57 protein-coding genes (1 of these 57 cut by a window edge) are annotated in these 55513 nt (G+C 72.1%); 24 read left to right on the top strand and 33 right to left on the bottom strand.

Going from position 1 to position 55513, the window contains the following annotated elements:
* On the top strand, nucleotides 1-590 hold the 3' portion of the coding sequence (locus ACWD38_RS16990; protein WP_184477965.1) for a hypothetical protein. Its footprint begins 34 nt before the window's first position; only the last 590 of its 624 coding nucleotides appear in the window; the start codon falls outside the window, past its left edge; its stop codon occupies nucleotides 588-590.
* 66 nt (nucleotides 591-656) lie between these two features.
* On the opposite strand, the gene ACWD38_RS16985 is transcribed toward ACWD38_RS16990, so the two are convergent.
* Together ACWD38_RS16985 and ppgK are read right to left on the bottom strand one after the other, a co-directional pair.
* Nucleotides 657-2066 (bottom strand): RNA polymerase sigma factor, encoded by a 1410-nt coding sequence (locus tag ACWD38_RS16985; protein ID WP_184477966.1) that lies wholly within the window; start codon nucleotides 2064-2066, stop codon nucleotides 657-659.
* A 305-nt stretch (nucleotides 2067-2371) separates the two neighbouring features.
* Entirely contained in the window at nucleotides 2372-3133 is a 762-nt protein-coding gene (gene ppgK / locus ACWD38_RS16980) for a polyphosphate--glucose phosphotransferase (RefSeq protein ID WP_184477967.1), read from the bottom strand.
* Nucleotides 3134-3220: 87 nt separating this feature from the next.
* Here ppgK and ACWD38_RS16975 point away from each other — a divergent pair, with 87 nt between their 5' ends.
* Complete coding sequence (locus tag ACWD38_RS16975; RefSeq protein ID WP_184484927.1) at nucleotides 3221-4027, top strand: inositol monophosphatase family protein; 807 nt, start codon at nucleotides 3221-3223, stop codon at nucleotides 4025-4027.
* A 97-nt stretch (nucleotides 4028-4124) separates the two neighbouring features.
* On the opposite strand, the gene cei is transcribed toward ACWD38_RS16975, so the two are convergent.
* Nucleotides 4125-4829: an envelope integrity protein Cei gene (gene cei / locus ACWD38_RS16970; RefSeq protein WP_450124401.1), complete on the bottom strand. Its 705-nt coding sequence runs from the start codon at nucleotides 4827-4829 to the stop codon at nucleotides 4125-4127.
* A 383-nt stretch (nucleotides 4830-5212) separates the two neighbouring features.
* Here cei and ACWD38_RS16965 point away from each other — a divergent pair, with 383 nt between their 5' ends.
* Entirely contained in the window at nucleotides 5213-5515 is a 303-nt protein-coding gene (locus tag ACWD38_RS16965) for a DUF4193 domain-containing protein (RefSeq protein ID WP_184477969.1), read from the top strand.
* A 413-nt stretch (nucleotides 5516-5928) separates the two neighbouring features.
* Here the strand turns inward: ACWD38_RS16965 and ACWD38_RS16960 are convergent, their stop codons facing one another.
* The gene (locus ACWD38_RS16960) at nucleotides 5929-6432 is read right to left on the bottom strand and encodes a DUF3093 family protein (RefSeq protein WP_184477970.1); all 504 of its coding nucleotides are present in this window, start codon (nucleotides 6430-6432) and stop codon (nucleotides 5929-5931) included.
* Between the two features lie 24 nt (nucleotides 6433-6456).
* On the opposite strand from ACWD38_RS16960, the gene dut reads away from it, so the two are divergent.
* From dut to ACWD38_RS16940, 4 genes are all read left to right on the top strand, one after another.
* A complete protein-coding gene (gene dut / locus ACWD38_RS16955; protein WP_184477971.1) occupies nucleotides 6457-6951 on the top strand; it encodes a dUTP diphosphatase in 495 nt (164 codons plus the stop codon).
* A gap of 4 nt (nucleotides 6952-6955) precedes the next feature.
* Complete coding sequence (locus ACWD38_RS16950) at nucleotides 6956-7603, top strand: DUF3710 domain-containing protein (protein ID WP_184477972.1); 648 nt, start codon at nucleotides 6956-6958, stop codon at nucleotides 7601-7603.
* 263 nt (nucleotides 7604-7866) lie between these two features.
* Nucleotides 7867-8244, top strand: a complete 378-nt coding sequence (locus ACWD38_RS16945; protein WP_184477973.1) for an OB-fold nucleic acid binding domain-containing protein — start codon at nucleotides 7867-7869, stop codon at nucleotides 8242-8244.
* Complete coding sequence (locus ACWD38_RS16940) at nucleotides 8241-9065, top strand: DUF3159 domain-containing protein (protein WP_184477974.1); 825 nt, start codon at nucleotides 8241-8243, stop codon at nucleotides 9063-9065. The genes ACWD38_RS16945 and ACWD38_RS16940 overlap by 4 nt, the downstream gene beginning before the upstream one ends.
* Before the next feature lie 34 nt (nucleotides 9066-9099).
* Here ACWD38_RS16940 and ACWD38_RS16935 read toward each other — a convergent pair whose 3' ends face one another.
* Together ACWD38_RS16935 and ACWD38_RS16930 are read right to left on the bottom strand one after the other, a co-directional pair.
* The gene (locus tag ACWD38_RS16935) at nucleotides 9100-9759 is read right to left on the bottom strand and encodes a potassium channel family protein (RefSeq protein ID WP_184477975.1); all 660 of its coding nucleotides are present in this window, start codon (nucleotides 9757-9759) and stop codon (nucleotides 9100-9102) included.
* Nucleotides 9759-10424, bottom strand: a complete 666-nt coding sequence (locus ACWD38_RS16930; RefSeq protein WP_343071264.1) for a potassium channel family protein — start codon at nucleotides 10422-10424, stop codon at nucleotides 9759-9761. Before ACWD38_RS16930 ends, ACWD38_RS16935 begins: the two co-directional genes overlap by 1 nt.
* Before the next feature lie 233 nt (nucleotides 10425-10657).
* Here ACWD38_RS16930 and ACWD38_RS16925 point away from each other — a divergent pair, with 233 nt between their 5' ends.
* The 5 genes from ACWD38_RS16925 (at nucleotide 10658) to ACWD38_RS16905 (ending at nucleotide 18136) form a co-directional block, all read left to right on the top strand.
* Complete coding sequence (locus ACWD38_RS16925; protein ID WP_184477977.1) at nucleotides 10658-12670, top strand: amino acid permease; 2013 nt, start codon at nucleotides 10658-10660, stop codon at nucleotides 12668-12670.
* Entirely contained in the window at nucleotides 12667-13911 is a 1245-nt protein-coding gene (locus ACWD38_RS16920; RefSeq protein ID WP_450124400.1) for a class I SAM-dependent RNA methyltransferase, read from the top strand. The genes ACWD38_RS16925 and ACWD38_RS16920 overlap by 4 nt, the downstream gene beginning before the upstream one ends.
* Nucleotides 13912-14282: 371 nt before the next feature.
* Complete coding sequence (gene dxs, locus ACWD38_RS16915; RefSeq protein WP_184477979.1) at nucleotides 14283-16214, top strand: 1-deoxy-D-xylulose-5-phosphate synthase; 1932 nt, start codon at nucleotides 14283-14285, stop codon at nucleotides 16212-16214.
* A 78-nt stretch (nucleotides 16215-16292) separates the two neighbouring features.
* On the top strand, nucleotides 16293-16979 hold the full coding sequence (locus tag ACWD38_RS16910; protein WP_184477980.1) for a response regulator: 687 nt from the start codon (nucleotides 16293-16295) through the stop codon (nucleotides 16977-16979).
* A gap of 2 nt (nucleotides 16980-16981) precedes the next feature.
* Nucleotides 16982-18136 carry a sensor histidine kinase gene (locus ACWD38_RS16905; RefSeq protein WP_343071265.1) on the top strand — a complete coding sequence of 385 codons (1155 nt, stop codon included), beginning with the start codon at nucleotides 16982-16984 and terminating at the stop codon, nucleotides 18134-18136.
* A 23-nt stretch (nucleotides 18137-18159) separates the two neighbouring features.
* On the opposite strand, the gene ACWD38_RS16900 is transcribed toward ACWD38_RS16905, so the two are convergent.
* From ACWD38_RS16900 to ACWD38_RS16890, 3 genes are all read right to left on the bottom strand, one after another.
* The gene (locus tag ACWD38_RS16900; RefSeq protein WP_343071266.1) at nucleotides 18160-18771 is read right to left on the bottom strand and encodes a Uma2 family endonuclease; all 612 of its coding nucleotides are present in this window, start codon (nucleotides 18769-18771) and stop codon (nucleotides 18160-18162) included.
* 207 nt (nucleotides 18772-18978) lie between these two features.
* Nucleotides 18979-21084 (bottom strand): 3-hydroxyacyl-CoA dehydrogenase NAD-binding domain-containing protein, encoded by a 2106-nt coding sequence (locus tag ACWD38_RS16895; RefSeq protein WP_184477981.1) that lies wholly within the window; start codon nucleotides 21082-21084, stop codon nucleotides 18979-18981.
* Nucleotides 21081-22328 carry a thiolase family protein gene (locus tag ACWD38_RS16890; protein WP_343071267.1) on the bottom strand — a complete coding sequence of 416 codons (1248 nt, stop codon included), beginning with the start codon at nucleotides 22326-22328 and terminating at the stop codon, nucleotides 21081-21083. The genes ACWD38_RS16895 and ACWD38_RS16890 overlap by 4 nt, the downstream gene beginning before the upstream one ends.
* A gap of 337 nt (nucleotides 22329-22665) precedes the next feature.
* Between ACWD38_RS16890 and ACWD38_RS16885 the strand changes: the two genes are divergently transcribed.
* On the top strand, nucleotides 22666-23511 hold the full coding sequence (locus tag ACWD38_RS16885; protein ID WP_184477982.1) for a GNAT family N-acetyltransferase: 846 nt from the start codon (nucleotides 22666-22668) through the stop codon (nucleotides 23509-23511).
* Between the two features lie 12 nt (nucleotides 23512-23523).
* On the opposite strand, the gene ACWD38_RS16880 is transcribed toward ACWD38_RS16885, so the two are convergent.
* From ACWD38_RS16880 to ACWD38_RS16870, 3 genes are all read right to left on the bottom strand, one after another.
* Nucleotides 23524-24789, bottom strand: coding sequence for an HRDC domain-containing protein (locus ACWD38_RS16880; protein WP_184484935.1), 1266 nt, complete (start codon nucleotides 24787-24789; stop codon nucleotides 23524-23526).
* Between the two features lie 113 nt (nucleotides 24790-24902).
* Nucleotides 24903-25619 (bottom strand): response regulator, encoded by a 717-nt coding sequence (locus ACWD38_RS16875; RefSeq protein ID WP_037304891.1) that lies wholly within the window; start codon nucleotides 25617-25619, stop codon nucleotides 24903-24905.
* A gap of 337 nt (nucleotides 25620-25956) precedes the next feature.
* The gene (locus tag ACWD38_RS16870) at nucleotides 25957-26532 is read right to left on the bottom strand and encodes a DUF3000 domain-containing protein (protein ID WP_425503534.1); all 576 of its coding nucleotides are present in this window, start codon (nucleotides 26530-26532) and stop codon (nucleotides 25957-25959) included.
* Nucleotides 26533-26750: 218 nt separating this feature from the next.
* Between ACWD38_RS16870 and hemE the strand changes: the two genes are divergently transcribed.
* The 3 genes from hemE to hemQ are packed head-to-tail and all read left to right on the top strand — an operon-like array spanning nucleotide 26751 to nucleotide 29976.
* Entirely contained in the window at nucleotides 26751-27836 is a 1086-nt protein-coding gene (hemE, locus tag ACWD38_RS16865) for a uroporphyrinogen decarboxylase (RefSeq protein ID WP_184477983.1), read from the top strand.
* Nucleotides 27833-29254, top strand: a complete 1422-nt coding sequence (gene hemG, locus ACWD38_RS16860; protein WP_450124399.1) for a protoporphyrinogen oxidase — start codon at nucleotides 27833-27835, stop codon at nucleotides 29252-29254. Before hemE ends, hemG begins: the two co-directional genes overlap by 4 nt.
* 26 nt (nucleotides 29255-29280) lie before the next feature.
* A complete protein-coding gene (gene hemQ, locus ACWD38_RS16855) occupies nucleotides 29281-29976 on the top strand; it encodes a hydrogen peroxide-dependent heme synthase (protein ID WP_184477985.1) in 696 nt (231 codons plus the stop codon).
* Between the two features lie 6 nt (nucleotides 29977-29982).
* On the opposite strand, the gene ACWD38_RS16850 is transcribed toward hemQ, so the two are convergent.
* Nucleotides 29983-30687, bottom strand: a complete 705-nt coding sequence (locus tag ACWD38_RS16850; RefSeq protein ID WP_450124398.1) for a PDC sensor domain-containing protein — start codon at nucleotides 30685-30687, stop codon at nucleotides 29983-29985.
* Entirely contained in the window at nucleotides 30684-31430 is a 747-nt protein-coding gene (locus tag ACWD38_RS16845) for a FadR/GntR family transcriptional regulator (protein WP_450124397.1), read from the bottom strand. The genes ACWD38_RS16850 and ACWD38_RS16845 overlap by 4 nt, the downstream gene beginning before the upstream one ends.
* A 156-nt stretch (nucleotides 31431-31586) precedes the next feature.
* Between ACWD38_RS16845 and ACWD38_RS16840 the strand changes: the two genes are divergently transcribed.
* Nucleotides 31587-32636: an LLM class flavin-dependent oxidoreductase gene (locus tag ACWD38_RS16840; RefSeq protein ID WP_450124396.1), complete on the top strand. Its 1050-nt coding sequence runs from the start codon at nucleotides 31587-31589 to the stop codon at nucleotides 32634-32636.
* 26 nt (nucleotides 32637-32662) lie between these two features.
* On the opposite strand, the gene msrB is transcribed toward ACWD38_RS16840, so the two are convergent.
* Nucleotides 32663-33085: a peptide-methionine (R)-S-oxide reductase MsrB gene (msrB, locus tag ACWD38_RS16835; protein ID WP_184477989.1), complete on the bottom strand. Its 423-nt coding sequence runs from the start codon at nucleotides 33083-33085 to the stop codon at nucleotides 32663-32665.
* A gap of 48 nt (nucleotides 33086-33133) precedes the next feature.
* Nucleotides 33134-33469, bottom strand: a complete 336-nt coding sequence (locus ACWD38_RS16830; protein ID WP_184477990.1) for a hypothetical protein — start codon at nucleotides 33467-33469, stop codon at nucleotides 33134-33136.
* Nucleotides 33470-33560: 91 nt separating this feature from the next.
* Here ACWD38_RS16830 and ligD point away from each other — a divergent pair, with 91 nt between their 5' ends.
* Both ligD and ACWD38_RS16820 read left to right on the top strand, forming a co-directional pair.
* A complete protein-coding gene (gene ligD, locus ACWD38_RS16825; protein ID WP_450124395.1) occupies nucleotides 33561-34589 on the top strand; it encodes a non-homologous end-joining DNA ligase in 1029 nt (342 codons plus the stop codon).
* Nucleotides 34590-34650: 61 nt separating this feature from the next.
* Nucleotides 34651-34779 (top strand): hypothetical protein, encoded by a 129-nt coding sequence (locus tag ACWD38_RS16820; protein WP_450124394.1) that lies wholly within the window; start codon nucleotides 34651-34653, stop codon nucleotides 34777-34779.
* Here ACWD38_RS16820 and ACWD38_RS16815 read toward each other — a convergent pair.
* Both ACWD38_RS16815 and gabT read right to left on the bottom strand, forming a co-directional pair.
* Nucleotides 34766-36196 carry an NAD-dependent succinate-semialdehyde dehydrogenase gene (locus ACWD38_RS16815; RefSeq protein ID WP_184477993.1) on the bottom strand — a complete coding sequence of 477 codons (1431 nt, stop codon included), beginning with the start codon at nucleotides 36194-36196 and terminating at the stop codon, nucleotides 34766-34768. The genes ACWD38_RS16820 and ACWD38_RS16815 overlap by 14 nt on opposite strands.
* A gap of 67 nt (nucleotides 36197-36263) precedes the next feature.
* Nucleotides 36264-37643 carry a 4-aminobutyrate--2-oxoglutarate transaminase gene (gabT, locus tag ACWD38_RS16810; protein WP_184477994.1) on the bottom strand — a complete coding sequence of 460 codons (1380 nt, stop codon included), beginning with the start codon at nucleotides 37641-37643 and terminating at the stop codon, nucleotides 36264-36266.
* 116 nt (nucleotides 37644-37759) lie between these two features.
* Here gabT and ACWD38_RS16805 point away from each other — a divergent pair, with 116 nt between their 5' ends.
* Entirely contained in the window at nucleotides 37760-39223 is a 1464-nt protein-coding gene (locus ACWD38_RS16805; RefSeq protein WP_184477995.1) for a PucR family transcriptional regulator, read from the top strand.
* A 279-nt stretch (nucleotides 39224-39502) separates the two neighbouring features.
* Here ACWD38_RS16805 and ACWD38_RS16800 read toward each other — a convergent pair whose 3' ends face one another.
* Nucleotides 39503-39970, bottom strand: a complete 468-nt coding sequence (locus ACWD38_RS16800; RefSeq protein ID WP_450124393.1) for a TetR/AcrR family transcriptional regulator — start codon at nucleotides 39968-39970, stop codon at nucleotides 39503-39505.
* Between the two features lie 601 nt (nucleotides 39971-40571).
* Here ACWD38_RS16800 and ACWD38_RS16795 point away from each other — a divergent pair.
* The gene (locus ACWD38_RS16795) at nucleotides 40572-40892 is read left to right on the top strand and encodes a DMT family transporter (RefSeq protein WP_450124392.1); all 321 of its coding nucleotides are present in this window, start codon (nucleotides 40572-40574) and stop codon (nucleotides 40890-40892) included.
* Between the two features lie 416 nt (nucleotides 40893-41308).
* Here ACWD38_RS16795 and ACWD38_RS16790 read toward each other — a convergent pair whose 3' ends face one another.
* Complete coding sequence (locus ACWD38_RS16790) at nucleotides 41309-42865, bottom strand: alpha/beta fold hydrolase (RefSeq protein ID WP_450124391.1); 1557 nt, start codon at nucleotides 42863-42865, stop codon at nucleotides 41309-41311.
* A 229-nt stretch (nucleotides 42866-43094) separates the two neighbouring features.
* On the opposite strand from ACWD38_RS16790, the gene ACWD38_RS16785 reads away from it, so the two are divergent.
* On the top strand, nucleotides 43095-43997 hold the full coding sequence (locus ACWD38_RS16785) for an EamA family transporter (RefSeq protein WP_343071269.1): 903 nt from the start codon (nucleotides 43095-43097) through the stop codon (nucleotides 43995-43997).
* Nucleotides 43998-44004: 7 nt separating this feature from the next.
* On the opposite strand, the gene ACWD38_RS16780 is transcribed toward ACWD38_RS16785, so the two are convergent.
* From ACWD38_RS16780 to ACWD38_RS16725, 12 genes are all read right to left on the bottom strand, one after another.
* Nucleotides 44005-44886, bottom strand: a complete 882-nt coding sequence (locus ACWD38_RS16780; protein ID WP_450124390.1) for a 2-dehydropantoate 2-reductase — start codon at nucleotides 44884-44886, stop codon at nucleotides 44005-44007.
* A 58-nt stretch (nucleotides 44887-44944) separates the two neighbouring features.
* Nucleotides 44945-46045 (bottom strand): ATP-dependent DNA ligase, encoded by a 1101-nt coding sequence (locus ACWD38_RS16775; protein WP_184484945.1) that lies wholly within the window; start codon nucleotides 46043-46045, stop codon nucleotides 44945-44947.
* A gap of 224 nt (nucleotides 46046-46269) precedes the next feature.
* Nucleotides 46270-46911: an alkaline shock response membrane anchor protein AmaP gene (gene amaP / locus ACWD38_RS16770; RefSeq protein ID WP_184477998.1), complete on the bottom strand. Its 642-nt coding sequence runs from the start codon at nucleotides 46909-46911 to the stop codon at nucleotides 46270-46272.
* Nucleotides 46911-47444, bottom strand: a complete 534-nt coding sequence (locus tag ACWD38_RS16765; RefSeq protein WP_450124389.1) for a DUF6286 domain-containing protein — start codon at nucleotides 47442-47444, stop codon at nucleotides 46911-46913. The genes amaP and ACWD38_RS16765 overlap by 1 nt, the downstream gene beginning before the upstream one ends.
* A 4-nt stretch (nucleotides 47445-47448) precedes the next feature.
* Nucleotides 47449-47862: an Asp23/Gls24 family envelope stress response protein gene (locus ACWD38_RS16760; protein ID WP_450124388.1), complete on the bottom strand. Its 414-nt coding sequence runs from the start codon at nucleotides 47860-47862 to the stop codon at nucleotides 47449-47451.
* A complete protein-coding gene (locus ACWD38_RS16755) occupies nucleotides 47859-48038 on the bottom strand; it encodes a hypothetical protein (protein ID WP_184478001.1) in 180 nt (59 codons plus the stop codon). The genes ACWD38_RS16760 and ACWD38_RS16755 overlap by 4 nt, the downstream gene beginning before the upstream one ends.
* Before the next feature lie 67 nt (nucleotides 48039-48105).
* The gene (locus ACWD38_RS16750) at nucleotides 48106-48390 is read right to left on the bottom strand and encodes a hypothetical protein (protein ID WP_450124387.1); all 285 of its coding nucleotides are present in this window, start codon (nucleotides 48388-48390) and stop codon (nucleotides 48106-48108) included.
* Complete coding sequence (locus ACWD38_RS16745; protein ID WP_184478003.1) at nucleotides 48387-48755, bottom strand: hypothetical protein; 369 nt, start codon at nucleotides 48753-48755, stop codon at nucleotides 48387-48389. Before ACWD38_RS16745 ends, ACWD38_RS16750 begins: the two co-directional genes overlap by 4 nt.
* A 76-nt stretch (nucleotides 48756-48831) precedes the next feature.
* Nucleotides 48832-49383: an Asp23/Gls24 family envelope stress response protein gene (locus ACWD38_RS16740; protein WP_450124386.1), complete on the bottom strand. Its 552-nt coding sequence runs from the start codon at nucleotides 49381-49383 to the stop codon at nucleotides 48832-48834.
* Nucleotides 49384-49534: 151 nt separating this feature from the next.
* Nucleotides 49535-50104, bottom strand: a complete 570-nt coding sequence (locus tag ACWD38_RS16735; protein WP_450124385.1) for a hypothetical protein — start codon at nucleotides 50102-50104, stop codon at nucleotides 49535-49537.
* Complete coding sequence (locus tag ACWD38_RS16730) at nucleotides 50097-50666, bottom strand: RNA polymerase sigma factor (RefSeq protein ID WP_343071270.1); 570 nt, start codon at nucleotides 50664-50666, stop codon at nucleotides 50097-50099. The genes ACWD38_RS16735 and ACWD38_RS16730 overlap by 8 nt, the downstream gene beginning before the upstream one ends.
* Entirely contained in the window at nucleotides 50663-51436 is a 774-nt protein-coding gene (locus tag ACWD38_RS16725) for a pyrimidine reductase family protein (protein ID WP_425503535.1), read from the bottom strand. The genes ACWD38_RS16730 and ACWD38_RS16725 overlap by 4 nt, the downstream gene beginning before the upstream one ends.
* Before the next feature lie 157 nt (nucleotides 51437-51593).
* On the opposite strand from ACWD38_RS16725, the gene zapE reads away from it, so the two are divergent.
* A complete protein-coding gene (zapE, locus tag ACWD38_RS16720) occupies nucleotides 51594-52622 on the top strand; it encodes a cell division protein ZapE (RefSeq protein ID WP_184478007.1) in 1029 nt (342 codons plus the stop codon).
* Nucleotides 52623-52703: 81 nt separating this feature from the next.
* Here zapE and rocD read toward each other — a convergent pair whose 3' ends face one another.
* Nucleotides 52704-53948, bottom strand: coding sequence for an ornithine--oxo-acid transaminase (rocD, locus tag ACWD38_RS16715; RefSeq protein WP_184478008.1), 1245 nt, complete (start codon nucleotides 53946-53948; stop codon nucleotides 52704-52706).
* A gap of 300 nt (nucleotides 53949-54248) precedes the next feature.
* On the opposite strand from rocD, the gene ACWD38_RS16710 reads away from it, so the two are divergent.
* On the top strand, nucleotides 54249-55289 hold the full coding sequence (locus ACWD38_RS16710; protein ID WP_450124384.1) for a lactonase family protein: 1041 nt from the start codon (nucleotides 54249-54251) through the stop codon (nucleotides 55287-55289).
* The last annotated feature ends 224 nt before the right edge of the window (nucleotides 55290-55513 follow it).

The following is a 55513-nucleotide window of genomic DNA, read 5'->3' as shown; positions in this document are numbered from 1 at the left end:
CCCACGTGTCCGCTCGCCCCGGTGGCCGGGTCGTCGTGAACTTCGACCAGCAGGGCTGGGCGCTGCGCAGGCAGCGGCGCGAGTGGGCGGACCACAAGCGTTCGATGATCTGGGTCGTCGTGATCACCTGGGTGCTGGCGGTGGCGATGGCACCGTTCAAGGACACCATCGAACAGAACCCCACCGCGCGGCTGGTCGTCGCGATCATCGCCGCACCGATGCTGCTGATCCTGCTCGGGCTCGTGCTGTACGCGGTGCTGCGCGTGCTCGCCGAAGTCCTCGCGGTGGTGTTCACGATCGTCACCTTCGGCCACTTCCACCGGAACCCGCCCCGCTGGCTGCAGCGCCTGCGCCGCCGCGACCGCACGCGGCCCGCGGAGCCGGGCGCGCGGCCCGAGCCCGTCGCCGCGCACCGCTACGACTCCGTTGAGAGCGGCCAGGTGCTGCACCGCTTCCGCCGCACCGTCGTGGTGCTGCGCACGACCGACGGACGGACGCTGCGCTACCGCACCTGGGGCTTCGCCGGGCGCACCCGGCTGCTGGGCAACGCCTTCGCCGAACACCTCGGCGACCGCCTCCGCACTTCCTGACCCGCCCCCCGCACGAAGAAGGCCGGTGCCCCGACGGGGCACCGGCCTTCTGCTGCGTCCAGAGGCTCAGTCCAGGTAGTCGCGCAGCACCTGGGAGCGGGACGGGTGGCGCAGCTTCGACATCGTCTTCGACTCGATCTGCCGGATGCGCTCCCGCGTCACCCCGTAGACCTGGCCGATCTCGTCCAGCGTGCGCGGCTGGCCGTCGGTGAGGCCGAAGCGCAGCCGGACCACACCTGCCTCCCGCTCGGACAGCGTCGCCAGCACCGACTGCAGCTGGTCCTGCAGCAGCGTGAACGACACGGCGTCGACCGCGACGACCGCCTCGGAGTCTTCGATGAAGTCGCCGAGCTGGCTGTCGCCCTCGTCGCCGATCGTCTGGTCCAGCGAGATGGGCTCCCGGGCGTACTGCTGGATCTCCAGCACCTTCTCCGGGGTGATGTCCATTTCCTTCGCGAGCTCTTCGGGCGTGGGCTCGCGGCCCAGGTCCTGCAGCAGCTCGCGCTGGATGCGACCCAGCTTGTTGATGACCTCGACCATGTGCACCGGGATGCGGATGGTGCGCGCCTGGTCGGCCATCGCGCGGGTGATCGCCTGCCGGATCCACCACGTCGCGTAGGTGGAGAACTTGTAACCCTTGGTGTAGTCGAACTTCTCCACCGCGCGGATCAGACCGAGGTTGCCCTCCTGGATCAGGTCCAGGAACGCCATGCCGCGGCCCGTGTAGCGCTTGGCGAGGCTGACCACCAGTCGCAGGTTCGCTTCCAGCAGGTGGTTCTTGGCCCGCTCACCGTCCCGGACGATCCAGCGCAGGTCGCGCTTCATCTGGAAGGTCAGCTTCTCGTCGGCCTCTTCGGCCTGGCGCAACCGCTCCGCGCCGTAGAGGCCGGCCTCGATGCGCTTGGCGAGCTCGACCTCCTCCTCGGCGTTGAGCAGCGCCACCTTGCCGATCTGCTTGAGGTAGGCGCGCACCGAGTCGGCGGAAGCGGTGAGCTCGGCGTCCTTGCGGGCCTGCCGCAGCGCCTCGGACTCCTCCTCGTCCCAGACGAAGTCGGAGTCGGTCTTGCCGTCCTCGTCCTCGGGGACGGTCGGCTCCTCCGGGATCTCCACTTCGACTTCGGCGAGGTCGCCGACGTCGGGCGACGTCAGGTCGGTCTCGATCGGTTCGTCGATCTCCATGCCCTCGCCGGACTTGGCCGCGTTCTTCGCGGAACCGGCCTTGCCCGCCGCCGACTTGGCCGGAGCGGCCTTGGTGCCCTTCTTGGCCGCCGCCGGCTTGGCGGCGGTCTTGCGGCCCGCCGGCTTGGCGCCTGTCGCGGACTTGGCCTTCGCCGCGCCGGTACCGGCCTGGCCGGTCTCCTCCTGCGCGGACGCCTCGGTCTGGGACTGGGATGCGGACTGGGCCGACGAAGACTGGCCACCGCCGGCGGTTGCAGCGGAGCTGGAGCGTCGGGTTGCGGTTTCTGCGGCTGCCACGTACGCCCTTTCGCGACGGTCGATCAGGGCAGGCCGGAGGGCGCGAAACCTCGGCCGCCAGAGGTCGGGGACGACCCACCTTCCAGAACTTCCGAAGCGGACTTGGAGCCGGCTGAACGCCTGCTCGGCGCCGGGCCGGAGGTCCCGGATGAGGTCGGTCGTGTTCCATTGTAACCGCGTCGGTGGAGTGCGGTTCCGCTGCAAGGCCGAGATCGGTCCCATCGCAGCGCAACGCGGTCCTGTGCGGGTCACTCGGATGGCGTACCGGGGAAACGTCGGCGACATCGCCCCGGCAACCGTGAAGATCAGTGTTCGAGCAGTGCGGCCGCAGCCGTCGCCGCGCCCACGATCCCCGCATCGTTCTTTAACGTCGCCGCCACGATCGGAGTGCGGATGTCCAGCAGCGGGAGCCACTTGTGGGCCTTCTTGCTGACACCGCCGCCCGCGATGAACAGATCGGGCCAGAGGAACTTCTCCAGGCCCTGGATGTAGCGGCTGACCCGAGGCGCCCATTCCGGGTAGCTCAGGTCCAGGTCGTCCTTCACCGAGGCCGCGGCCTGCTTCTCCGCGTCGTGCCCCTCGACCTCGATGTGCCCGAACTCGGTGTTCGGGATGAGCTTGCCGTCGAGGAACATGGCGCTGCCGATGCCGGTGCCGAAGGTCAGCACCACCACCAGGCCGGAACGTCCCGCTCCCGCGCCGGAGCGCATCTCGGCGAGGCCGGCGGCGTCGGCGTCGTTGAGCACGACGACGTCCCCCCGGTCCCGGCCGAGCCGTTCCGCGAACAGGCCCTGCGCGTCGGTGCCGATCCAGCTCTTGTCGATGTTCGCCGCGGAGTGCGCGGTGCCCTCTTTGATCACGCTGGGCAAGGTGACTCCGACCGGGCCGGACCAGCCGAACTTCTCGGCTATCTCCGCGACCGCGTCGGCCACCGCATCCGGTGTCGAGGGGTGTGGGGTGGGGATTCGCATGCGTTCTTCGGCCAGCACACCACCGTCGATGTCCACCGGACACCCCTTGATGCCGGACCCGCCGATATCCACGCCGAAACCGCGGGCAGTGCCCATGCCCGATCCTTCCTATTCGATTCAGAACGAGGTGTGCAGACCTTAACCGCGCTGTGCTGCGATGTGAACGTGGGACTGACAGCTGACATGGACAACGAAACCCTCCGAACCGTCGCGGTGCAGGTCGCGGGCGAGGCGGCCGAACTGGCGCGCACGATTCGTGACGAATCGGTGACCGGCGGTGCCGTGGGAACGAAGAGCAGCGAGACCGACGTCGTCACCGCCGCCGACCGCGCGGCGGAGCGGCTCGTGCGCGACCGGCTCGCCGATTTGCGGCCCGGCGAGTCGGTGCTGGGCGAGGAAGAAGGCGGCGCGGCGGCGCTGGAAGGACTCCGCTGGGTCGTCGACCCGATCGACGGCACGGTCAACTACCTCTACGGCTACCCCTGGTACGCGGTGTCGCTGGCCGCGCAGGTCGACGGGAGGTCGATCGCCGGAGCGGTCGTCGAGCCCGTCTCCGGCCGCGTGTGGAGCGCCGCAGCGGGCGGCGGGGCGTTCTGCGACGGCGAGCCGCTGCGCGTGTCGGGCGCCGAGCGCCTCGACCTGGCTCTGGTCGGCACCGGGTTCGCCTACGACGTGGATCGCAGGCGCGCGCAGGCGTCGGCGACCGGACGGCTGCTGGGGCAGGTGCGCGACATCCGCCGTTCCGGCGCCGCCTCGCTGGACCTGTGCGCGGTCGCGGCCGGCTGGCTCGACGCCTACTACGAGGTCGGGCTCAAGCGGTGGGACTGGGCGGCGGGAGCGCTCGTCGCCCAGGAAGCGGGAGCGCACCTGCGGCTCCCGGCGGCCGGGACGGCCGACGGGCTCGGTGACGAGGCCATGGTGTGCGCGACGCCGGGCATCGCGGACTCCCTCGGCGAGGCGCTGCGCGCCGCCGGAGCGGGCGAGGTCTGACGCACGACGATGCCCGCCCCGCCGTTGCGGACGGCGGGGCGGGCATCGATGCGTTCAGCGGCTCGGCGAACGTCGAATTCGCCGGATCGGGCGAAGCTCAGCAGGCCACGTCGCGGGCGGCCGTGAGCAGTTCCTCATCGACCTGCGGCGGCCGGACCTCTTGCTCGGCACCGCCCTGCGGGACCCAGTTCTTGAGCTCCTGGAGGATCTGGCGGGCCTCCGGCTTGCTCTTGATGTCCTTGAAGTCCGACCCCAGCGCCAGGTCCAGCGAGGAGTCGGTGCGGTCGTCGCGCACCAGCTGGGCGCACGGCACCATCAGGCTCAGCGTGCGGGCCTGGCTCGCCCCGGCACCGCCGAAGCGGATCTGGCCGTGGCAGTTGAGGTCGTAGTTCGGGTAGACCGGGTCGTTGTCCGGTTCACCGCCGGGAGCGAAACCGATGTTCGTCAGCTCCTGGCTGATCAGGCCCGCCTGGTTGGCCTCGCCGTTGCCGTTGAGCACGCGCACCCGCACGTCCCGCGCGGGGACCGGAGTGGTGCGGTCCAGCGCGTTCCGGCTCAGCATCTGCCCCAGCGCGGCCGGCTGCTCCGGCTGCGGCTCGGCCGTGGGTTCCGGGGCGGCGGTCGGCGCGCCCGGGAGGGTGCACCGGGTCGCGGTCTCGATGTCCTCGGTGGTCTCGAAGACCCGTGTCCACATGAACCCGGACAGGACGACCAGCAGCCCCAGCACCAGCAGAGCGGGCAGCGGTCGACGTCGCCGGTATCGAGGGCCCTGGCGGCCCCAGCGTGAAGTCGCGGCTGACACGTCCTGCCACTCTCCCTTGCCGTCATCGGATCGGACGTTGCGCGATCAGCCTAGGCGCTCGTGGTTGGTTCCGCGTCGCCGGACGGGCCGTCGTGTCGCACTCGTTGCGTCTGCTGAAGCAGACGTCCGGGTGATCTTGTTGGATGCTCTGGTGCAGTGCACACCACACAAATGGGTGACCTCATGCGTCCGCCGTTCCTGGATGGGCTACCCTCTCGGCGCCTCGGGCAGTGACGGGGAGCGAGAGACGCTCGTTTCGGGGGAACTTGGGGCGCAGCAAGGCGAGATCACCGTCACGCAAGCCCTCGGGCACAAATGAGAGCCCTGGAACGTTTACCAGCGGCACACCATTGCAGTCTCCACTATCGCAGGGGTGAATCACGATGGCGACCGACTACGACGCTCCGCGCCGCAGCGAGTCCGAGGAAATGACGGAAGACTCGTTGGAGGAGCTCAAGGCGCGGCGCAATGAAGCGCAATCCGGTGTCGTCGACACCGATGAATCGGAGATCGCGGAGAACTTCGAGTTGCCGGGAGCCGATCTGTCCGGGGAGGAGATGACCGTCAAGGTCCTGCCGAAGCAGGCCGACGAGTTCACCTGCTCCAGCTGCTTCCTGGTGCACCACCGGAGCAGGCTCGCGGAGGAGCGCAACGGCGGTCTGATCTGCCGCGACTGCGCGCTCTGAGCAGTTCCGGACGGGGTCCGCGGGCGGGGTGGCCTGCGGTGACGTCCGGCCGGGGTCCGGTGGCGGGGTCGACCTGGAGGGGCGGTCCTGATGGCCGGACCGGCCGGTTCGGGCGTCCGAGCCCGCTGCGGCTCGGAGGCACTCCGGCCGGTGGGTGACCGGCTTGGCGTCGCGGGGGATCGGCCGCGGCGAATCGAGCGGCGACCGGCAGGCGCACCAATCGAACACGGACCTGGGCACACGCGGTGGTCGTGCGCCCAGGTTTGTTGTTTCCCGATCGGGGAAACCGTCGTTGCCCGATCGTCCCGCGGTGGTCCGTGAATCCCGATGCGGCGCGAGCCGCGTTCCACTCGGATCGCGCCGGACGATCCGGCATCAGGGCGAATGGCACCACTCGGCGGGACGAGTGCGCCTCACCGCCGCAATGCCGCCGCCAATTGCTCCGGACGGCGGGTGCTCACCACCCAATAGGGCGTCGGATCGTCCTCGTCGTCGAGCCAGACGCGCACCGAGGTCGGTGCCCACGGCCGGTGCACCACGAACGCGGCCGGGTCCAGGTCGGGGCCCAGCGCCGTGCGCTTCTCCTCGGCGGGGACGACCTCGACGTCCTCGATGAACCGCAGCGGCAGGTGGGCGTCGCCCACCCACAGCTCGCCGCCGGTGATCTCGATCTTCGTGCGGCCGAGCCACAGCGGTACCGCCACCGCGATCGGCAGCAGCAGCACGTACGGCAGCCAGGCGCGGATGCCGGGGTAACCCATGTGCACCTCGGCGGCCAGCAGGATCGCCATGACCAGCGGTAGCGGCCAGGTCCACCAGGACGCGAACAAGCGCTCCCGGTAGACCGCGGGCTCGCTCTCGTTCCCCTGACCGGGGGTGTCCGCGGCTGGGCTGGTTGCTTCTGCGCTCTCCGACACGCCTCCAGGGTAGTCTCGCCGCCCGTGCCGAACGTGAAGGTCCTGTTGACCCGTCTCGACCCCGACGTACCGATCCCGTCCTACGCCCGGCCCGGTGATGCCGGCGCCGATCTGGTGACGACCAGCGACCTGGTGCTGCGGCCCGGCGAGCGAGCGCTCGTCGGTACCGGCGTCTCGCTGGCGTTACCGGAGGGCTACGCCGGTTTCGTGCACCCGCGTTCCGGGCTGGCCGCGCGAGCGGGGCTGGGGGTGGTGAACGCTCCCGGCACCGTCGATTCGGGGTACCGGGGTGAGATCAAGGTCTGCTTGATCAATCATGATCGTGCTGAGACCTTGTCGTTGCGACGCGGTGACCGCATCGCGCAGCTGGTCGTGCAACGCGTGGAGAGCGCGGTGTTCGAGGAGGTCGAGCGGTTGCCCGACTCGCAGCGGGGGACCGGTGGTCATGGATCCACCGGCGGGCACGAGGTGCTGACGGGGCCGGCGTCCGCCGGGGCCGATCACAGGACGGAGGTCTGAGGGGATGTTCGGATTGGGCCGTCGCGGGCGAGGCTCGCGGCAGGACGAGGCCGGGCCGTCCGAGAACGCGGACGTGGCCGGGGCCGCCACCGGGGACGAGTCCGGGCTGGGGCCGTACGACCTCAGCGAGCTTCCCGAAGGCGACGACGTGGAGAGGCTCGACCTGGGCTCGGTGCGCCTGCCGATCCCGGAGGGCAGCCAGCTGCAGGTCGAGGTGGACCCGGCGGGGCCGGTGCGCGCCGTGCACCTGGTGACGCAGGTGGGCCGGTTGACCATCAGCGCGTTCGCCGCCCCGCGCAGTGCCGAGCTGTGGCCCGAGGTGCGCAACGAGCTGGCGGAGCAGCTGCGCCGGGACGGCGCCAAGGTCGGCCAGCAGGACGGCGAGTGGGGCCCGGAACTGGTCGCCGACTCGCCGCGGGCGGCGCTGCGGTTCGTCGGCATCGACGGTCCGCGCTGGATGGTCCGAGGGGTCGCGGCGGGGCCGGGGGAGACCGCCGAGGCGTGCTCCAAGCTGCTGTACACCGTGCTGGACGACACCGTCGTGGTGCGCGGTGACGATCCGCTGCCGGTGCGCACGCCGCTGCCGATCGAGTTGCCGGAGTCCATCGCGCGGCACATCCAGCAGTCGCAGAACGGTGAGCAGCAGGCCTAGCGGCCGCCGCCGTCGCCGTTCCGGGGCGGTCCTGCCGCGCGTTGCGGGCGCCGCAGGACACCCCCGGACGTGCCAGGATGACCTGATCGTGTGATCAAGTTCGAATTGCCGCCAGGATGGCGACGTGCCGCTGAGCACGGGCTACGCTGGTGTCCGGAGCGCGCAGCAGTGCCCCGAGAAGTCACCGGAGAACCCGGCGGCCGCCGCCTCTGGGCGGTTTCCGCCGATCGTGTTCGATCCCAGGCGTACGTGGAGCGCTAGCGATGAGCAACACCGGGGGCGGCTACTGGCGCCGCCTCATGCGTCGTCTGACCAGCGATGTCGCCGAGCTCGACGCCGACGACCTCTCCGAACGCTCGCAGGCGAGCGGGGCGCAGCGGGCCTGCGACTGCCGGTGCGGCCAGGAGGCCGTGGTGCTCGGCAGGCTGCGCAGCGTCGACATGTCGCCGACGAACTCCGCTCCGACGTTGGAAGCAGAACTGTTCGACGGCACCGAGGGCGTCACCCTCGTGTGGCTCGGCCGGCGCCGGATCACCGGCATCGAACCGGGCCGCACCATCAAGGCCCGCGGCAGGATCGCGGTCCGGGACGGCTGCAAAGTGCTGTACAACCCCTACTACGAGTTGCAGAACACCGCATGAGCGAACGCGACACACCGGCCCCCGACCAGGGCCCCGGCTCGGCTTCGCCGAGCACCGGGCCCGCGGGCTCGCCGGGACGGGCACCGACCGACGGCGAGGCCGCTCCGGCGGCCGAGCAGACCCTGCTGGAGCAGATGGGCGGTGTCTCCGGGCTGGCCTATTCGGCCGTGCCGATCGTGGTCTTCGTCGTGGTCAACGCGTTGACCGGGCTGATGCCCGCGATCTGGGCCGCCGTCGGGCTGGCGGTGGCCATCGCGGTGTGGCGGCTGGTGCGCAAGGAACCGCTGCAGCCCGCGATCTCCGGGGTGCTCGGGGTGGCGGTGTGCTCGTTCATCGCCTACCGCTCCGGTGACGCGAAGGGCTTCTTCCTGCTGGGCATCTGGACGAGCCTGGTGTACGGCGGCGCGTTCCTGCTGTCGGTGCTGGTGCGCTGGCCGCTGGTCGGCGTGGCCTGGTCCGCGCTGAACTCGCTGGGCATGGGGTGGCGCAAGCACCGCGCGGCCCTGCGCGCGTACGACCTGGCGACGCTGGCGTGGGTCGTGGTGTTCGCCGCGAAGTACGTCGTGCAGCAGTGGCTGTACAACGCGGACCAGACCGGCTGGCTGGCGTTCGCCCGCATCGCCATGGGGTATCCGCTGACGGCGCTGGCGTTGATCGTGACGGTCTGGGCGGTCCGCCGAGCTTCGAAGATCTCGCAGGAGGCCGCGGACCGGGAGCTCGCCGAGCAGGAGGCGGCCGACCGCGCGGCCTACGCCCGCCACTCCGGCCTCCCGGAGCAGGCGGCGGGGGAACCGGAGCGTCCAGGACCCGCCACCGGCTGAAATCCGGACCGGAGCTCGCGGGTGCGGGCTCCGGTCAGCGGCCGTGGACGACTTCGCGGATCCGCTGCTCCATCTCCGCGGCGGCGACGAACAGCATCTCGTCGCCCGCTTCCACCGGGTCGTCCGGCTGCGGCACGATGACCCGCCCGCCGCGCAGGATCGTCACCAGCGCCGCGTCCGGCGGCAGCTCGAGGTCCCGGACCCGGTGACCGGCCAGCGGGGTGTCCGGCGGGAGCGTGATCTCGACCAGGTTCGCCTGGCCCTGGCGCAGCGTCATCAGCCGCACCAGATCGCCGACGTTGACGGCCTCCTCGACCATCGCGGCCAGCATCCGCGGCGTGGACACCGCCACGTCGACGCCCCAGGCGTCGGTGAACAGCCATTCGTTGCGCGGGTCGTTGACCCTGGCCACCACGCGCCGCACCGCGAACTCGGTCTTGGCCAGCAGCGCCACCACCAGGTTGACCTTGTCGTCGCCGGTGGCCGCGATGACCACGTCGCAGGACTGCAACCCGGCCTCTTCCAGCGAGGCGAGCTCGCAGGCGTCGGCGAGGACCCACTCGATGCCGGGAATGCTCTTCGGCCGGTAGTTCTCGGTGCTGCGCTCGATGAGCATGACCTCGTGGCCCCCGTCGAGCAGTTCGCTGGCGATGGAGTGGCCGACGGCTCCGGCGCCGGCGATCGCGATGCGCATCACTCGGTCTCCTCTGGTCCGCGCAGAGCGGCTGCGGTGACGTCGGTGACGGTGCCGGACAGCGCGGCGACGTAGAGCGCGTCGTCGGCCTGGATGACGGTCTTCGGCTCCGGCAGCACGCCGTTGCCGAAGCGCATGACGAACGCCACGCGGGCCCCGATGGTGCTCTCCAAGTCGACGATGCGGTGACCGACCCAGTCCTCGTGCAGCGGGAGCTGCAGCACCGCGACCGCGCCGGAGGGTTCCCGCCAGGCGGTGGCGACGCCTTCGGGCAGCAGCATCCGCAGGAAGCGGTCCGTGGTCCACGGCACGGTCGCCACGGTGGGGATGCCGAGCCGCTGGTAGACCTCGGCCCGCTTGGGGTCGTAGATGCGGGCCACGACGTGCTCCACGCCGAAGGTCTCGCGGGCCACGCGGGCGGCGATGATGTTGGAGTTGTCGCCGTTGGAGACCGCCGCGAACGCCGCCGCGGATTCGATGCCCGCTTCGACGAGCACGTCGCGGTCGAATCCGTTGCCGGTGATCTGGTGGCCGGTGAAGTCCTTGCCCAGCCGGTGGAACGCGGTGTCGTCCTTGTCCACGACGGCGACGGTGTGGTCGAGCCGTTGCAGGGCCGTGGCCAGGGAGGCCCCGACCCGGCCGCAGCCCAGGATCACGACGTGCACGGCCTGTCTCCTTGTCACGGGCGTGTCGGCGGCGCCTCGCCGCGTCAGCGTGACGGTACCCGGCAGCGCACCTGAGCGGTGTCCGCACGCGTGCCCCGACGGGAACCGCCGCTTCCAGCGCTGCACCGTATCCGAGGCCCGGCGCACGGCACCGGCCACCGGGTCGGCCGCGACCCGCGCGACGACGGGCGGGCGCGGGAGCGCGAGCGGGCGGAGCACTTACGCTCATGGCCGTGTCCAAGCTCGCGACCGCGACAAAACGCCTGCTGGTGGGGCGTCCGTTCCGCAGTGACCGGTTGGCGCACACGTTGCTGCCCAAGCGGCTGGCGTTGCCGGTGTTCGCCTCCGACGCCATGTCCTCGGTGGCCTACGCCCCGGAAGAGATCTTCCTGGTGCTCTCGGTCGCCGGCCTGTCCGCGTACGCCTTCACGCCGTGGGTGGGGGCGCTGGTCGCGCTGGTGATGCTCACCGTCGTGGCCAGCTACCGGCAGAACGTGCGGGCCTACCCGTCCGGCGGCGGCGACTACGAGGTCGCGACGGTGAACCTGGGCAAGCAGGCCGGGCTCACGGTGGCCAGCGCGCTGCTCGTGGACTACGTGCTGACCGTGGCGGTGTCGATCTCCTCGGCGGCGGCGAACATCGGGGCGCTGATCCCGTTCGTGGCCACCCACAAGGTGTGGTTCGCGGTGGCCGCGATCGTCGCGCTCACCGCCATCAATCTGCGCGGGCTGCGCGAATCGGGCGGTTTCCTGGCGGTGCCGGTGTACGCGTTCCTGCTCGGCGTCCTCGGCATGATCGCGTTCGGGGTGTTCCGCGCGCTGGTGCTGGGCCAGCCGATGCGGGCGGAGAGCGCCACCGTCGAGATCATGCCGGACGAGAACCAGCTGGCGGGGCTCGCGTTCGTCTTCCTGGTGATGCGGGCGTTCTCGCAGGGAGCGGCGGCGCTGACCGGCGTGGAAGCGATCAGCAACGGCGTCCCGGCGTTCCGCAAGCCCAAGTCCCGCAACGCCGCGACGACCCTGCTCATGATGGGCGTGATCTCGGTGACCATGCTGATGGGCCTGATCTACCTGGCCCAGATCACCGGGGTGCGGATCGCGGAGAACCCGGCCGCGCAGATCATCTCGGCCCCGCCGGGCTACGAGCAGAAGACGATGGTGGCGCAGGTCGCGGACGCGGTCTTCAGCGTCTTCCCACCCGGCGCGTACTACGTGACCGGGGTGACGGCGATCATCCTGGTGCTGGCGGCGAACACGGCGTTCAACGGCTTCCCGGTGCTCGGATCGATCCTCGCCCAGGACCGCTACCTGCCGCGCCAGTTCCACACCCGCGGCGACCGGCTGGCGTTCTCCAACGGGATCCTGTTCCTCGCCGCGTTCGCGGTGGTGCTGGTGATGGCCTTCGACGCGGAGGTCACCAGGCTGGTGCAGCTCTACGTGGTGGGCGTGTTCGTCTCGTTCACGGTGAGCCAGACCGGCATGGTGCGGCACTGGAACCGGCTGCTGCGCAAGGAGAAGGACCCGCTGGCGCGGCGCCGGATGCGGCGCTCGCAGGCGATCAACGGGTTCGGCCTGCTGATGACCGGTTCCGTGCTGCTGATCGTGCTGGTCACGAAGTTCGCGAAGGGCGCGTGGATCGCGCTGGCGGCGATGGGCGCGATCTACCTGCTGATGACCGCGATCCGCAGGCACTACGACTCGGTGCAGGAGGAGCTGGCGCGCTACGACGCGGAGCCCGCGGTGCTGCCGTCCCGGAACTACGCCATCGTGCTGGTGTCGCAGCTGCACCTGCCCACGTTGCGCGCGCTCGCGTACGCGCGGGCGACGCGTCCGGACACGTTGGAGGCGGTCACGGTGAACGTCGACGACGCGGGGACCCGGACGTTGCGGGCCGCCTGGGAATCGAAGGACATGCCGGTGCCGCTGAAGGTGATCGAGTCCCCGTACCGTGAGGTGACTCGGCCGCTGATCGAATACGTGAAGCGGGTCCGCCGCAACAGCCCGCGCGACGTGGTGACCGTGTTCATCCCGGAGTACGTGGTGGGGCGCTGGTGGGAGCAGGTGCTGCACAACCAGAGCGCGTTGCGGCTCAAGGGCAGGTTGCTGTTCGAACCGGGTGTGATGGTGACGAGCGTGCCGTGGCAGCTCGCGTCGTCGACCCGTGCGAAGCAGCGTGCCAAGCAGCGGGTGATGCCGGGCGCGTTGCGTCGCGGTTTGGGCGAATCGAAGGGAAATGAACGTCGGTGACCGGCAAGTTGGATTGGACCGGCAAGCGTCTGAAGCTGGACGTGGGGCCGGTGGCGCACGGCGGCCACTGCGTGGCCAGGCATGAGGGACGGGTCGTGTTCGTGCGTCACGCCTTGCCGGGTGAGGTGGTCCTCGCCGAGGTCACCGACGATCCCGGCAAGAGCTTCTGCCGCGCCGACGCGGTGGAGGTCTTCACCGCGGCGGAGGGGCGCGTGGCGCCGCCCTGCCCGTTGGCGGACATGGCGCTGGGCCACGACCGCTGCGGCGGGTGCGATTGGCAGCACGCCGACGGTTCGACGCAGCGGGAGTTGAAGGCCGCGGTCATCCGCGAGCAGTTGCAGCGGCTCGCCGGGCTGGACCGCGAGGTCGAGGTGCGGGAGCTGCCGGGCGGCCTGCTGCGCTGGCGCACGCGGGTGCGGCTGGCGGTGGACCGGGTGGGCCGGCCGGGGTTCCACCCGCACCGCAGCCACCGGGTGCTGCCGGTGGACGACTGCCCGATCACCGTGCAGGGCGCGCTGGACGGGTTGACCGACCGCGAGTGGCCGCAGGGCGCGGAGCTGGAGGTCGCCGCGGACGCGGACGCCGAGGTCCACGTCACGCAGCGGGAGCGCGCGCCGCAGCGCCGCCGCGGCAAGCGCACCCCGGTGGTCAACACGCACGTGCGGGGTTCCGGGGTCGCGCGGGAACGCGCCGCGGGGCGCGCGTGGGAGTTCTCCGCGGACGGCTTCTGGCAGGTGCACCCGGCCGCGGCGGACACGTTCGCCCAGGTCGTCGGCAGGATGGCCGCGGTGCCGCAGGGCGGCGTGGCGTGGGACCTCTACGGCGGTGTGGGGCTGTTCGCGGCGGTGCTCGCCGAGCAGGCGGGCCCGGGTGGCGAGGTGTCCATGGTGGAGTCCTCGCGCCGGGCGACGGAGGACGCGGTGGCGAACCTGCGCGACCTGCCCCAGGTGTCGTTCCGGGCGGGCACCGTCGAGGACGTCCTCGACGACGACACGCTGCCCACGCCCGACGTGGTCGTGCTGGACCCGCCGCGCAAGGGCGCGGGACGACGGATCGTCGAGGCGGTGTGCGCGGCCGGGCCTGCGCGCGTGGTGCACGTGGCGTGCGATCCGGCCGCGTTGGCGCGCGACGTGAGCCTGTTCGCCGAGCAGGGGTACCGGCTCGCCGACCTGGAGGCGTTCGACGCGTTCCCGATGACGCACCACATGGAGTGCATCGCCCTGCTGGAACGCGAGGCCTGACGAGCGCGCGGCTTCCCGCCCCGTGCGGGGAGCCGCGGCTGCTCCAGCGGCGATGTCGTGCCCGGATTCGAGGACGTTCCGTGTTCGCGTTACTCGGAACGGGTGGTGATTGCTCCCCTCGACCGGAGGAAATCCCGGCGTTCGAGCGGGTTCCGAACGCCGCATCGCGGCGGTAGCCGCCGGTCCCGCGCCTGCCGCGGTCCTCCGGCCCGGTGATCTCACTCATCGCGGTTGCTGCGTACCTTGTCCCGAGCGGGTGGTCATGCTCCGTAGACTGGTCGCCGGTCCCCCAGGGGTGCGCCCGGCCGTCGCGCGGCCCCCCGCACGGGTGGTGAAGGCAAGTGACGCGGGATGACGAACGAGGTGGAGCGGTGACGCTGCTGGAATCCGTGCAAGGTCCGGACGACCTGAAACGCCTGGAGCACGGTGAGCTGGTGGAGCTGGCCGCTGAGATCCGGTCCTTCTTGATCCAGAAGGTGTCCCGCACAGGTGGGCACCTCGGCCCGAACCTGGGCGCGGTGGAGCTCACGCTGGCCCTGCACCGGGTCTTCGACTCGCCGCGGGACGCGGTGGTCTTCGACACCGGGCACCAGGCGTACGTGCACAAGATCGTGACCGGTAGGCAGGAAGGCTTCGACCGGCTGCGCAAGCGGGACGGCCTGTCCGGCTACCCGTCGCGCGCCGAGAGCGAGCACGACCTGGTGGAGAATTCGCACGCCTCCACCTCGCTGTCCTACGCCGACGGGCTGGCGCGGTCGTTCCAGCTCACCGGCGGTGGGCGGCACGCGGTGGCGGTCGTCGGCGACGGCGCGCTCACCGGCGGCATGTGCTGGGAGGCGCTGAACAACATCGCGGCCGACCAGGAACGCCCGCTGGTCATCGTCGTCAACGACAACGGCCGCTCCTACGCGCCCACCATCGGTGGTTTCGCGGAGCACCTGTCGGCGCTGCGGCTCAACCCGGGCTACGAGAAGGCGCTGGAGCGCGGTCGCAGCACGCTGCGCAACCTGCCGGTCGTGGGGCGCCCGCTCTACACCGGGCTGCACGCCGCGAAGTCGGGGCTCAAGGACGCGTTCAGCCCGCAGGTCATGTTCTCCGACCTCGGCATCAAGTACCTCGGGCCGGTCGACGGCCACGACATGAAGGCCATGGAGCAGGCGCTGACCATGGCGCGCTCCTTCGGCGGTCCGGTGATCGTGCACGCGGTGACCCGCAAGGGCAACGGCTTCGCCCCGGCGGAGAACCACGAGGCCGACCAGATGCACCAGGTCAAGGTGATCGACCCGGAGACGGGGGTGCCGACCTCGCCGACGCCGAAGAGCTGGACGAACGTGTTCTCCGAGGAACTCGTGCGCATCGGCGGCGAGCGTTCCGACGTGGTCGCGATGACGGCCGCCATGCTCGGACCGACGGGGCTGGACAAGTTCGCCAAGGCCTACCCGGACCGGTGCTTCGACGTGGGCATCGCCGAGCAGCACGCCATGACGTCGGCGGCGGGCATGGCGATGGGCGGGTTGCACCCGGTGTTCGCGGTGTACTCGACGTTCCTGAACCGCGCGTTCGACCAGCTGCTGATGGACGTGGCGCTGCACCGCCAGCCGGTGACGGTCACCTTGGACCGCTCCGGGGTCACCGGTGACGACGGGGCCAGCCACAACGGCATGTGGGACCTGTCGATCCTCAACGTGATCCCCGGCATCAGGGTGGCGGCGCCGCGCGACGCGGTGACGCTGCGCGAGGAGCTGCGCGAGGCCGTCGCCGTCGACGACGGGCCGACGGTGGTGCGGTTCTCGAAGGGCTCCGTGATCGAGGAGGTGCCCGCGCTGGAGCGCGTCGGCGGTGTGGACGTGCTGCACCGTCCCGCCGGCGGCGAGGACGGCGATGTGCTGCTCGCGGTCGTCGGCGCGTTCGGCGAGACCGCGGTGGCCGCGGCGCGGCGGCTGGCCGCGCAGGGCATCGGGGTCACCGTCGTCGACCCGCGCTGGATGAAGCCGGTGCCGGAGCAGGTCGTCGCGATGGCCGCCGAGCACAAGCTGGTCGTGACGCTGGAGGACTCCGGGCGCAACGGTGGTTTCGGCTGGTCGCTGGCCGCCGCGCTGCGCGACGCCGGGGTGGACGTGCCGTTGCGCGATCTCGCGGTGCCCAACGAGTTCCTGCTGCACGCCTCGCGCGAGCAGGTGCTCGCGGAGCTGGGCCTGACCGAGCAGGACGTGGCGCGGCGCATCACGGAGTGGTTCGCCGACCGGATCCGCACGGCGCAGCAGGACAACGAGCTCGACAGCCCCGTTCGCCGCGAGGCGTGAGCCCTCGGCGGTGGGCGGCCGGACCGGTCGCCCACCGCTGGTGATCCCCGCTCGTGCCCGTTGTGGCACGGTGAACGGGTGCGAATCCTTGTGGTCGAGGACGAGCAGCCGCTGGCGGACGCGATCGCCCGTGGGCTGCGCCGGGAGGGCATGGCCGTCGACGTCGCCTACGACGGCGAGGGCGGCCAGGAGAAGGCGTCGATCACCCGCTACGACGTGATCGTGCTGGACCGCGACCTGCCGGTGATGTCGGGCGATGAGCTGTGCCGCGAGGTGGTGGACTCCGGCGAGCTCACGCGGGTGCTGATGCTGACCGCCAGCGGCACCGTGCAGGACCGGGTGGACGGGCTGTCGCTGGGCGCGGACGACTACCTGGCGAAGCCGTTCGCCTTCCCGGAGCTGACCGCGCGGGTGCGCGCGCTGGGCAGGCGCGCGACCCCGGCGGTGCCTCCGCTGCTGATCGCGCTCGGGCTGTCGCTGGACCCGGCGCGCCGGGTGGTGCTGCGCGGCGGTGCCGAGGTCGACCTGACCCGCAAGGAGTTCGGCGTCCTGGAGGTGCTGCTCGCCGCGGGCGGGGCCGTGGTCAGCTCGGAGGAGCTGCTCGAACGGGTGTGGGACGAGCACGCGGACCCGTTCACCACGACCGTGCGGGTCACGATGATGACCTTGCGCAAGAAGCTGGGGGAGCCCGGCGTCATCGACACCGTCGTCGGCTCCGGCTACCGGGTGCCCACGGCGGGCCGCGCCGAGCACGCCGGGTCGTGAACGTGGCCCGAACGGCACCGCCGCTGCGGCCGTCGCACCGCCGAGGTCCGGGACTGCGAGCCCGGCTGACCTTGCTGGCGACCGGCCTGGTCGCCGCGGTGAGCGCCCTGCTGCTGTGGCTGGGCTGGATGCTGGTGGGCAACGTCGTCGCCGGGGTGCCGCGGCTGCCCGCGGGCGGCCGGGTGCGGCTCGGCGACGCCGAGGTGCCCGCCGAGCAGCTGGGCGCCGCGTTGCGCTCCACCGCGCGGGAGCAGGTGCTCGTCGTCGGCGGTGTCGCGTTCGTCGCCGTGGTGCTGGCGGCGGCGGTGCTGGCGTGGACGGTCACCGGCCGGGTGCTGCGCCCGTTGCACGAGGTCACGGATTCGGCGCGCCGGTTGTCCGCGGAGTCGCTGGACGAGCGGATCGTGCTGAGCGGCCCGCGCGACGAGGTCGCGGAGCTCGCCGACACCTTCGACGCGATGCTGGACCGGCTGCAGGCGGCGTTCGACTCGCAGCGCCGGTTCGTCGCCAACGCCAGCCACGAGCTGCGCACCCCGCTGGCGGTGATCCGCACCGAGCTGGACGTGACGCTCACCGATCCCGACGCGGACGCCGAGGAGCTGCGCCGGATGGCCGCGGTGCTGCGCGAGGCCGCGGCGCGCGCCGAACGCCTGGTGGAGTCGTTGCTGCTGCTGGCCCGCACGGACGGCTCGGAGCTGGCGGAGCGGGAGCGGGTGGACCTCCACGAGGTCGCGGTCCGAGCCCGGCGCGGCGTCGAGGCCGAGGCGCAGGCGCGGTCGGTGCGGATCATCTGCCACGGCGAGCCGGTGTTCGTGCTGGGCGATCCGGCGCTGCTGGAACGGGTAGCGGAGAACCTGCTGGAGAACGCCGTGCGCCACAACGTCGACGGCGGCTGGGTCGAGGTCGTGACGGCGACCAGCGGGCGTTCGGCGCTGCTGCGCGTGTCCTCCTCGGGCCCGCTGATCGACCCCGATCAGGTGGACGCGCTGTTCGACCCGTTCCGTCGAGCGGGCGTGCAGCGCACCGCCCGCACCGGCGCCGGCCTGGGCCTGTCCATCGTCCGAGCCGCCGTCATCGCCCACGGCGGCCGGGTGACTGCCGACCCGGTCTCGAACGGCGGCCTCATCGTGCACGTGGAACTACCGGTCGAAAAGTGATCGGGAGTACGACGCTGGCGTGTCTATCGGCGCGAGTAGCGGAGGTGCGCGATGTCGACCTCGACCGGAACCGGGCTGGCCGTGATCGCCAGCGCGCCGTCCCCGAGCTTGAGGTGATTCTCCTGCTCGTAACGCCGCCCGATGAGCCGGTAAGTCACGAGTTCAGTGGGCCCGAGGTTGTCCTGGGCGATGCTCCAGAAGAAGGGGATCTTCTCGCGCTCGCAGGCCTCGAATTTCCGGCGTTGCTCGGCGAACGTGTTGCCGGGTGACCAGATCTCTCCGATGAGCAGGGCGTCCGAAGGCCTGAACGTCGTACCGACGGGCGCAACGGCCAGCACCGCGAAGTCGGGGATGATCCCCGTGCGATCCGCTGTGCTGACCTCCACGCTGATTCCGCTCAGCGCGGTGAGTTCTTGCCGCTCGGCTGGGGAGGTGGCCTCTTCGGCGGCGGCTATGGCGGAGTCCAGCAGGTTCACGACGCGCTTTTCCGCGAATTGGTGCTGTCCGGATGGTGCGGGTGTCACGAGCCAGTAGCCCTCGATCAGTTCAAGGCGCGAGCCGTCTTCACGAGGGGGGAGCGCGTGCCAGTCCGCGACCGTGAACGGCCCGAGCTCGTGCTGCATCGGCGCGACCACCGGTCATCACCTCGTTTCCTGGGGACGGGCTCCATCGTGACAGCTCCAGCTTAGGCACGATCGGGGCCGGGGACTACATCACCGCCAGTGAGAACACCGGTTCTTCGTAGCCGCGACGATCACCGGACAGGTGTGAAGATCCACCGCATCGGACGGCGAGGGCCGGGATGGACGTGCCCATCCCGGCCCTTCGTGCGGTTTCCGCGATCAGGCGGGCAGCGAAGCCGCGCCCTTCGGCAGGAAGCGCTTGCCGTTGACCTGCTCGGAGATGCCCGCGCGGTCCAGGTAGGCGGTGATGCCGCCCAGCCAGAACGGCCAGCCCGCGCCGAGCAGCATGCACAGGTCCAGGTCCTGCGCCTCGGCGACGACGCCCTCGTCGAGCATCAGCTGCGCTTCCTGGGCCAGCGCCTGCAATGCCCGGTCCCGCACCTGCTCGGACGTGGACGGGTTCGAACCCTGCTCCCAGAGCGCGACGACCTCGGGGTCGACGACCTGGCCGCCCTGCTCGTCCTGCTGCCACACGGCGGTCTTGCCGGCCTTGACGAACCGCTGCAGGTTCTCGCTGATCCCGAACCGGTCCGGGTAGGCCGCGTGCATCGTCTCGTTGACGTGCTGCGCGACGGCCGGGCCGACGAGCTGCAGCAGCACCAGCGGGCTCATCGGCAGGCCCAACGGGGTCAGCGCGCGGTCGGCGACGTCGAAGGGGGTGCCTTCGTCGACGGCGGCGATGATCTCGCCCATGAAGCGGGTCAGCAGCCGGTTCACCACGAACGCCGGGGCGTCCTTGACCAGCACGCTGGACTTCTTGAGCTGCTTGCTCACCGAGAACGCGGTGGCCAGCGAGGCGTCGTCGGTCTTGTCGCCGCGCACGATCTCCAGCAGCGGCAGCACCGCGACCGGGTTGAAGAAGTGGAAGCCCACGACCCGCTCGGGGTTCTTCAGCTGCGAGGCCATCTCGCTGATCGACAGCGACGAGGTGTTGGTGGCCAGGATCGCCTCGGGCGAGACGTAGCCCTCCAGCTCGCCGAACACCTTCTGCTTGAGCGACAGCTCCTCGAAGACCGCTTCGATGACGAAGTCGGCGTCGCCGAACGCGGACTTGTCCAGCGAACCGGTGACGAGCGCCTTGAGCCGGTTCGTGGCGTCCGGGGACAGCCGGCCCTTCGCGGCGAGCTTGTCGATCTCGCCGTGGATGTAGCCGACGCCCTTGTCGATGCGCTCCTGGTCGATGTCGGTGATGACCACCGGCACCTTCAGGCGGCGCACGAACAGCAGCGCGAGCTGCCCGGCCATCAGACCGGCGCCGACGACGCCGACCTTCTTGACCTCGCGGGCGAGCTTCTTGTCCGGGGCCCCGGCCGGGCGCTTCGCGCGCTTCTGGGTCAGGTCGAACGAGTACAGCCCGGCGCGCAGCTCGTCGGACATCAACGCGTCCGTGAGCGCCTCGGTCTCCGCCGCGTAGCCGGCGTCGAGGTCGTTGCCGCGGGCCAGCTCGATGAGCTCGACGGCCTTGGTGACGGCGGGGGATGCACCCTGGGTGCGGGCCTCGACGATGCCCTTGGCGCGGTTCACCGCGTCGTCCCAGGCCTGGCCGCGGTCGATCTCGGCGCGCTGCACGGTCTGCTCGCCGTTGATGACGCGCACGGCCCAGCGCACCGACTCCTCCAGGAAGTCCGCGCTCTCCAGCTGGGCGTCGAAGATGCCCAGGCCGGTGGCCTTCTTGGCATTGAGCATCTTGTTCTGGTTCAGCGCGTTCTCGATGATCACGCTGACCGCGGCGTCCGCGCCGATCAGGTTCGGCAGCAGCTGGGTGCCGCCCCAGCCCGGGAACAGGCCGAGGAAGCACTCGGGGAACGCGATCGCGCCCACGCCATCGGAGACGGTGCGGTAGTGGCAGGACAGCGCCAGCTCCAGGCCGCCGCCCAGCGCCGCGCCGTTGACGAACGCGAAGGTGGGGATGGTCGACTCGGTGAGCCGGCGGAACACGTCGTGCCCGGTCTGCGCGACCTGGTGGGCGTGCTCCCGCTCCGCGATCTGGGTGACGCCGGAGAGGTCGGCGCCGACGGCGAACACGAACGGCTTGCCGGTGACCGCGATCGCGGCGGGCTCGGCGGCGAACGCCTCGTCCAGCGCGGTGTTCAGCGCGGTCAGCCCGCCCGGCCCGAAGGTGGACGGACGGGTGTGGTCGTGACCGTTGTCGACGGTGATCAGCGCGAGCTTGCCGCTGAGCCCGGGGACGTCGAGCAGCCGGGTGTGGGCCTGGGTGACGACCTCGTCCGGGAACAGTGCTGCGAAGTCGGTCTGCGTGCTCACTTCGCGCCCCCTGCGGTGTCGAAGTTCGGGTTCTCCCAGATGACCGTGCCGCCCATGCCGAAACCGATGCACATGGAGGTCAGGCCGTAGCGCACCTCGGGGTGCTCGGCGAAGTGGCGGGACAGCTGCGTCATCAGCCGCACGCCGGAGGACGCCAGCGGGTGACCGCAGGCGATGGCGCCGCCCCACGGGTTGACCCGCGCGTCGTCGTCGGCGATGCCGAAGTGCTCCAGGAAGGCCAGCACCTGCACGGCGAACGCCTCGTTGAGCTCGAACAGCCCGATGTCCTCGATGCTGAGCCCGGCGCGCTTGAGCGCCTTCTCCGTCGCGGGGATCGGCCCGACGCCCATGACCTCCGGCTCCACGCCCGCGAAGGCGTAGCCGACGAGCTTCATGCCGATCGGCAGGCCCAGTTCGCGAGCGGTCTCGGCGTCGGCGAGCACGCAACCGGTGGCGCCGTCGTTGAGGCCTGCGGCGTTGCCCGGCGTGACCCGGCCGTGCGGCCGGAACGGCGTCTTGAGCCCGGCGAGGGCTTCGACGGTGGTGCCGGGGCGCGGCGGCTCGTCGGCCGTGGCCAGGCCCCAGCCCTGCTCACCGGAGCGGGTGGAGACCGGGACGAGGTCGGCGGCGATCTTGCCCGCGAGCTGCGCCTGCTCGTAGCGCTGCTGGCTCAGCGCCGCGTAGGCGTCGGTGCGCTCCTTGGTGAGGCTGGGGTAGCGGTCGTGCACGTTCTCCGCGGTGGAGCCCATGACCAGCGCGGACGGGTCGACGACGTTGTCGGCGACGTAGCGCGGGTTGGGGTCCACGCCCTCGCCCATGGGGTGGTTGCCCATGTGCTCGACGCCGCCGGCGATGGCGATGTCGTAGGCGCCGAAGCCGATGCCGCCGGCGATGCTGGTCACGGCGGTCATGGCGCCCGCGCACATGCGGTCGATGGCGAAGCCGGGCACCGACTGGGGCAGGCCCGCCAGCAGCGAGGCGCTGCGGCCGATGGTCAGGCCCTGGTCACCGGTCTGCGTGGTCGCGGCGATGGCGACCTCGTCGATGCGTTCCGGCGGCAGTTCCGGGTGGCGCCGCAGCAGCTCGCGGATGACCTTGACGACCAGATCGTCGGCGCGGGTCTCGGCGTAGATGCCCTTCTTGCCTGCCTTGCCGAACGGCGTGCGGACGCCGTCGACGAAGACCACGTCCCGTACGGCACGTGCGCTGCGCGGGTCGGCTGGTGCCGACGCGGGTGCGACCACGGCGTGCTCCTCACTGTGTGGGTCCTGCGTTGTGCGAGTTCCGGACCGGCTCGGCGGCGATCGACCCTGTTCCGGGCGGGTGCGGGCCCCGCCGCTACTGGCCGGTAACAGCCACTCTAGCGCTTATTACCCGTGGGTAACCACCGGGTGTGGGGCGAAGCGCTCGTGTCGGGTCGATCACAGGCGCTCCGGCGGTGGTGGCGGCCTGGCGATCACGGCGCCGGGCGCACGGCCAACGTACTCGTTCCGCCGCCGGCCGCCGGGTCGCGCGGCGCGGACCAGGCCGCATCGACGGGATTCGATTGACCAGGTCGGCGGCGGCTCGCATCATCGGGCGATGATCGACGAGGTGCCGGTGTTCCCGGCCGCAGAAGCCGCGGCCTGCGCCGCCCGGTTCGCCTGCCTCGGCGACCCGACCCGCGTCCTGCTGCTGCACGCCGTCGCCTCCGGCGGGCCGAGCACCGTGGGCGAGCTCGCCGGTCGGCTCGGCCTCGGCCAGTCCACCTGCTCGCACCACCTGCGCAGGCTCGCCGACGGCGGATACGTGGTGCTGAGCAAGGAGGGCACCACCACCCGCGTCGCGGTGAGCACCGCCCGCCGAACCGACGGCGCCCCGGTCCTGGACCTGGTTCTCGGCCTGCCCCCGGCACGCCCCGGCGCCGCCGAGGGGCCCGCCGAGGACGTCGCGGTGCGAGCGCTGGAACCCGGCGACTGGCCGGCGGTGCGGCGGATCTACGGCGAAGGGATCGCCACCGGCGACGCCACCTTCGAGCGCGAAGTCCCGCCGCCCGCGGAACTGGCGGCGAAGTGGGTGCCGGAGCACCGCTGGGTGGCCGAGCTGGACGGCGCCGTCGCCGGGTGGGCGGCGCTGACCCCGGTCTCCGCGCGCGACTGCTACGCGGGCGTCGCGGAGACCTCGATCTACGTCGGAGCCGCCGCGCGCGGTCGCGGAGTGGGCGCGGCGCTGCTGCGGCACCAGATCGCCGCCGCCGACGAGGCCGGGCTGTGGACCTTGCAGTGCTCGCTGTTCCCGGAGAACCGCGGCAGCCTCGCTCTGCACCGCAACGCGGGCTTCCGCACCGTCGGCGTCCGCGAGCGCATCGGCCGCCTGCACGGGCGGTGGCGCGACACGATCGTCATGGAACGCCGGAGGCCGGACGGCCGACCTCCGGCGAGCCGGTAGCTCCCGGCGTCGTCAGTCGGAGCGCGAGCGTTCCGGCGCGGCCTGCAGCGCGGTGCTCAGCACCGACGCGGTCAGCCCGATCTGCCACTCCCGCGCGCCCCGCTCCCGCAGTCGCGCCTCGACCGACGCCACACCGGTGTCCTCCGGCGGCGTCCAGCACAGCCGCCGCAGCAGGTCCGGCAGCAGCAGGTTCTCCAGGGGCAGGTCGTGCTCCTCGGCGATGGCCGACATCGCGGCCCTGGCGGCCGACAGCCGGGCCGCAGCGGCGGGATCGCGATCGGCCCACCGGTTCGGCGACGGCGGACCGTCCTGCGGCGGTGAGACCACCGGCAGCTCGTCCTGGGGGAGCGCGCGGGCCGCGCGCAGCGCGCCCAGCCACGTCGACGCGCGGCGGCGCTGCTGCCTGCCGCCGAACACCGGCAGCGCGGTCAGCTCCGATTCGGTCTTGGGGTCGCCCTGCGCGGCCTGCACCACGGCGGAGTCCGGCAGTATCCGGCCCGGTGCGATGTCGCGCTCGGAGGCGATGCGGTCGCGCACCTCCCACAGCGAGCGGACGGCGGCGAGCTGGCGGGCGTTGCGCACCCGGTGGATGCCGGAGGTGCGGCGCCACGGCTCGGCGCGCGGACGAGGCGGTTCGGCGTTGCGGACCGCTTCGAACTCCTCCCACGCCCAGTCGAGCTTGCCCTGCCGGCTCAGCTCGGCGTGCATCTCGGTGCGCAGGTCGATCAGGAGTTCCACGTCGAGCGCGGCGTACACCAGCCAGTCGGCGGGCAGCGGCCGGCGCGACCAGTCGGCGGCGCTGTGGCCCTTCTCCAACCGGTAACCCAGCATGCGTTCGACGAGGGTGCCCAGCGAGACCCGGTCGAACCCGGCGAGCCGCCCGGCCAGTTCGGTGTCGAACAGCCGTTGCGGGCGCAGGTCGAGTTCGGCCAGGCAGGGCAGGTCCTGCGAGGCGGCGTGCAGCACCCATTCGGTGTCCGCCAACGCCGTTTTCAACGGTTCCAGGGCACCGCCCAGCGCGACCGGATCAACCAGTACCGTTCCCGCGCCTTCCCGGCGCAATTGCACCAGGTAGGCACGTTGTGAGTACCGGTATCCGGACGCGCGTTCGGTGTCCACCGCGACCGGACCGTTCCCCGCGGCCAGTGCGGCCGCGGCGGTCTCCAGTGCTTCGGGAGTCTCCACTACCGGCGGTACGCCGTCAGCGGGCTCGGTGAGCAGCACCGGCTCGGGACGGTCGGGCTCGACGGACTCGGGGCAAGCAGCTTCCACGGATATCAGACCTTACGTGTTGCGGTCCGCCCGCGGGTGCGACCAGCCCGAGGTCGCCGTGCCCGACCGGACCCGACGATCGCGGTGGGACCTCGATTCACCCGATCAGGATCATCCGGTCATCTGATCACCCCGGCCCGCATGGCCAGGGCGACCATCTGCGCCCGGTCTCCGGTGCCCAACTTGCGGCCGATCCGCGACAGGTGAGACTTCACCGTGAGAGCGGAGAGGTTCAGCGCCTCACCGATCTCCTTGTTGGATCGGCCATCGGCCACCAGTTGCAGCACCTCGACCTCACGTCCGGACAGTTCCCGGGGCGTGTTGTCGGTCCCCGGGACCCGAGTGCCCGCAGCGAGCACCGGAGCCACACTGGGATCGGCGTACACGCCGCCGTCGAGTACGCGGCGCACTCCGTCGGTGACGACCATCGGCGAGGCCGACTTCAGCAGGTACGCCTGAGCGCCTGCCTGGAAGGCGGCCCGGACCGCATAGGGGTCGTCGGACGAAGCGAGCACCACGATTCGCGGCCAGCCCTGGGTACGTAGTTCCGTAACCAGGTCGATGCCGGTCCCGTCGGGTAACCCGAGATCGAGGATTGCGAGGTCGCACGGACCGGTGGCCAGAGCGCGAGCCCTGGCCTCGGCCATGGATGCGGCCTCGTGCACCGTGCCGGCGCCCATCTGCAGCAACCGGGCGGCGATGGCCTCCCGGAGCAGCGGATGATCGTCCACCACGAGCACCGTGAACAGCTCTTCCCGCGGGTGCGGGACCATGTTGGCCGGCAAAGCGCCGGCGGGCGTGGTTCGAGCGGCCTGACCTAAGCCGACGGCAGCCACGTCACTACCTCCCTGGAGTCGGTCGTGCCCCCCGACCGGCACCGGGACTCTCGACCAATCAGCCGCGCCACTGATCGACCGAAAGTGGTGTCGTCGGGGGCAGCGTAACCGCCCAAGCGGGTCAGCGGGACGATCAATCGGGTATCTATCCCGATCGAGTTGTCACAGCGGTTCGTTTTTGTCACTCAATTGGGTGGGTCTTGGGGTTAGGCGTAACGCCATGGCGTGTTGGTGCGACAGACCTTGATTGCGCATCGTGAGAAGCTTGCGCGCGCAACCGGTTATGGGCGATTTCGCGGCCCTCGTGAGGGGAATCCCGATCGTTAAAGATCGCTACTCAAGCCTCGTCGCGGACTGCCGAACGGCGGTCGAACACGGCGACGCCCTCTGGGGGAAGGCCCGTTGCGCTGGCCATCAGCTCGTAGAAGGCCATCGCGTGCGCGTCCAGCCCCTCCTCGTGCGGAGTCCACGAGCCGCGCAGCTCCAGGTCGTGGCTGCGCGGCGGGCCCGCGATGTCGCCGAAGCGGGCCGACGAGGTCAGGGTCACCGTCCCGCCCAGCAGGTCGAGTCCCGCCCCGGAATCCTCCAGCGCCTCGGTCAGCCAGGACCAGCCGACGGCGGGGAGCAAGGGGTCCGCGGCGAGCTCGGGATCGAGCTCCGCGCGGAGGTAGACCACCAGCCGCAGCGTGCCCGCCCACGCCGCCGGTCCGTCGGGGTCGTGCAGCAGCACCAACCGGGCCGTCGCCAGCTCGCCCGCCGGGCCGTTCGCCTCGGCCGCGACCGCGTACGCCCACGGTGCGAGCCGCTTCGGTGGGCGAACCTCGGTCACTTCGATCTCGGCGCGCGGAGTCGGCGCGGCCAACGCGGCCACTGCCTGCTGGAACCTCTCGGGCATCGCCGCCATCTCCGTCACGGCTGGGGACTGTAGGCGGCCGGATCGGTGCGGTGTAGGCGCCACGCCGGACGCCACCCGCGATCGTGATCTTGCCCGCGCGTCCGGCGGTCCGGGCGTCTGCGAAGATGTCCGGAACGGCTCGAACAGGGCCGTCGGCCTGAGCCGTGGCCGGCTCGGCCGACGCCCGCACCCGCGTCGAGCCCCCATCACTTCGACCGAGTACGGATGCGCCTCCGATGACCTCACCCGCCCCGGTCTCGGCTCGCCGGGACCTCACCGACGCCCCGCTGCTGGTGGCCGCCCGCGGCGGCACCCCGCGGCACACGCCCGTCTGGTTCATGCGCCAGGCCGGCCGTTCGCTGCCGGAGTACCGGAAGGTGCGCGAGGGCACCCCGATGCTGCAGGCGTGCCTGACCCCGGAGCTGGTCTGCGAGATCACCGCGCAGCCGGTGCGCCGCCACGGAGTGGACGCGGCGATCCTGTTCAGCGACATCGTGCTGCCGCTGTACGCGGCGGGCATCGGGCTGGACATCGTCGCGGGCACCGGACCGGTGGTGGCCGAGCCGGTGCGCGACGCCGCCGCCGTGGCCGCGCTGCCGGAGCTGCACGTCGAGCAGGTCGCCCCCGTGGCCGAGGCCGTGCGGCTGCTGCTGGCCGAGCTGGGCGAGACGCCGCTGATCGGGTTCGCCGGGGCGCCGTTCACGCTGGCCTCCTACCTGGTGGAGGGCGGGCCGAGCCGGAACCACGAGCGCACCAAGGCCCTGATGCACTCCGATCCGGCCACCTGGCACGCGCTGCTGGAGAAGCTCGCCGACACGACGCTGACGTTCCTGCGCACCCAGCTGGCCGCGGGGGTCGATGCGGTGCAGCTGTTCGACTCCTGGGCCGGCGCGCTGTCGGTGCGGGACTACCGCGAGTTCGTGCTGCCGCACAGCGAGCGCATCTTCCAGGGGGTCGCGGAGGCCGCGCCGGACGTGCCGAAGATCCACTTCGGGGTGGGCACCGGAGAGCTGCTCGGCGACATGCAGTCCGCGGGTGCCGACGTGGTCGGCGTGGACTGGCGGGTGCCGCTGGACGAGGCGGCCCGGCGGTTGCGCGCGGCGAACCCCGGCTCCGACCCGGTCGTGCAGGGCAACCTGGACCCGGCCGTGCTGTTCGCGGGGGAGGACGCCGTGCGGCGCGAGGTGAGCCGCATCCTCGCCGAGGGCACGGCCGCCGCCGGACACCTGTTCAACCTCGGCCACGGAGTGCTGCCCACGACCGATCCCGACGTGCTCACCGCCGTCGTGCGGCAGGTGCACGCCGAGAGCGCCCGGTCTTGACCGGCGGGCCCACGGTCGCCGTCGTCGGCGGTGGTGTCAGCGGGCTCGTCGCGGCGCACCGGCTGCGGTGCGACCTGGGCCCGGACGCAGAGATCGTCCTGCTCGAACAGGCCGATCGGCTCGGCGGCAAGCTGCACTCGGTTCCGCTGGCGGGCACCGAGCTCGACCTGGGCGCGGAGGCCTTCCTGGCGCGGCGCCCCGAGGTGCTGCGGCTCGCCGACGAGCTCGGCCTCGCCGATCAGGTGGTGCATCCCGGTCCGGCCGCCGCGCGGGTGCGCGCGGGCGGTGAACTGCACTCGTTGCCCGCGGGCACCGTGATGGGCGTGCCCGCGCGCGCCGATTCGGTGGCGCACCTGCTGTCCCCGGCCGGGCTGGCCGCCGTGCGCGCGGAGGCCGAGCTGCCGCCGCTGCACCTGGGCGGCGCGGACGCCTCGGTCGGTGGGCTGCTGCGGTCCCGGGTCGGCGACGAGGTGGTGGACCGGCTGGTCGAACCGCTGCTCGGCGGTGTGTACGCGGGCAGCGCGGACGGACTCGGGTTGCGGGCGACGATCCCGGCGCTGGCCGCCGCGCTCGACGGCGGCGCCGAGTCGATCACCGCCGCCGCGGCGGCGGCCCTGCCCGCTCCGGCGCCGGACGGCGTCAAGAGGCCGGTGTTCGGCGCGTTCCGCCACGGCTACGGCGAGCTCGTCGACGCGCTGGTGAAGTCCGCGGCGGCGCGGGTGCGGCTGGGGCTGCCGGTGCGCGCGCTGCGCCGCGACGGCACCGGGTGGCGCCTGGAGATCGGTTCGGCGCCCGCCCCGGAGCAGCTGGTGGCGGACGCGGTGGTGCTCGCGGTGCCGCCGCCCTCGGCGCGCAAGCTGCTCGCCGACGTCGTGCCGTCCGCGTCGGAACTGCTCGGCCGCATCGAGCTGGCCTCGATGGCCGTGTTCGGCCTCGCGCTGCCGCCGGGCACCGAGCTGCCCGCGGCGTCCGGCACCCTGATCGCCCGCGGCGAGGTGCACGCCGACGGAACTCCGTTCACCGCGAAGGCCTTCACCTTCACCAGCCGCAAGTGGCCGCACCTGACCGGTTCCGGCGGTGCGCCGCTGGTGCGCGGCTCGGTGGGCCGCTCCGGTCAGGGCGAGCTGCTGCGCCGCACGGATGCGGAACTGCTGCGCGGGGTCCTGGCCGACCTGCGCGAGGTGACCGGGGTGGCGGTGGAGCCGGTGGAGTCGGTGGTGGTGCGCTGGGGCGGCGGGCTGCCGCAGTACGGCGTCGGCCACCTCGACCTGGTGGCCGAGGTGGAGCGAGCCGTGGCCGACGACGGCGGCGGCCTCGCGCTGGCGGGGGCTGCGCTGCACGGCGTCGGCGTGCCCGCCTGCGTGGCGACCGGTGAGGCCGCGGCGAGCGGCATCACACGGCACCTCGCGACCGGCTGACCCGGCGGTGGTGGGACGATGAAGCCATGGCGCGCGTGAACTACTCCGAACTCAACGAGACGATCCGCTACACCATGTGGTCGGTCTTCCAGGTCGAGCCGGGCGCGTTGCCCGAGGACCGGGAGAAGGCCGCGCAGGCCACCCAGGAGTACCTCGACGGCCTCGCGGAGTCCGGCGTCGAGGTCCGCGGTGTGTACGACCTGTCGGGCATGCGCTCCGACGCCGACTTCATGATCTGGTGGCACGCGGAGAAGATCGAGGCCCTGCAGGAGGCCTACGCCGGTTTCCGCCGCGGCACGACGCTGGGCGAGGCCTCCGACCCGGTGTGGAGCAACGTGGCGGCGCACCGGCCCGCCGAGTTCAACAAGAGCCACCTGCCCGCGTTCATCATGGGTGAGGAGCCGGGCGCCTTCATCTGCGTGTACCCGTTCGTGCGCTCCTACGACTGGTACCTGCTTCCCGACGAGGAACGCCGCACCATGCTCAAGGACCACGGCATGGCGGCGCGGGACTACCCGGACGTGCGGGCGAACACGGTGCCCGCGTTCGGGCTCGGCGACTACGAGTGGATTCTCGCGTTCGAGGCGCCGGAGCTGCACCGCATCGTCGACTTGATGTGGAAGATGCGCTACACCGAGGCGCGCAGGCACGTCCGCGAGGAGACGCCGTTCTTCACCGGCAAGCGCGTCGCGCCCGCGGAGCTGCTGCCCCGCCTCCCCTGATCGTCTTCACGGTTCCTGGGCGATCCGCCAGGGCAGGCCGGTGACGTGCTCCGCCGCGCGCACCGGTCGGCCCGGGTCGGCGGCGAGCGGACCTTCGGTCAGCAGCGCTCCGGGCAGCCGCCGCGGGGTGTTCGAGGCGATCACCCGGTCGGCTTGGTTGACCAGCACGGCGGGTGGCAGCCCGGGGTCGAGGTGGCGCAGCAGCGCGCGTTCGAACTCGCCGGTGCGCAGGTCGGCGGCGGCCACCCCGAGGAACCGGTCCCCGGCGTGCACGGGCATCGCGAGCGTCACCAGGTACTCGTCGGTGCCGGCGAAGTCCACGTAGGGACCCACCGCGACGCCCAACCCGGAGTCGCGGGGCGCGGTGAACCAGGTCGCGGTGGCGTAGTCGTAGAACCCGACGCTGTCCGGGTCGTGGTCGACCTGGAGGAATCGGGGCGTGTCGCCGGGGCGGTGCTGCCACCACTCCAGCCAGTGCGCGCGGTCGGCGAGCACGCCGTCGGCGAGGATCACGCCGGTGCCCGCCAATTCGCCGGGTTCGGCGTCGAGCCGGTCGAAGATCGGTTCCCACAGCGCGGAGAGGTCTTCGGTGCTCAGCGCCGTGGTCGCCGCGTGCGCGGCGCGCAGTCGTTCGCCGAGCTCGGCGCACCACCGCAACGTGCTGTCGAGCAGCGAGCCGATGTGCTCGGCCGCGTCCTCGGCGGCGCTCATCGGGCGCACCGCCGCGCCGCGGACCACAACCGGAATTCGACGAGCCGCCGGATGCCGGCCCGCACGTGCTCCTCGGCGAGCGCGCGGGCCCGGAACCCGTCGCCGGCGGCGATGGCGCTGAGGATCGACGCGTGCTGTTCGGCTTCGCCGGAGTGCGGGATCGCCTCGGCCCACGGCAGCCAGCGCAGCGCGCCGGTCTCCGCTTGCAGCGTGATCTCCTGGTGGGTCAGCCGGGACGATTGCGCGGCGGCGGCGATCTCGATGTGCAACCGGCCGTCGAGCCTGCGCCGCGCGGCAGTGGTGGTGGCCGCCGCGAAGTCGGCGGCGAGTCCTCGCAGCGCGTCGATCTCGTCGGTGGTGGCGCGTTCCGCGGCGAGCAGCGCGGCGGCTCCGGCCACCGCGGAGTGCTGGTCGGAGATCTCCCGCAGTTCGTGCGTGCCGAGTTCGCCCAGCCTGGCTACTCCGGCCACCAGCAGCGGGTCAGCGGGTCGGCAGGTCAGCGGGCCGGCGTCGGAGGCGATCACGAGCCCGTCGCGGGCGAGCTCGCCGAGCGCCCCGCGCGCCGTCCCGTCCGGGCATCCGAGCAGTGCCGCGAGGTCCGCGCCGCGGGGGAGCGGTTCGCCGTCGGGCAGCACGCCCAGCGCGATGGCTTCGGCGAGCCGGGCCGCCACCGTCGCCGCGTCCGCCCGCGCGGGCAGTCGGGGCCAGTGCCGCAGCGAGCGCAGCGTGTCGTCGACGGGCACGGCACCTCCTTCCACGATGTGAGCTCCGCTGAACCGTTTCACATGATCCACGAAAGGACTCTGTGTAGCAGACGGATCTACCCGTCCGGCGGGTTCGCGTCCACCGCCGCGGGTCGGACACTGTGCTGAGGCTTGGCCGGCGTCGAAGGGGCCCCGATGCGCTTCAGCTACGTCATGCTGCCCGACTACCCGGTCCAGGAGTCCCTGGCGACGATCGAGCGGGCCGATGAGCTGGGCTTCTACGCCGCCTACGCGGCCGACGAGACCTGGCACAAGGACCTGTGGCTGCTGTTCGCCGCCGCCGCCGGGCGCACCGAGCGGATCCGCTTCGGCCCGAACCTCTCGCCGGTGACGCTGCGCGAACCGACGCTGATCGCGCAGGCCGCCGCGACCCTCGACGAGCTCACCGGCGGCCGGGCCGAGGTCGTGATCTCCAGCGGAAACTTCGGGTTGCTCGCGCAGTACGGCATCGACTGGACGACGACGCGCCCGCTGTCGCGCGTGCGCGAGGCGCACCACGTGATCCGGACGTTCCTGGACGAGCGGTCGATCACCTTCGCGGGCGAGTTCTACCGCTACGAGGGGCTGTTCACCTTCGCGGAACCGGTGCAGCCGCGGCTGCCGGTGAAGCTCGGCGCGATGCGCGGCCCGAAGTCGTTCCAGACCGCGGGCGAGATCTCCGACGGCGTGCACCACGCGCTGAGCTGCACCCGCGAGGCCTACGACTACCTGGTGGCGCACGTGCGCGTCGGTGCCGAACGGGCCGGGCGGGATTGGCAGGAGCTCGACATCGGGGCGTGGGTGGTGTTCGCGACCGGTCCGGACGGTGCGGCCGCGAAGCAGGCCGCGCGGGCCATGATCGGGCTCTACGCGTCGGCGATGCCCGCTGAGCAGTTGCGCCGCAACGGCGTGGAACCGGAGTCGCTCACCGAGATCGTCGCCGCGGTCGGCGCGGGTGATCTCGCGCGGGCCTACGAGCTCACGTCGCCGGAGCTCGCGGAGAAGCTGTCCATCGCGGGCACGCCGCAGGAGTGCGCGGCGCGCATCGAGCGGGACATCGCCCCCACCGGCGTGAACCACCTGATCCTGGCCGTCACCGACACCGCGCTGGTGCGGGCGTTCACCGGGCTCACCTTGCCCGGGGTGCTCGGCGCCGCCGACCAGCTCGAACTGATCGCCGAGCACCTGATGCCGGCCTTCCGCTGACCGTCACCGAGAGCCGACCCCGCGGGTCAGCTCTCCGGGATGTGGCGCAGGGCGACGGAGTTGATGCAGTAGCGCTGGTCGGTGGGCGTGGCGTAGCCCTCGCCCTCGAACAGGTGGCCCAGGTGGCTCTGGCAGTTCGCGCAGAGCACCTCGACGCGGACCATGCCGTGCGAGCGGTCCTCGCGCAGGATCACCGAGTCGGCGTCGCGCGCGTCGTAGAACGACGGCCAGCCGCAGTGCGATTCGAACTTCGTCTCGCTGCGGAACAGTTCCGTCCCGCACGCCCGGCATTCGTAGATGCCCGCGGTCTTGGTCTCGACGTATTCGCCGCTCCACGCCGGTTCGGTGGCCGCTTCGCGCAGCACCGCGTACTCGTAGGGGTTGAGCTGTTCCTGCCACTCCTGCTCGGACTTCACGACCTTCGGGGTGGCGCCCGCAACCGGTTCCATGCGTCCACGCTAACCCTTCCCGGTGATCGAGTGCCCGTGAGCTCCCGCTCAACCGGCGAGCGCCAGGAACGTGCCGAGCATGAAGCCCACCGCGTTCCACACCGTGACCAGCACGCCGAGCAGGATCAGCACCACCACGAGCACCACCATCACCCGCCGGTGCCCCTGGGCGCGGTTGGCGCAGCGGGCGAAGTCCTCCACGCCGCTGAGCATGCCTTCGACGGTGGCCTTCGAGTTGGGGCGTTCCATCCGGTCCAGGTGTTCGGCGAACGCCTGGACCTCCGGATCGTGCGGGTCCAGGCCGATCAGGTCGTCGGCGAAGCGGCCCCGCGCGTCCCGCGGGGCGTCGGGCTCATCACCGGTGGGGTGGCCTGCTGGCGCCATGGCTTCACGGTAGCGCCGAGGGGGTGCGCGCAGGCAGGGGCGAGTCGGGCGTCGCGCGCGAACGGGGGCCGGATGCTCCTAAGCTGCGCGGATGGCCGATTCGCCGCTGGAACTCGACGTCGAGGGCAGGACGGTGCGCCTGTCCCACCCGGACAAGGTGTACTTCCCGGAGCGGGGCTTCACCAAGCTCCAGGTCGTGCGCTACTACCTCGCGGTCGCCGAGCCGCTGCTGCGGGCGATCGGCGACCGGCCGACGACGTTGAAGCGGTTCCCCGGTGGCGTCACCGGCGACCCGTTCTACGCGAAGCGGGTGCCGAAGGGCGCTCCGCAGTGGGTCCGCTCGGTGCGGGTGACCTTCCCGTCCGGCCGCACCGCGGACAGCGTGCTCCCCACCGAACCCGCCGTGCTGGCGTGGGCGGCCGGTCTGGGCACGCTGGACTTCCACCCGTGGCCGGTGCGCTCGGCCGATGTGGAACACCCCGACGAGCTGCGCATCGACCTGGACCCGCAGCCCGGCACCGGGTACGCGGAGGCGGTCGAGGTCGCCGCGGTCCTGCGCGAGGTGCTGGCGGAGGCCGGGCTGGTGGGCTACCCGAAGACCTCCGGCGGCCGGGGCGTGCACGTGCTGGTGCGGATCGCGCCGCGATGGGACTTCATCCAGGTGCGCCGCGCGGTGATCGCGCTGGCGCGGGAGGTGCAGCGCCGGATTCCGCGGCAGGCCACCGTCGCCTGGTGGAAGGAGGACCGCGGGCAGCGGGTCTTCCTGGACTTCAACCAGGCGGCGCGGGATCGCACGGTCGCCTCCGCGTGGTCCATCCGCGGCACCCCGGCGGCGACGGTGTCCATGCCGTTGACCTGGGAGCAGCTGCCGGAGGTGACTCCGGACGACTTCGACCTCGCCACGGTCCCCGCGCTGCTGGCCGAACACGGCGATCCGCATCGGGAGCTGGACGCGGTCGCCCACGACCTCGACATCGCCCTCGACTGGTTCGAACGCGACCGCCGCGACCGGGACCTCGGCGACCTCCCGTACCCACCGGACTACCCGAAGATGCCCGGCGAACCCACCCGCTCCCGCAAGGCGTCGCTGGAAGGGATGAGTAGGGAGAACGAGAGTTGATCGGGATTTTCGGCAGTGGGTTCTCCGGCTCCGAACGTTGATCGAGTGGTAGATCGCGCCCTTGCTCACCTCCGAGCTGTGGGCCCGCCACGTCGTTGAACCGTTCTACGCGGAGATCCCGGACCGGGAAGAGGTCCGGACCTTCGTCTCCGCCCTGATCACGGCCTTCCGCCGGATCAGGCGTAGGTGAGGAACTGGGCCTCCTGGAACGCCCGGATGCCCTCGCGGGCGCCTTCGCGGCCGAGGCCGCTCTGCTTCATCCCGCCGAACGGGGCCGCCGGGTCGGACACCACGCCTCGGTTGACGCCGACCATCCCGTACTGGAGCCGCCGCCCGATCTCCAGCGCACGACCGGTGTCACCGGCGTAGACGTAGGCGGCGAGCCCGTATTCGGTGTCGTTGGCCGCCGCGACCACCTCGTCGGTGTCGGTCCACGTCCGGATGGGCGCGACCGGCCCGAAGATCTCCTCGTGCAGCACCGCGGCATCGGCGGGGACCCCGGCCAGCACGACCGGGGCGAGGTAGCTGCCGGAGTCCGGCACGGCGACCGGCTCGCGCACCATTCGCGCGCCGCGGTCCACCGCGTCGGTGACCAGGTCGGACACCCGGCGCACGGCCCGGTCGTCGATCAGCGGGCCGATGTCGGTTCCGGGTTCGGTGCCCGGTCCGACGCGGAGCTCGGCGACCGCTGCGGCGAACGCCTCCGCGAACGCGTCCGCCGCGTCGGCGTGCACCAGGAACCTGTTGGCGGCGGTGCAGGCCTGTCCCGCGTTGCGCAGCTTCGCGATCAGCGCGCCCTGCACGGCCGCGTTGATGTCGGCGTCCGCGCAGACGACGAACGGCGCGTTGCCGCCCAGTTCCATCGAGCAGTTCACGACCCGGCCCGCCGCGAGGCCGAGGAGGTGCCGTCCGACCCCGGTGGAGCCGGTGAAGGACAGCTTGCGGACGGCGTCGTGGTTCAGCAGCGCGCGGGCGACCGCGTCCGCGCGGGTGGTCGGCAGCACGGTGAAGACGTCGGCGGGAGCACCTGCCGCCACGAGCAGGTCCCGGATCGCCAACGCCGTCAGCGGCGTCTCCGCGGCGGGCTTGAGCACGGCGGTGCAGCCCGCCGCGAGCGCGGGCGCGACCTTGCGGGTGACCATCGCGGCCGGGAAGTTCCACGGGGTGATCAGCAACGCCACCCCGACAGGCTGCGCGGTGACGACGGTGGTGCTCTTCCCGTCGGGGGACGGTCCGAAGTGGCCGTCCGGGCGAACGGTCTCCTCGGCGAACCAGCGGAAGAACTCGGCGGCGTAGCCGACTTCGGCGCGGGCGTCGGCGGCCGCCTTGCCGGATTCCCGGCTGATCAAGGTGGCGAGCTCGTCGGTGCGCGAGATCATCAGCCGGTGCGCTTCGGCCAGCACCTCCGCGCGACGGCGGGGCGGGGTGGCGGCCCAGCCGGGCAGCGCGGCGGCCGCCGCGTCGGCCGCGGGCGCGGCGTGGGATTCGTCGGCCGCCGCGATCCGGGTGATCTCGACACCGGACGCCGGGTCGTGCACGACGAGCTCGTGTCCGGTGGAGGTGGGCGAACCCCCGATGAGCAGGGGGCTGGGAGCGACGGTGGTCATGGCCGTCCTTTCGATGAGTCGGGGGATCAGGGCCGGCGGCCGACCGGAGCGGCGAAGGCGGGTGCGTTCAGCGGGCGGCTTCCAGCGCCTCGGCCAGCACGTCGAGACCGTCGTGCAGCAGCTCGTCGGGGATGGTCAGCGGCGGGAGCAGCCTGATCACGTTCCCGAAGGACCCGCAGGTCAGCACGATCACACCGGCGCGGTGCGCGTACCCGGCGACGGCCTTGGCCAGGCCGGGGTCCGGCTCGTGGGTGCCGGGGCGGACGAACTCGACGCCGAGCATCGCGCCACGGCCGCGGACGTCCCCGATCCGCGGGTCGGTCTCGGCGAGGGCGCGCAGTCGCCCACCCGCCGCGTCGCCGATCGCGCGGGCCCGGTCGATCAGACAGTCCTCCCGGATCGTGTCGAGCGCGGCCAGCGCGGCCGCGCACGCCACCGGGTTGCCGCCGTAAGTGCCGCCGAGACCACCGGGATGCACCGAGTCCATGAGGTCGGCGCGTCCGGTGACGGCGGCGATCGGCAGTCCGCCGCCGAGCCCCTTGGCCGTGGTGATCAGGTCCGGGACGACGTTCTCGTGCTCGCTGGCGAACCAGGCGCCGGTGCGGGCGACGCCGGTCTGCACCTCGTCGGCGACGAACACGATTCCGTGGTCGGCGCACCAGCGCGCGATCTCGGCGAGGAAGCCGGGCGCCGGGACGATGAACCCGCCTTCGCCCTGGACGGGCTCGATCACCAGCGCGGCGAGCCGCTCGGCACCGGCGGAGCGTTCGAGGTGCTCGATGGCGCGTCGCGCGGCCGCGGGTCCGTCGACCGGGTTTCCGTCGAGGTCGGCGCCGTCCCGGAAGGGGTAGGAGGTCGGCGCGCGGAACACGTCGGACGCGAACGGGCCGAAGCCGTCCTTGTACGGCATGTTCTTCGCGGTCATCGCCAGCGTGAGGTTCGTGCGGCCGTGGTAGGCGTGATCCACGACGGCGACGCCGGAGCGGCCGGTCGCGTGCCGGGCGATCTTGACGGCGTTCTCCACGGCCTCGGACCCGGTGTTGAACAGCGCGGTGCGCTTGTGGTGGTCGCCCGGCGTGATCGCGGCCAACTCCTCCGCCAGCCGTACGTAGCCCTCGTAGGGGGTGATCATCGCGCAGGTGTGGGTGAACCGGGACAGCGCTTCGGTGGCGGCGGCGACGACCTTCGGCGCGGAGTTGCCGACGGTCGTCACGGCGATGCCGGATCCGAGGTCGACGAACGAGTTGTCGTCGACGTCGACCAGGACCCCGCCACCGGCGGCGGCCGCGTAGACCGGCAGCGCGGAGGAGAGGCCCGCCGCGACGACGGCCGAACGCCGCTGCGCCAAGGCGAGCGAGCGGGGGCCGGGCACCGCGGTCCGCAGTTCGCGGCGCTGCGGCAGGCAGGGACCGCCGAGCAGCTCTGGGGACGGGGCGGGGACGCTCATCAGCGAACTCCTTCCGGTGGCGAAGTGCGGGAACGACATCGACGTTAGGAGCGGCCGACCCCGAAGCCGAGTGTGCGAACCGGTCAGATGGTCGATCGACGGTGTGCAAAACTGCCATGGTGCTGACGCTCGCCGACGTGGTCGCCATCCCGGGGCTCGCCCTGCGCACGGTCGTCGAGCCCGCGACGCCCCGGGCGCTGGGCTGGGTGACGACGAGCGAGCTCGCCGACCCTGCGCAGTACCTGGAGGGCGGCGAGCTGCTGCTGACCACCGGATTGGCCGCGCAGGACTGGGCGGCTTACGTGGAGCGGATCGACCGGGCGGGCGTCGCCGCGCTCGGCTTCGGGACCGGGCTCTCGCACGCGGACGTGCCGCCCGACCTGGTGGCGGCGGCCCGCGCCGCCGGTCTCGGCCTGGTCGTGGTGCCGGAGTCGACGCCGTTCATCGCGATCGGCAAGGCGGTGGCCGGGCTGCTCGCCGAGCGCGAGCGGACCGCCACCGAGACGGCGCTCGCGGTGCAGCAGGAGCTGACCAGGGTGATTTCCCGGGCGGACGGGCCCGCTCGCGCTCTCGGCGTGCTCGGCCGGGCCGCGCGGGGGAGCGCGGGGCTGGTCGACGTTGATGGGAAAGCGCTGGTACCGGCCCGGTTCCGGGTTCCGGACGCGGCCCTGCGCGCGCTGGCGACGCTGCGCGCGGGGACCGGGCGCAGCGCCGCCACCGAGAGCGGGGCCGAGGGGACCACGGTCGTCCAACCGCTCGGTCGCGGGGTCGACGGCCCGTTCCTGGTGCTGGTGAGCCCGGGGGCGCTGGACGGGGTGCTGCGGGCGGTGCTGGTGTCCACGGTCGCGTTGCTGACCTTGGACGCCGAGCGTTCCCGCGCGGCCGCCGACGCCGAGCTCCGGTTGCGGGACCGGGCCGCGACCCTGGTCCTGGACGGCGCGGTCGACGCCGGCACGAGCGTCGCGGCCATGCTGAACTGCGCGCCGGTGGTGCCACGAAGCCTGCGGGTCTTGCGCGCGACGGGAATCCCGGACGGTGCGCGTGCGCGGTTGGCGCGGGACCACCCGGAGGTCCTGACGGCGGCGACGTCGGACGCGGGCATCGCCCTGGTGGTCGACGCGGACGCCGCCGTCGGTGCCGGGGAACTCGCGGACCTGCTGGCGGCGCTCGGCGCCAGAGTGGGGATCGGACCGGCCGTCCCCGCGCGTGATGCGGGGACCAGCGACGCGGCGGCGGGCACCGCGCTGTCCCTCGCCGATGGCGGATCGCCGGTCGTCGGCTGGGACGAGCGGTTCCGCGGCGAGGTGCGGGCCGCACTTCCCGACCACGCCGCCCGGGCGTTGGCCGCGTCGATCCTCGGTGAGCTGGTGGACGAGCCGGAGCTCCTCCGCACCTTGCGCAGCTACCTGACGCACCTCGGCCGCTGGCAGCCCACGGCCGACGACCTGGGCATCCACCGCAACACGCTGCGCAAGCGGATCGCCGCGATCGAGCGGCTCACCGGCCGCGGCGTCGACACCGCCGCAGGTCGCGCCGACCTCTGGATAGCGGTCGTGAGCGCCACGGAGCCGCCCGGCTGACACGCGTGCGGGCACTGCGGGGAAGCGGTCCTGATCCGGTGGAGTTCGCCGCCGAGGTCGTCGACGGCTTCACCACCGGCTTGGCCCGGACTCGGCCAGGCCGGTGAGAGGTCACCTGAATCACCGCTACCGCGGTGATGATCAGGGCGAGCAGCAGCAGGGCACCGAGCGGAGGGCCTCGTCCGACCTACCGGGCGAGAGTCCCGCGGATGAGCGTTCGGAGTTCGTCGTGGTCGGGTTTCGCCTCCTTGATGACCACTTGCATTTGAAGCCCGCAGGTCAGGGTGCCGAGCATGCGGGATCGGTGCGCGCGATGAACGGCTGGGAGAACGCGTCGTCCCACGCCGCCGCGATGACGCGGAGGTGGGGGCGGTGCAAGGCGACCGCGTAGAGGTTGTGCTCAGCGATGGTGCGTTCGCGTTGCTCGGTCGTCGACGTCACGACGAAGTCCGCGAGGGCGGTCGGCAGATCCGCGTCCGCGGGAAGTTGCTGCTCCCATCGCCGAAGCCGGGCCACGCTGTGCTGTGAGACCTCGTCCATGGCCGCCTCGACGAGCTGGTCGAGGCCGGTGAAGTAGTAGGTGGTGGAGCCCAGGGGCACGTCGGCGGCTTCGGCCATGCGATGGGTCAGTTCCTCCACCCCGTGCTCGGCGATCACCGAGATGGCGGCGCGCACGATCCGGCCGCTCCGGCCGGGATCGCGCGGTTTGCGGCCCCGTTCGTTCGCGACCACGTTGTCCGCTGTCATCTTGGTCCGCTCCTCACGGCTAGTGCTTTGTGGACCGATTCGGTTTTTTGTGGAGCGTCACGTTATCGCGGCGGATCTCCGTTGTCGGCGGTTGGTCGAATTCCGCGAGCTCCGCGCGATTCTCGGGGGCTCGGCGATAGCACCACGTTGGCGGCAGAATCACAAGCATCCACTCCGCCGATCATGTATGTGTCGTCGATCACGCCCTCTTGGTGGTGCAGGCAAATTCCGTATCGGGATCGAATAGGTGTGGTCGTAGATGGCCCTGGAAGTGCCCTGGGGAGAATCTGGCAATCCACAGGAAAGGATGGTTCGCGCCCGCCTTGACGCTGGAATGTCGGTTTTGGGGTTTCGGCATCGATTCGGGCGGTTCGCCTCGCGGTGTGCTTTGTGCGTTTTCCGAGCGGGACCAGGGGTGATTCGGATGTGTCCTCACTCCTGGGCTTGCGGGGGCCGGATTTCGGCCCCTTTGTCGAGATCTCCCCGGAATTCGACAGGAATCGTCCGCGCCGCGAGCTGTGCGGGCTCTCCCGGGAGTTCGCTGGCGCAATGGTTGCGGGCGGCTGCCGATTTGTTTGATCTAAGGATTGGATGCCAGGCAATGGCTTGGGTAATGCTGGTCTGCGCTATCACTGCTGAAGTTGTTGCCACCTCGTTCCTCAAAGCGAGTGAGGGGCTGACCAAGCTGTTGCCGAGCGTGGTCGTGGCGGTCAGCTACATCACTGCTTTCACGATGCTCGGCAAGGCGTTGAAAACGATGGAGCTGGGCATCGCGTACGCGATCTGGTCGGGCGTCGGCACCGCCGCGATCGCCCTCGTGGGGATCATGTTCATGGGGGAGTCGGCGGCGCCCGTCAAGCTGTTCGGGTTGGGCCTGATCACCGTTGGCGTGGTCATGTTGAACGTGACGACGAGCCATTGATGGGAGGTGGGTGTCGATCCCGAACGTGCGCACGTCCGTCGAGCCCGCTCCGTCGGGTCGGTGGCACGAACGGAGGATCGGCCTCGCCGGATCGGCCGCTCAGCGTTCCGGTAACGGATTGCAATGAGTGCATGCTGCCTGTTCAGCAGGTTGGCGGACGGCCGGTCCCTCGCCCGGCGGTGTCAGCGGTGGTGCTCCGGCGCGCACGATCGCTACCGCTGGTGCTCATGACGTGAGGAGAGAGCCATGGTTCCCACCGAGAACGAGACCACTCCGCAGGCCGGCGGGTGCAGCTGCTGCGCGAGCTGCAGCGGGCCCTCCTGCGGGTGTTGCTCGGGTTGCTGACCGGACGCCGCGGGTTCGGGGAAGCGCGGTCGCCGCGCCTCCCGGACCCGCGGACGCGCCTGGTGTCCTGATCAGGCGGGGCAGGCCATGCCGTCGGCGGGGATCGCGCCCTGCACGAGGAACCGGCTGACGGTGCCGGTCACGCAGTCCGAGCGGCCGATCGCGCCGTGTCCGGAACCCTGCCAGTTCACCGCGACACCGGTCGGCAGCTGCTCGGCCAGGTGCTTGCTGCTGAGCGCGGGGATCAGCGGGTCGTTCGCGGTGGTCACCACCGGGATCGGCGGCAGTCCGGGCACCGACGGCGGCGGTGGTTCCTCCTGCGGTTCGGGCCACTGCGCGCACCACGCGAGGCGTTGCGCGAACACCCCGCCGAACAGGGGACGCGTGCCGACCCATTCGGTCGCCACGTGCACGAGCCGCTCCGAGGGCAGTCGCAGCCGGGTGTCGTTGCAACTGGTGATCAGCGCACCGTCGAGCTGCGCCGGATCGGATCCCGTCTCCCGCACCATCGGTGCCGCGAGCGCGCTGATGGGGGCGCCGTCACCGGAGTTCGCCGCGGCCAGTGCCGCGCTCAGCTGCGGCCACCGCTTCGGCTCGCCCAGTTCGGCGAGCAGCACCCGCACGATCTTCCCGCCGCTGACCGGCCCGTCGGCGGTGGGCAGCGACGTCGTCCGGGTGCGTTCCACCAGTTCTTCCACCGTGCGGCGCGGATCCGGCCCCAGCGGGCAGGAATCCCGGCCGCGGCAGTCCGCGGCGAACGCGTCGAACGTCTGCTCCGCGCCCTGCGCCTGGGCGCCGGCCTCGCCCATCGCGTCCAGCTGCGGGTCCGGGCCGCCGTCGAACACCATCCGGCCCACCGAGTCGGGGTAGCGCTGCGCGTAGCTGGTGAGCACCCGCGCCGCTTCGCCGCGGCCGATGGCGTGCAGCTTCGGCACGTCCAGTTCGAGCCGCAGCTCCTCCAGGTCGGCGGCGGTGCGCCACGAGTCGTAGGCCTGCAACCGGTCGTCCAGGTCCAGCAGGCATTCCTGGCTCGACACCCGCACCGAGGTGAGCAACCGGTCCAGCGAGGCCCGGTCCGTCGCGCGCGGGTCGAAGCCGACGATGGACTCGCGCAGCGGCGGCGGCATGCAGTCCGCCGGGTCGGACTGGCCGGTGCCGCGCCGATCCATGCCGATGACCCGGAACGTGCTGAGCATCTCCGGCGGCATCGTCAGCGCCATCCGGGCCGCCACCGAGGTGCCCGGCTCGCCGTTGACGTCCCCCAGGACCACCAGCGGAATCCCGCCGGTACCGGTGCTCAGCAGCGCGGCGCGGGTGGTGCCCTCCGCCGGTGCCTCCGGGGAGTCCAACGTGGTCAGCAGCTGCGAGCAGGAGAACGACGGCCCCCGCGCGGGCAGCGAGAGCTCCTCCCGCGTTTCGCCGGTGCAGTCCTCCCAGTTCAGGGCGCTGCCCGCGGACGGCCCGAGCGCCGGTAGCGGAGCGGGACCGGGTGGTTTCGGGGCGGGGGCGACGGGCTGCTCGGCGTCGTTGTAGGCGACCGCGGGGCGCTGCGACGGCCCCGCCGAGCACCCGGCGGCGACCACGGCGAGCAGCAGCAGGGCACCGATGCGATGGCTGGTGCGCGGCACGACTGCTCCTCTGGCGTGGGCGGATCCTGCGCTGAGCATCGCATGATCGGCGTGTGTCCGAGGTGAGGGGGCGGCGCGCGGTGCGGGGCTCGTCGCAATCCGGTTGGGCGAGGTGGAGCCGACGGCTACGGTTCGCCGGGTTCTCGTACCGGCGAGCACGGCGGTGGAGCCGGGTGCGGGGGAGTGGGCGGACCGGGCGCGCGCCCGGCCGGGAACAGGAGGAGCAGGCGTGGTCGCGGTGAACATGGACGGTGCGTCGTCGAGCGGACGGCCGATGTGGAGCGGTGTGCAGCCGGTCCTGGCGCGCGGTTTCGGCGCCGTCCCGCCCCCGGTGCTGGTGCTGCTGGGCGTGATCAGCCTGCAGGTCGGTGCCGCGTTCGCCAAGCAGCTGTTCGCGCTGGCGGGCGCGTCCGGCGTGGTCACGTTGCGGCTGCTGTTCGCGGCGCTGGTGCTGCTGGTGATCTGGCGGCCCTCGTTGCGGTTGGACCGCAGGACGCTGCTCGTCGTCGCCGGGTACGGCGCGGTGCTGGCCGCGATGAACATCTGCCTCTACCAGTCGATCGACCGCATCCCGCTGGGCGTCGCGGTGACCATCGAGTTCCTGGGGCCGTTGAGCGTGGCCGTGTTCGGCTCGCGGCGGAAGCTGGACCTGCTGTGGGCGGTGCTCGCGGGGCTCGGCGTGCTGCTGCTGTCCCGAGTGGAGGGCGGCCTGGACCCGGTGGGGGTCGCGTTCGCGCTGGCCGCCGCCGTGCTGTGGGCGTCCTACATCCTGCTGGGCGCGAAGTTGGGGCAGCACACCAGCGGCGGCAACGGCCTCGCGCTCGGCATGGCGTTCGCCGCGCTGGTCGCGCTGCCGTTCGGCATCTCGGGCGGTGGCGCGGAGCTGCTGTCCCCGGCCGTGCTCGCCGCGGGCCTGGTGGTGGCGCTGATGTCCTCGGTGGTGCCGTATTCGCTGGAGCTGGAGGCGCTGCGGCGGATGCCGCCGCGCGTGTTCGGGGTGCTGATGAGCCTGGAACCCGCGGTCGCGGCGCTCGCCGGACTGCTGGTGCTGCACGAGGCGCTCGGCGTGGTGCAGTGGCTGGCCATCAGCTGCGTGGTGCTGGCCTCCATCGGCGCGACTCGCGCTCAGTAGCGGCCGGTCAGCGGTTCTCGGGCAGGGCGCGCAGCAAGGTCAGCAGGGTCTCGTTGCGGGGCACCGGGATGCCGTGGCGCCGCGCGGCCCGCACCAGCGCGCCCGTGATGTGCTCGTGCTCGGTGCGCAGCCCGGCTTCCCGGTCGTAGAGCATCGAGGTCCCGGTGCCGGGGGCGAGCACTTCGAACGCCTCGATGGCCCGGTCGGCGTCGGCGGTCCCGAGCTCCGCTCCTTCGGCCCTGGCCACGGCGACGCCTTCGGTCACCACGGCCTTCGCCAGCGCCATCACCTCGCCGTCGGCGAACACGTCGAGCCGCCGCATGGTCAGCGCCGAGATCGGGTTGGCGGCCAGGTTCGTGAGCATCTTGCGCCAGGTCTCGGTGCGGAAGTCGTCGGTGGCGGTGACCTCAGGGTCGCTGAGCACCGCCCTCAGCCGCTCACCGAGCGTCCCGGCGGGCACCACCAGACGGAGCTTCGCGGAGTGCCTGCGCACGTGGCCCGCCCGCACGCGTTCGGCGCCGCCGTAGAGCAGCGCGGGCAGCACGGGTGAGCGCGCGAGCAGCGGTGCGAGCGAGTCGTGGTGCTCCACGCCGTTCTGCACGGCCACCACCGGGGTGCCCTCGGCGTCGAACGCGCTCAGCCAGTCCCCGGCACCGCCGACGTCCTGGACCTTCGTCGCCACCAGCACCCAGTCGACCGGACCGGCCTGGGCGGGATCGGTGATGACCCGCACCGGTACTTCCCGGCGACCGTCCGGGGTGTCGAGGACCAGCACCTCGAACGGGGTGCGCACGCAGAGGACGACTTCGTGACCGGTGTCCTGCGCCGCGGCGGCCAGCGCGCCGCCGACGGCGCCGCCCCCGATCACGGCGATTCGTTGGGTTCGCACGGAACGTGACGGTACCGGTGCGGGACCGAGGCCCGAGCCGCGTCCCGGTGGACCGGGCTCAGCTCCGACCGGCCTCACCGCGCAGCACCGCGTCCAGGTCGTAGCGGGCGGGTTCGTCGAGCTGGTCGTAGCGGCACGAAGCCGGGTCGCGGTCGGGGCGCCAGCGCACGAACTGCGTGGTGTGGCGGAACCGGGACGGTACCGCGCCCTCGGTGTGGTCGTAGGCGACTTCGGCGACCCGTTCCGGGCGCAACGGCTGCCACGGTTGTTCGGAGCTGCGCCAGCGGTTGATCGAACCGGGCAGTCTGCGCCCGTCCGCGGCGTGCTCGCCGACCCACGGGTGCTCGCCGTCGGTGCGCAGCGGGCTCAGCTCGGCGGCGAGCTCGCGGCGCCGCGCGGCGGGGAAGGCGCCGACCACGCCCACGTGGTGCAGCACGCCGTGCTCGTCGTGCAGCCCGAGCAGCAGCGACCCGACGGCGGTGCCGGGTTCGGTGCCGGTGTGCCAGCGCAGGCCGGCGACGACGCAGTCCGCGGTGCGCGCGTGCTTGATCTTGAGCATGGTGCGCTTGCCGGGCAGGTAGGGGGCTTCGGCGTCCTTGCCGATGATGCCGTCGAGCCCCGCGCCTTCGAACACCCGGAACCACTCGGTCGCCGTGGCGCGGTCCGCGGTCATGGGCGTCGTGAGCAGCTCCGGGCCGGTCAGTTGCAGCGCGTCCAAGCGCTGCCTGCGCTCGGAGAACGGTTGTTCGCGCAGGTCCGCGTCGTCGAGGGCGAGCAGGTCGAAGGCGATGAACCGGGCCGGGGTCCGCTCCGCGAGCGCTCGGACCCGGCTGGCGGCGGGGTGGATCCGTTCGCCCAGCGCGTCCCAGTCGAGCCGCTCGCCGTGCTCGTCGGAGCGCACCACGACCAGCTCGCCGTCGAGCACCACCGGACGCCGCAACCGCTCCTCGACGGCGCGCAGCACCTCCGGGAAGTACCGGTTGAGCGACTTGCCGGTCCGGGACTGCAGCACGACGGGTTCGGCTCCGCCGGGATCGGCGAACACCAGGCAGCGGAACCCGTCCCACTTCGGTTCGAAGCACATCCCGGCCCGGTCGGGAATGCCGTCGACCGGGCCGGCCAGCATCGGCTTCACCGGCGGATGCACGTTCAACGCCACCAGAACCTCCCGGAGGGTGCGGTCGATGCCCAGTACGGTCCGCGAGTTCGGCCCGACCCGCGCGTCGGGGTCGCCGGAGCCCGTCCTGGACATGGTCCTGCGCGGCGGTGCGGGTGGCGAACCACAACGGCCTCCGCACCGGAACCGATTTCCGGCGAGCGGTGAAATCGGTGTCCTGGTGAGGAGGCCGTTGGTGGTCGCTGCTCGGGACGGGGCGGAAGGCCTCAGCGCACGCGCTGGCGCGCCGCCCGGTCCAGCTGCAGGCGGACCGCGGTCGGCATCGCTTCCACGTCGAGGGCGCGGCGGGCGCGGGAGAGGACCTTGTCGTCCAGCTCCTCCCACACGTGCCGCACGTTGGTGCCTTCCTGCAGCGCGAGCGTGAGCCGCACGTTCGGCCGCTGCGGGGTGCCGGCCATCCGCACCTTGGCGCGGGTCACGCCGGTGACGTTCTCCGCGTCGGTGCGCACGGCCTCGGTCAGCGCGCTGGAGGTGATCGTCGCGGACCCCTCGGAGTCGCCGTGCAGCTGCAGGTCGGGACGTCCTTCGGGGCGCAGCGCCCGCAGCAGCCACCAGAGCCCCAGCAGTGCCAGCACGATCCCCGCCACGATCGCCACCCCGTAGGTGAGCGGCCGGTGGCCGGTGATCCACTGGGTGACCATCGGGTCCAGCACCGAGCGTTGCGCGCGGAACCGGCCGAGCCAGCCCGCGCCGACGACGAGCGCCAGCAGACCGGCGAGCAGCAGCACCAGCCCGAGCACCGTGAGCAGCGACCGCTCGAATCCGAGCGATCGGCCGATCGCCGTGCGGCTGGGCCGGGCCGAGGACGCGGCGGGCTTCTCGGCGGTGGCAGTGGCTTCGCGGGACATCACCGCTCCTTCGCGGGGGAGACCGACACCGACACTCGGGGCCGGCGCTGCAACGGCAGGTCGCCGACGGCGGACGTGGCCGTCTTCGACACGCGGTCCCGGAGGTCGCCGAGGGTCCGGAACCGGCTGTGGGCCTTCACCTTCACCCGGCGGCGGTCCGCGGTGACCGAGGCGCCGGACACCCCGTCCTCCGCGCGCACCCGGTGGCCGACCAGCCGCGCCAGCGAACGCGGATCGGTGGTCACGGTGACTTCGGGGGCCGGATCCATCAGCCGCACTTCGCTGCGCCCGGCTCGGGCCGCCGCCAGCAGCAGGATCAGGCCGAGCAGCGCGGCCACCGCGGCGGCCACCCGCGTCGCGACGTCCTGCCAGCTCAGCCCGCGCAGCGCGGACCCGGCCGACGACCAGGGCACCAGCACTCCACCGGAGCCGGGGCTGACCCACGCCCCAATGGCTTCCACGATCAGCAGCACACCCGCGGCGAGGGCGATCAGCCCGGCCACGGCGGTGATCAAACGGACAACGGCACGCACGGGCTCACTCCACTCGGTCTCGTTTCGGGGCGGACACCAGCGCGGACACGACGACCTCGACCGAGGCCACCCGGCAGCCGGCGAGCCGGTCGAGCTCGTCGCGGACGCGTTCGCGCACCGCGCGCACCGTCTCGCGCACCGGGGCGGGGTAGCTCACCGCCAGGTCCAGCCGGACCTGCAGTTCCCGGTCGGGTCCGGTCAGCCGGGCGCTGGAGCCCTGGGTGCCGACGCCGACACCGGCGATCCGCCGCGGCGCCCGGGTGGTCCCGGAGGCGCCGTCCGCGGCGTGTTCGGCGATCTTGCGCAGCACCGACCGGTCGATGGTGAGCTCGCCGCGGTCGGCGGCCCCATCGTTTCCGGAGGTCTGCTCGGTCGCGGGCTCGGCGGCCCTGGCCCGCTCGGTGGCGGGGGCGCTCATCGGTCCTTGCCCCGGCCGAGGAAGTCGCCGATCTCCAGCTCGCCGTCCAGGACGCGGCCGACGATCAAGCCGATCGCCCCGAGCACCAGGGCGATGAGGAATCCGGTGAAACCCCCGAGTGCGGCGGCCACACCGAGGAGGAGGCCGGCGAACAGGCCGGACTGCGTTGCGTTCATCGTGGGAGAAACCTTCCTGACTGGGAGGGCCGTTCGTCGGCTGGCACATCATCGGCGGGTGGGGCGATCACCGCACGCGGGTGCGGCGTTTCCGCAGCCGCCAGATCCGGATCCGGCGCAGCGCGCCGTGCAGACCGCGTTCACCGGGCACGATGACCACCGGGGCGTCGTAGCGGTCCGGTGGTCGGTTCGGGGCCGGGGAACCGGGGGTTCGGACGGCCTCGTCGCGGCGGGCGCGCAGTTCCGCAAGGCCCGCGGCGAAGGTCTCGGGGTCACCGCCCACATCGGGGTGGTGGGCGCGGACGAACGCGCGCAGGCGAGCCCGCGCGTCGTCGTCCGGCGTACCCGTCATCTGCCGCGCGCCTCGCTTCCGCTCGGGGCATCGGCGTCGTCCGAGGTGATCACGTCGACGACGGTGATGTCGACCGGGACCGGGCCGGTCACGGCGAGCACCCGCTGCCGCAGCGCGGCCACGATCTCCGGCAGCGGATCGGTCATGCGCAGCACCACGCCGACCTCCACGGGTTCACCGGCGCCGCTCGCGCGCACCCCGGTGACCTGGCGGCCGGGCAGGTAGGCGGCGATGGTGCCGTGCACGCCGCCGTCCAGCCGTGCCACCGCCGGATGGGTGTGGACCGCTTCGGCGATCCGGTCGGCGAGCCGGTCGTCGCCTTCGGGGGTTACCCGGCCGCGGTCACCGGGAGCGGATTCGGTCATGTCGGTGTCCTTCGAGAGCGGGCCGGGACGGGGGAACGCGTGGTCCCGGTCGGGGTAGCCGGGACCACGCGCGTTCTCATTCCACTCGGGACGAGGAGCCGGTGCTCTGGCCACCGTTGCCGTTGTCCTCGTCGTCCTCCGACGGGAGGTGGATGTCGTTGACCGCGATGTTGACCTCGATGACCTCGAGGCCGGTCATCCGCTCGACGCCGGTGATGACGTTGCGGCGCACCGCGCGGGCCAGCTCGACGATGGAGGCGCCGTACTCGACGACGATGTCCAGGTCGATCGCGGCCTGCTTCTCGCCGACCTCGACCTGCACGCCGGAGGTCGTGCTGGAGCTGGACCCGCCGCCACCGGGGATGCGCTCGCGGATGGCGCCGAAGGCGCGCGAGACGCCACCGCCCATGGCGTGCACGCCGGAGATCTCCCGCGCGGCGATTCCGGCGATCTTCTGCACCACGGAGGCGGCGATCGTCGTCTTGCCCTGGTTGGTGTCGTCGGCGAGCCGGGCGGGGGTGCTGGCGCTGGCGCTGCCGCCGGTGGCGAGGCCCTTGCCGCCGCCGGACGACGTGGTCCCGCTCTGGGCCTCGGTGCTCGGCGTGGACGTACCGCTCGTCTGGGCCATGAAAGGGCTCCTTCCCCTGCGAAGATCCTGGTTGTCGCCGTGTTCGTCATCGCAGCGACCGGGTCGGTCTGCGAAATCCGGGACGGAAGATCAGATGCCCGTGATCCCGGAACATCGCGGAACTATGACGCAAGTCACTTTCTTGAGCTGATCACGAGCTTTGCGGAGGTGTCACATCGGCGATCCGCACCCACACCGCCGGTGCGGCCGCGCCGAGGTGCTCCCGCAACGCCCGGCCCAGATCATCCTGCAGTTGCGCGGCCAGCGCAGGAGCAGGCAATCCGTAGTCGATCACCACGTCCACCCGGATCTCCTGCACGTCCCCGGTGCAGGCCAGCAGCCGGGTGCCGCGCCGGTCGGCGAGCAGTTCCAGGCTCAACCGCCGCGCCAGCACCAGCGTCGCCTGCGGCGCCACCCGCAGCATGCCGAGTTCCTGGGCCACTTCCGCCGGGGAACCCGCGGCGCCGCCGCGCGCCCGGCGCACCGTGAGCAGCGTGCGGGATATCAGTCCTTCGGGTGGTTCGACGGAGAGTTCCGCGGCTCGCCGCACGGGTTCCCAGCCGCCGGGGGCCAGCTCGGCGAGTTCCGCCCGGCAGTGCGGGCAGGTCCGCGCGTGCGCCGCGAAGTCGTCGGGGGCGTCGCCCGCGAGGTGGTCGACGAGTTCGCCGACGGTGTGGCCGCAGGGCAGCACTTGATCCGGGTCGAAGGAAGGCTCACCCATGGTGCATCTCCTTCAACCTGGACAGCAGGGCGAGCCGAGCGCGGTGCAGCCGCGATCGCAACGCCGTCACGTTCACCTCTAGCACCTCGGCGATCTGTTCGTAAGACATGCCCTCGAACTCGCGCAGCACCAGCGGCACCCGCTGGGACGGTTCCAGCGTGGCGATGGCGCGGTGCACCAGGTCGGCCTCCTCGGCGCGCACCGCGTGACCTTCGGGGTTGCCGGAGTCGTGGTCGGAGACGAGGTGGCTCATCGATTCGTCGCTGATGTCCATCGCGACCGTGTTCTTGCGCCGCCGGACCTGGCCGAGCGCGGCGTTGGTGACCACCCGGTACAGCCACGTCGTCGGCGCGGAATCACCGCGGAACCGGGACAGCGACCGCCACGCGGAGACCCAGGCGTCCTGCACCGCGTCCTCGGCTTCGGCCTGGTCGTTGAGGATCCGGTAGGCCACCCGGTACATGGAGCGGGTGTGCCTGCGGACCAGTTCGTCGAAGGCCACCCCATCGCCGCGCTGGGCGGCGGCCATGAGGTTCGCGTCGCTGTCGGCCCGCTCGGTCACGCCCGGAGTCTCCCGTACCGCAGCAGCAGCAGCGATTCCTCCGCGTGCAGCGCGGACAGCAGCCGCATCGGGTGCGGTGCGGCCAGGTCCGGGCCGTGCGCGATGCGGCCGGCGCCGCCACCGGCGAGCAGCGGCGAGACGGTGAGGCACAGCTCGTCGACGAGGTCCGCGGCGACGAGGTCGCCGAACAGCCGCGGCCCGCCTTCGCAGCCGACGCGCAGCAGCCCGCGTTCGCCGAGCGCGGCCAGCGCCGCGGTCAGGTCCACGCCGCCGGTCCCGGCGACCACGACGTCGGCGCCCGCGTCGGCCAGCACGGCTCGGCGTGCTTCGGGGGCGTCGGCGCAGGTGATCACGATGGGTGGGACGACGGTGTCGGTCAGCAGCGGCGAGTCCGGTTCCAGCGAGCAGCGGCCCGTCACCACCGCGATCGGGGGTACCTCGGCGAGCCCGAACCGCGCCCGGCGTTCCGCGTCGACCTCGCTGCGCTCGACCCCGCGGTAGCCCTCGGTCAGCGCGGTGCCCGCTCCGACCAGGACCACGTCGGAGAGGTCCCGGATCAGCGCCATCGCGACCCGGTCGGCGGGCGAGGACAGGCCGCGGGAGCTGCCGCGCACGGTGACCGCGCCGTCGAGGCTGGACACGAAGTTCGTGCGCAGCCACGGCCGCGCGAGGTTCGCGGGGTAGTCGTAGAACGCTTCGACCTCGGGCGTCACTTCGGCCGGAGTCGTCGTGCTGAGGGGTTCGCCGCCAGGGGGCCACAGCCTGTCCACCCGTCCATCCCAACACGGCTCGCGCGGGGCGCATGGGGAGGGGCTGCTCACGGCGCCGGTCCGGTGACGCCCCGCGACCTGGGGTGAAGTCCGCGTCCGCGCTCGGGGTGACCACTGCCACCGGTTTCGGCCGCGGCGGCGGTTATAGGGTCGGCGCATGACCGCCGCACGCCTCATCGACCGCCGCCCCGAGCTGAGCCCGGCCGACATGGTCGACGCGATGACGCCGCCGCCGCGGTTCGACGAGGCGCGGTTCGAGACCTACGTCCCGAACCCGGAGGAGCCGAGCCAGGCCGCCGCGGTCGAGTCGTGCCGCGCGTTCGCGGACCGCTCCGGCGCCGCCCGCGGCAACAACGGCGGGTGGTGGCGTTCGCTGTTCGGCGGGGGCCGGGCTCCCGAGGGCAAGCAGGGCCTGTACTTGGACGGCGGGTTCGGCGTCGGCAAGACGCACCTGCTGGCCTCGCTGTGGCACGCCGTTCCCGGGCCGAAGTCCTACGGCACGTTCGTCGAGGTCACCAACCTCGTCGGCGCGCTCGGGTTCACCGAGACGGTGAACCGGCTCTCGGCGCACCGGCTGCTGGCGATCGACGAGTTCGAACTGGACGATCCCGGCGACACGATGCTGGTCACGCAGCTGATCGCGAAGCTCACCGAGGCGGGCGTGCACATCGCGGCCACCTCCAACACGCTGCCCGGCAAGCTCGGCGAGGGCCGGTTCGCGGCGGTGGACTTCCTGCGGGAGATCCACGCGATGTCCGAGCGGTTCGAGGTGCTGCGCGTCGACGGGCCGGACTACCGCCATCGCGGCCTGCCCGACCCGCCGGAGCCGATGGACGACGCGGAGCTCGCGGCGGAGGCGGACTCGCTGCCCGGCGCGACGCTCGACGACTTCGACGCGCTGTGCGATCACCTGGCCGGCGTGCACCCGTCGAAGTACGGCCGCCTGGTCGACGACGTCGCGGCGGTGCACCTGCGCGGCCTGCACGCGGCCCCGAACCAGACGGTGGGCCTGCGCCTGGTCGCCTTCGCCGACCGCCTCTACGACCGGGCCGTCCCGGTGCGGGTGTCGGGCGAGCCGCTGTCCGCGCTGTTCACCGAGGAGATGCTGCGCGGCGGCTACCGCAAGAAGTACCTGCGCGCACTCAGCCGCCTCACCGCCCTGTCCCGGGACACCGTCAAGTCCTGAGGTCCCGAGGTCGGTCGTTCCCGGTGTCGCGACCGCCCGGGCCGCGCCGCTGACGCGGCGCGGCCTCGTCGCTGGAGGGGGTCAGCGGCGGAGCGCGGTCGTGATCGCGTCGATGCCCTGGTCGAGCTCCTCGCGGGTGATCGTCAGCGGCGGGGCGATGCGCAGGGTGGTGTCCTGGGTTTCCTTGCACAGCACGCCGTTCTCGGCGAGCCGTTCGCTGATCCGGCGTCCGCTCGGCCCGCCGGGGGAGATCTCCACACCGGCCCACAGCCCGCGCCCGCGCACTTCGGCGACGCCGTGGCCGACGAGTTCGCCGAGCCGGGCGTGCAGGTGCGCGCCGAGTTCGCGGGAGCGCCGCTGGTGCTCGCCGGTCGCCAGCAGCCGCACCACGGCCCGCCCGACGGCGCAGGCCAGCGGGTTCCCGCCGAACGTGGAGCCGTGCTCGCCGGGGCGCAGCACGCCGAGCACGGCGCGGCTGCCGACGACGGCGGAGACGGGCAGCAGGCCGCCGCCGAGGGCCTTGCCCAGGGTGTAGAGGTCCGCGCGCACGCCGTCGTGGTCGCAGGCGAGCAGTTCGCCGGTGCGGGCCAGGCCGGATTGGATCTCGTCGGCGATGAGCAGCACGTTGCGGTCGTCGCAGAGCTCGCGCAGCCTGCGCAGGTAACCGGCGGGCGGCACCACGACGCCCGCTTCGCCCTGCAGCGGTTCGACGAGGACGGCGGCGGTGCGGTCGGTGATCGCGTCCTCGACGGCGGCGGCGTCGCCGTAGGCGGTGACGGTGAAGCCGGGGGTGAACGGCCCGAAGTCGGCGCGGGCCGTGGAGTCGGTGGAGAACGACACGATCGTGGTGGTGCGGCCGTGGAAGTTGGAGCCGGCGACGATGATCTCGGCTCGGTCCGCGGGCACGCCCTTGACCTGGTACGCCCACTTCCGGGCGATCTTGATGGCCGATTCGACGGCTTCGGCGCCGGAGTTCATCAGCAGCACCTGCTCGGTGCCGGTGAGCTCGGCCAGTTCGCGGCAGAACGGGCCGAACTGGTCGTGGTGGAACGCGCGGCTGGTCAGCGTGACCCGCCCGAGCTGCTCGGTGGCGGCGGCGACGAGGTCGGGGTGGCGGTGCCCGAAGTTCAGCGCCGAGTACCCCGCCAGGAAGTCCAGGTAGCGGCGACCGTCCACATCGGTCATCCACGCACCCTCGGCTTCGGCGATCACGACCGGCAACGGGTGGTAGTTGTGCGCGCTGTAGTCGTCGTCGAGGCGCAGGAACTCGGAGGTGCGGGAGGTCCCGGCCGCGGTGGGCAGGGTCTCGGGCGAGGCGGAGGTCATGCTGTTCAGGCTATTCCGGCCCAGGCCTTCGTTTCAGCCGTGAGATGTTGCTTCTTTCGGCGGATCGTTGCGTGATCCGGCCTGATCGCGAAACGTTTCGCGATCGGCGGTCGCCCCGTTCGGGGCTGTCGGGGACGCCGCGCCGCGCGCTACTGTCGGGCCCGGTTCGATGAACAACGCGTGTACTGTCGATGACTCAGCGTGTGCGGATCGCGTTCCCGGGATGGTCGGTCCCGGTGCGCTGGCACGCGGTTCGCGTGCGCGCAGCAGAAGGTCCCGGAACATCGGTGGAGGTCGCTCATGCCGGAGGACGCGCAGTATCGGGTGTACGTGGGGGCTTACACCGGTCCGGAGTCGGCGGCGAACGGGATCCGCCTCGCGTTCGCCGATGCGGCGGGGCGGTTGCGGTGCACCGACACGGTCGCCGACACCTACGAGCCGTCGTTCCTGGCGCTGGCGCCGGACGGCGCGACGTTGTTCGCGGTGAACGAGGTCGCGCACGGCCGGGTGGTGGCGTTCGACGTGCGCCCGGACGGCACGCTCGCCGAGATCAACTCGCAGCCCACGCACGGGTCGGCGCCGTGCCACCTGAGCGTGCACCCCTCCGGCCGGTTCCTGCTCACCGCGAACTACCTGTCGGGCAACGTCGTGGTGCACCCGATCGGGGAGGGCGGGGTGCTGCGGGAGGCGTGCCACGCGGTGCAGCACAGCGGGCAGGGTCCGGACAAGGACCGCCAGGAGGGGCCGCACGCGCACCAGATCGTGCCGTCCCCGGACGGTCGTTTCGTGCTCGCCGCCGATCTGGGCACGGACGCGGTGTACGTGTACGCGTTCGACGCGGACACCGGGCACATGGTGCTCAAGCACGAGGTCGCGTGGGAGGCGGGCACCGGGCCCCGGCACCTCGCGTTCCACCCGGACGGCGACCGCGGCTACCTGGTGGGGGAGCTGACTTCGACGATCACCGAGTTCGAGTTCGACCCCGACGGCGGGACGGTGCGACCGGGCCGGACGCTCCCGCTGCTCCCGGCGGACTTCGCGGGCACGAGCCTGGCCGCGGAGGTCGTGGTCTCCCCGGACGGCCGCTTCGTGTTCGCCTCGAACCGGGGCCACGACAGCATCGCGGTGTTCTCCGCCGCCGGCTTCGAACCCGTCGGCATCTTCCCGGCCGGTGTCCGCGGCCCCCGCCACGTAGCCCTCTCCCCGCAGGGAGACGTCCTCTACGCCGCAGGCGAGCTCAGCGACACCATCCAGGCCTTCGCCGTCTCCACCACAGGCGCCCTCACCCCGATCACAGACCCGGCGTCCTCCCCAACCCCGGTGTGCCTGCTCCCGGTCTAGCGGACGCATAGCCGACCACCCAACCACCCGACCACCACTGCGACCCGCAGACCACGGCCATGCCTTGCGGCCGAAGGCCGTGCCTGTATGTGCGAAGCACATAGCCCACGTCGAGAAGCCCTCACCCGCGGGTTCTCAGTCGGTCTGTCGCGAGGACAGCTTTTTCCCTCGTGGCGGAGCCACTTGGGAAAAAGATCCCGCAGCGACAGACCGACTGAGGTTCC

Source organism: Saccharopolyspora sp. NPDC002578 (genome assembly GCF_053592695.1).
Note: the sequence above shows the minus strand (reverse complement) of the source record. Positions and strands in the feature narration are given on the sequence as shown.

What these genes read in the sequence shown, in the direction of transcription:
- ppgK (WP_184477967.1), bottom strand. Translation starts at nt 3,133, where the DNA reads ATGGGCACTGCCCGCGGTTTCGGCGTGGATATCGGCGGGTCCGGCATC.
- ACWD38_RS16975 (WP_184484927.1), top strand. Translation starts at nt 3,221, where the DNA reads ATGGACAACGAAACCCTCCGAACCGTCGCGGTGCAGGTCGCGGGCGAG.
- ACWD38_RS16965 (WP_184477969.1), top strand. Translation starts at nt 5,213, where the DNA reads ATGGCGACCGACTACGACGCTCCGCGCCGCAGCGAGTCCGAGGAAATG.
- ACWD38_RS16950 (WP_184477972.1), top strand. Translation starts at nt 6,956, where the DNA reads ATGTTCGGATTGGGCCGTCGCGGGCGAGGCTCGCGGCAGGACGAGGCC.
- ACWD38_RS16945 (WP_184477973.1), top strand. Translation starts at nt 7,867, where the DNA reads ATGAGCAACACCGGGGGCGGCTACTGGCGCCGCCTCATGCGTCGTCTG.
- ACWD38_RS16940 (WP_184477974.1), top strand. Translation starts at nt 8,241, where the DNA reads ATGAGCGAACGCGACACACCGGCCCCCGACCAGGGCCCCGGCTCGGCT.
- ACWD38_RS16935 (WP_184477975.1), bottom strand. Translation starts at nt 9,759, where the DNA reads ATGCGCATCGCGATCGCCGGCGCCGGAGCCGTCGGCCACTCCATCGCC.
- ACWD38_RS16885 (WP_184477982.1), top strand. Translation starts at nt 22,666, where the DNA reads ATGATCGACGAGGTGCCGGTGTTCCCGGCCGCAGAAGCCGCGGCCTGC.
- hemE (WP_184477983.1), top strand. Translation starts at nt 26,751, where the DNA reads ATGACCTCACCCGCCCCGGTCTCGGCTCGCCGGGACCTCACCGACGCC.
- hemQ (WP_184477985.1), top strand. Translation starts at nt 29,281, where the DNA reads ATGGCGCGCGTGAACTACTCCGAACTCAACGAGACGATCCGCTACACC.
- ACWD38_RS16850 (WP_450124398.1), bottom strand. Translation starts at nt 30,687, where the DNA reads ATGAGCGCCGCCGAGGACGCGGCCGAGCACATCGGCTCGCTGCTCGAC.
- ACWD38_RS16840 (WP_450124396.1), top strand. Translation starts at nt 31,587, where the DNA reads ATGCGCTTCAGCTACGTCATGCTGCCCGACTACCCGGTCCAGGAGTCC.
- msrB (WP_184477989.1), bottom strand. Translation starts at nt 33,085, where the DNA reads ATGGAACCGGTTGCGGGCGCCACCCCGAAGGTCGTGAAGTCCGAGCAG.
- ACWD38_RS16830 (WP_184477990.1), bottom strand. Translation starts at nt 33,469, where the DNA reads ATGGCGCCAGCAGGCCACCCCACCGGTGATGAGCCCGACGCCCCGCGG.
- ligD (WP_450124395.1), top strand. Translation starts at nt 33,561, where the DNA reads ATGGCCGATTCGCCGCTGGAACTCGACGTCGAGGGCAGGACGGTGCGC.
- ACWD38_RS16815 (WP_184477993.1), bottom strand. Translation starts at nt 36,196, where the DNA reads ATGACCACCGTCGCTCCCAGCCCCCTGCTCATCGGGGGTTCGCCCACC.
- gabT (WP_184477994.1), bottom strand. Translation starts at nt 37,643, where the DNA reads ATGAGCGTCCCCGCCCCGTCCCCAGAGCTGCTCGGCGGTCCCTGCCTG.
- ACWD38_RS16805 (WP_184477995.1), top strand. Translation starts at nt 37,760, where the DNA reads ATGGTGCTGACGCTCGCCGACGTGGTCGCCATCCCGGGGCTCGCCCTG.
- ACWD38_RS16800 (WP_450124393.1), bottom strand. Translation starts at nt 39,970, where the DNA reads ATGACAGCGGACAACGTGGTCGCGAACGAACGGGGCCGCAAACCGCGC.
- ACWD38_RS16795 (WP_450124392.1), top strand. Translation starts at nt 40,572, where the DNA reads ATGGCTTGGGTAATGCTGGTCTGCGCTATCACTGCTGAAGTTGTTGCC.
- amaP (WP_184477998.1), bottom strand. Translation starts at nt 46,911, where the DNA reads ATGTCCCGCGAAGCCACTGCCACCGCCGAGAAGCCCGCCGCGTCCTCG.
- ACWD38_RS16760 (WP_450124388.1), bottom strand. Translation starts at nt 47,862, where the DNA reads ATGAGCGCCCCCGCCACCGAGCGGGCCAGGGCCGCCGAGCCCGCGACC.
- ACWD38_RS16755 (WP_184478001.1), bottom strand. Translation starts at nt 48,038, where the DNA reads ATGAACGCAACGCAGTCCGGCCTGTTCGCCGGCCTCCTCCTCGGTGTG.
- ACWD38_RS16750 (WP_450124387.1), bottom strand. Translation starts at nt 48,390, where the DNA reads ATGACGGGTACGCCGGACGACGACGCGCGGGCTCGCCTGCGCGCGTTC.
- ACWD38_RS16745 (WP_184478003.1), bottom strand. Translation starts at nt 48,755, where the DNA reads ATGACCGAATCCGCTCCCGGTGACCGCGGCCGGGTAACCCCCGAAGGC.
- ACWD38_RS16740 (WP_450124386.1), bottom strand. Translation starts at nt 49,383, where the DNA reads ATGGCCCAGACGAGCGGTACGTCCACGCCGAGCACCGAGGCCCAGAGC.
- ACWD38_RS16735 (WP_450124385.1), bottom strand. Translation starts at nt 50,104, where the DNA reads ATGGGTGAGCCTTCCTTCGACCCGGATCAAGTGCTGCCCTGCGGCCAC.
- zapE (WP_184478007.1), top strand. Translation starts at nt 51,594, where the DNA reads ATGACCGCCGCACGCCTCATCGACCGCCGCCCCGAGCTGAGCCCGGCC.
- rocD (WP_184478008.1), bottom strand. Translation starts at nt 53,948, where the DNA reads ATGACCTCCGCCTCGCCCGAGACCCTGCCCACCGCGGCCGGGACCTCC.
- ACWD38_RS16710 (WP_450124384.1), top strand. Translation starts at nt 54,249, where the DNA reads ATGCCGGAGGACGCGCAGTATCGGGTGTACGTGGGGGCTTACACCGGT.